The sequence below is a fragment of the Pseudoxanthomonas sp. X-1 genome, assembly GCF_020042665.1.
Lineage (GTDB): Bacteria > Pseudomonadota > Gammaproteobacteria > Xanthomonadales > Xanthomonadaceae > Pseudoxanthomonas_A > Pseudoxanthomonas_A spadix_A.
Window position 1 is genome coordinate 3,807,129 of sequence record NZ_CP083376.1, and the last position, 57,018, is coordinate 3,864,146.

The 57,018-nt window shown below is 66.4% G+C and carries 52 protein-coding genes and 1 tRNA gene (2 of these 53 running past the window's edge); 20 read left to right on the forward strand and 33 right to left on the reverse strand.

The window, feature by feature from the left end; all coding sequences use genetic code 11:
* From LAJ50_RS17125 to LAJ50_RS17135, 3 genes are all read left to right on the forward strand, one after another.
* Window positions 1-773, forward strand: partial view of an electron transfer flavoprotein subunit alpha/FixB family protein gene (locus LAJ50_RS17125; protein WP_138653392.1) — the 3' portion only. 166 nt of this gene lie to the left of the window's left edge; 773 of the gene's 939 nt are visible here — the last part of the coding sequence; its start codon lies beyond the left edge, outside the window; its stop codon occupies window positions 771-773.
* Between the two features lie 518 nt (window positions 774-1,291).
* Window positions 1,292-1,849 (forward strand): hypothetical protein, encoded by a 558-nt coding sequence (locus LAJ50_RS17130; protein ID WP_138653394.1) that lies wholly within the window; start codon window positions 1,292-1,294, stop codon window positions 1,847-1,849.
* An 80-nt stretch (window positions 1,850-1,929) separates the two neighbouring features.
* A complete protein-coding gene (locus tag LAJ50_RS17135; RefSeq protein WP_138653396.1) occupies window positions 1,930-3,354 on the forward strand; it encodes a UbiA family prenyltransferase in 1,425 nt (474 codons plus the stop codon).
* A 154-nt stretch (window positions 3,355-3,508) separates the two neighbouring features.
* Here LAJ50_RS17135 and LAJ50_RS17140 read toward each other — a convergent pair whose 3' ends face one another.
* The 15 genes from LAJ50_RS17140 to LAJ50_RS17210 form a co-directional block, all read right to left on the reverse strand.
* The gene (locus LAJ50_RS17140; protein ID WP_138653398.1) at window positions 3,509-4,639 is read right to left on the reverse strand and encodes a glycosyltransferase family 4 protein; all 1,131 of its coding nucleotides are present in this window, start codon (window positions 4,637-4,639) and stop codon (window positions 3,509-3,511) included.
* A 2-nt stretch (window positions 4,640-4,641) separates the two neighbouring features.
* The gene (locus tag LAJ50_RS17145; RefSeq protein WP_138653400.1) at window positions 4,642-4,992 is read right to left on the reverse strand and encodes an EamA family transporter; all 351 of its coding nucleotides are present in this window, start codon (window positions 4,990-4,992) and stop codon (window positions 4,642-4,644) included.
* A 38-nt stretch (window positions 4,993-5,030) separates the two neighbouring features.
* Window positions 5,031-7,262: a hypothetical protein gene (locus LAJ50_RS17150; protein ID WP_138653402.1), complete on the reverse strand. Its 2,232-nt coding sequence runs from the start codon at window positions 7,260-7,262 to the stop codon at window positions 5,031-5,033.
* A gap of 51 nt (window positions 7,263-7,313) precedes the next feature.
* Window positions 7,314-8,222: a GDP-mannose 4,6-dehydratase gene (locus LAJ50_RS17155; RefSeq protein ID WP_138653404.1), complete on the reverse strand. Its 909-nt coding sequence runs from the start codon at window positions 8,220-8,222 to the stop codon at window positions 7,314-7,316.
* Entirely contained in the window at window positions 8,222-9,259 is a 1,038-nt protein-coding gene (gene gmd / locus LAJ50_RS17160; protein ID WP_138653406.1) for a GDP-mannose 4,6-dehydratase, read from the reverse strand. The genes LAJ50_RS17155 and gmd overlap by 1 nt, the downstream gene beginning before the upstream one ends.
* Window positions 9,260-9,302: 43 nt before the next feature.
* Window positions 9,303-12,647 (reverse strand): glycosyltransferase family 1 protein, encoded by a 3,345-nt coding sequence (locus LAJ50_RS17165; protein WP_171044605.1) that lies wholly within the window; start codon window positions 12,645-12,647, stop codon window positions 9,303-9,305.
* Window positions 12,648-12,664: 17 nt separating this feature from the next.
* Window positions 12,665-14,677: an FkbM family methyltransferase gene (locus LAJ50_RS17170; protein ID WP_138653410.1), complete on the reverse strand. Its 2,013-nt coding sequence runs from the start codon at window positions 14,675-14,677 to the stop codon at window positions 12,665-12,667.
* Window positions 14,674-15,951 carry an ABC transporter ATP-binding protein gene (locus LAJ50_RS17175; protein ID WP_138653412.1) on the reverse strand — a complete coding sequence of 426 codons (1,278 nt, stop codon included), beginning with the start codon at window positions 15,949-15,951 and terminating at the stop codon, window positions 14,674-14,676. The genes LAJ50_RS17170 and LAJ50_RS17175 overlap by 4 nt, the downstream gene beginning before the upstream one ends.
* Entirely contained in the window at window positions 15,948-16,742 is a 795-nt protein-coding gene (locus LAJ50_RS17180; protein WP_138653414.1) for an ABC transporter permease, read from the reverse strand. Before LAJ50_RS17180 ends, LAJ50_RS17175 begins: the two co-directional genes overlap by 4 nt.
* Window positions 16,739-18,124, reverse strand: a complete 1,386-nt coding sequence (locus tag LAJ50_RS17185; RefSeq protein WP_138653416.1) for a glycosyltransferase — start codon at window positions 18,122-18,124, stop codon at window positions 16,739-16,741. Before LAJ50_RS17185 ends, LAJ50_RS17180 begins: the two co-directional genes overlap by 4 nt.
* 25 nt (window positions 18,125-18,149) lie before the next feature.
* Window positions 18,150-19,334, reverse strand: coding sequence for a cystathionine gamma-synthase (locus LAJ50_RS17190; RefSeq protein ID WP_138653418.1), 1,185 nt, complete (start codon window positions 19,332-19,334; stop codon window positions 18,150-18,152).
* Window positions 19,335-19,429: 95 nt separating this feature from the next.
* Complete coding sequence (locus LAJ50_RS17195) at window positions 19,430-20,800, reverse strand: pyridoxal-phosphate dependent enzyme (protein ID WP_138653420.1); 1,371 nt, start codon at window positions 20,798-20,800, stop codon at window positions 19,430-19,432.
* Window positions 20,801-20,989: 189 nt separating this feature from the next.
* Entirely contained in the window at window positions 20,990-21,208 is a 219-nt protein-coding gene (locus LAJ50_RS17200) for a YdcH family protein (protein WP_138653422.1), read from the reverse strand.
* Between the two features lie 334 nt (window positions 21,209-21,542).
* Window positions 21,543-22,433 (reverse strand): hypothetical protein, encoded by an 891-nt coding sequence (locus tag LAJ50_RS17205; protein ID WP_138653424.1) that lies wholly within the window; start codon window positions 22,431-22,433, stop codon window positions 21,543-21,545.
* A complete protein-coding gene (locus LAJ50_RS17210) occupies window positions 22,430-22,870 on the reverse strand; it encodes a DUF4398 domain-containing protein (RefSeq protein WP_224096359.1) in 441 nt (146 codons plus the stop codon). The genes LAJ50_RS17205 and LAJ50_RS17210 overlap by 4 nt, the downstream gene beginning before the upstream one ends.
* A 142-nt stretch (window positions 22,871-23,012) precedes the next feature.
* Between LAJ50_RS17210 and LAJ50_RS17215 the strand changes: the two genes are divergently transcribed.
* Window positions 23,013-24,149, forward strand: a complete 1,137-nt coding sequence (locus LAJ50_RS17215; protein ID WP_130533877.1) for a PilT/PilU family type 4a pilus ATPase — start codon at window positions 23,013-23,015, stop codon at window positions 24,147-24,149.
* A 112-nt stretch (window positions 24,150-24,261) separates the two neighbouring features.
* Here the strand turns inward: LAJ50_RS17215 and maiA are convergent, their stop codons facing one another.
* The 6 genes from maiA to rplM form a co-directional block, all read right to left on the reverse strand.
* On the reverse strand, window positions 24,262-24,939 hold the full coding sequence (maiA, locus tag LAJ50_RS17220; RefSeq protein WP_130533876.1) for a maleylacetoacetate isomerase: 678 nt from the start codon (window positions 24,937-24,939) through the stop codon (window positions 24,262-24,264).
* Between the two features lie 216 nt (window positions 24,940-25,155).
* Window positions 25,156-26,139: a fumarylacetoacetate hydrolase family protein gene (locus LAJ50_RS17225; RefSeq protein WP_138653656.1), complete on the reverse strand. Its 984-nt coding sequence runs from the start codon at window positions 26,137-26,139 to the stop codon at window positions 25,156-25,158.
* Window positions 26,140-26,204: 65 nt separating this feature from the next.
* Complete coding sequence (locus LAJ50_RS17230) at window positions 26,205-26,942, reverse strand: 2OG-Fe dioxygenase family protein (RefSeq protein ID WP_205961535.1); 738 nt, start codon at window positions 26,940-26,942, stop codon at window positions 26,205-26,207.
* 188 nt (window positions 26,943-27,130) lie between these two features.
* Window positions 27,131-27,205, reverse strand: a tRNA-Gln gene (locus LAJ50_RS17235).
* Window positions 27,206-27,265: 60 nt separating this feature from the next.
* On the reverse strand, window positions 27,266-27,658 hold the full coding sequence (rpsI, locus tag LAJ50_RS17240) for a 30S ribosomal protein S9 (RefSeq protein ID WP_130515233.1): 393 nt from the start codon (window positions 27,656-27,658) through the stop codon (window positions 27,266-27,268).
* A gap of 2 nt (window positions 27,659-27,660) precedes the next feature.
* Window positions 27,661-28,089, reverse strand: a complete 429-nt coding sequence (rplM, locus tag LAJ50_RS17245; RefSeq protein ID WP_130523739.1) for a 50S ribosomal protein L13 — start codon at window positions 28,087-28,089, stop codon at window positions 27,661-27,663.
* Between the two features lie 225 nt (window positions 28,090-28,314).
* On the opposite strand from rplM, the gene coq7 reads away from it, so the two are divergent.
* On the forward strand, window positions 28,315-28,959 hold the full coding sequence (gene coq7, locus LAJ50_RS17250) for a 2-polyprenyl-3-methyl-6-methoxy-1,4-benzoquinone monooxygenase (protein ID WP_138653654.1): 645 nt from the start codon (window positions 28,315-28,317) through the stop codon (window positions 28,957-28,959).
* Window positions 28,960-29,190: 231 nt separating this feature from the next.
* Here the strand turns inward: coq7 and sugE are convergent, their stop codons facing one another.
* Window positions 29,191-29,505: a quaternary ammonium compound efflux SMR transporter SugE gene (sugE, locus tag LAJ50_RS17255; protein ID WP_138653652.1), complete on the reverse strand. Its 315-nt coding sequence runs from the start codon at window positions 29,503-29,505 to the stop codon at window positions 29,191-29,193.
* A 188-nt stretch (window positions 29,506-29,693) separates the two neighbouring features.
* Window positions 29,694-30,488 (reverse strand): adenosylmethionine decarboxylase, encoded by a 795-nt coding sequence (gene speD / locus LAJ50_RS17260; protein WP_130515225.1) that lies wholly within the window; start codon window positions 30,486-30,488, stop codon window positions 29,694-29,696.
* 145 nt (window positions 30,489-30,633) lie between these two features.
* Here speD and crp point away from each other — a divergent pair, with 145 nt between their 5' ends.
* Window positions 30,634-31,317 carry a cAMP-activated global transcriptional regulator CRP gene (crp, locus tag LAJ50_RS17265; protein ID WP_130533874.1) on the forward strand — a complete coding sequence of 228 codons (684 nt, stop codon included), beginning with the start codon at window positions 30,634-30,636 and terminating at the stop codon, window positions 31,315-31,317.
* Window positions 31,318-31,537: 220 nt separating this feature from the next.
* On the forward strand, window positions 31,538-32,554 hold the full coding sequence (locus tag LAJ50_RS17270; protein ID WP_224096360.1) for a glycoside hydrolase family 5 protein: 1,017 nt from the start codon (window positions 31,538-31,540) through the stop codon (window positions 32,552-32,554).
* Window positions 32,555-32,618: 64 nt separating this feature from the next.
* On the opposite strand, the gene LAJ50_RS17275 is transcribed toward LAJ50_RS17270, so the two are convergent.
* The 8 genes from LAJ50_RS17275 to trpE all read right to left on the reverse strand — a co-directional run bounded on the left by LAJ50_RS17275 (window position 32,619) and on the right by trpE (window position 39,520).
* A complete protein-coding gene (locus LAJ50_RS17275) occupies window positions 32,619-33,347 on the reverse strand; it encodes a haloacid dehalogenase-like hydrolase (protein ID WP_138653650.1) in 729 nt (242 codons plus the stop codon).
* On the reverse strand, window positions 33,344-34,138 hold the full coding sequence (gene trpC, locus LAJ50_RS17280; RefSeq protein WP_138653648.1) for an indole-3-glycerol phosphate synthase TrpC: 795 nt from the start codon (window positions 34,136-34,138) through the stop codon (window positions 33,344-33,346). The genes LAJ50_RS17275 and trpC overlap by 4 nt, the downstream gene beginning before the upstream one ends.
* Window positions 34,139-34,217: 79 nt before the next feature.
* Window positions 34,218-34,553 (reverse strand): antibiotic biosynthesis monooxygenase, encoded by a 336-nt coding sequence (locus LAJ50_RS17285; RefSeq protein WP_138653646.1) that lies wholly within the window; start codon window positions 34,551-34,553, stop codon window positions 34,218-34,220.
* Window positions 34,550-35,578 (reverse strand): anthranilate phosphoribosyltransferase, encoded by a 1,029-nt coding sequence (gene trpD, locus LAJ50_RS17290; protein ID WP_138653644.1) that lies wholly within the window; start codon window positions 35,576-35,578, stop codon window positions 34,550-34,552. The genes LAJ50_RS17285 and trpD overlap by 4 nt, the downstream gene beginning before the upstream one ends.
* Window positions 35,575-36,159 carry an aminodeoxychorismate/anthranilate synthase component II gene (locus LAJ50_RS17295; RefSeq protein WP_138653642.1) on the reverse strand — a complete coding sequence of 195 codons (585 nt, stop codon included), beginning with the start codon at window positions 36,157-36,159 and terminating at the stop codon, window positions 35,575-35,577. The genes trpD and LAJ50_RS17295 overlap by 4 nt, the downstream gene beginning before the upstream one ends.
* Window positions 36,160-36,169: 10 nt before the next feature.
* The gene (locus LAJ50_RS17300) at window positions 36,170-36,934 is read right to left on the reverse strand and encodes an SIMPL domain-containing protein (protein WP_138653640.1); all 765 of its coding nucleotides are present in this window, start codon (window positions 36,932-36,934) and stop codon (window positions 36,170-36,172) included.
* Between the two features lie 61 nt (window positions 36,935-36,995).
* Complete coding sequence (locus LAJ50_RS17305) at window positions 36,996-38,033, reverse strand: aminotransferase class I/II-fold pyridoxal phosphate-dependent enzyme (RefSeq protein ID WP_224096361.1); 1,038 nt, start codon at window positions 38,031-38,033, stop codon at window positions 36,996-36,998.
* A 14-nt stretch (window positions 38,034-38,047) separates the two neighbouring features.
* Entirely contained in the window at window positions 38,048-39,520 is a 1,473-nt protein-coding gene (gene trpE, locus LAJ50_RS17310; RefSeq protein ID WP_130550271.1) for an anthranilate synthase component I, read from the reverse strand.
* Between the two features lie 216 nt (window positions 39,521-39,736).
* On the opposite strand from trpE, the gene LAJ50_RS17315 reads away from it, so the two are divergent.
* The 4 genes from LAJ50_RS17315 (at window position 39,737) to LAJ50_RS17330 (ending at window position 42,643) form a co-directional block, all read left to right on the forward strand.
* The gene (locus tag LAJ50_RS17315) at window positions 39,737-39,976 is read left to right on the forward strand and encodes a DUF1653 domain-containing protein (RefSeq protein WP_138653636.1); all 240 of its coding nucleotides are present in this window, start codon (window positions 39,737-39,739) and stop codon (window positions 39,974-39,976) included.
* A gap of 336 nt (window positions 39,977-40,312) precedes the next feature.
* Entirely contained in the window at window positions 40,313-40,633 is a 321-nt protein-coding gene (locus tag LAJ50_RS17320) for a DUF3649 domain-containing protein (RefSeq protein ID WP_138653634.1), read from the forward strand.
* 67 nt (window positions 40,634-40,700) lie between these two features.
* Window positions 40,701-42,320, forward strand: a complete 1,620-nt coding sequence (locus LAJ50_RS17325; protein WP_138653632.1) for a PepSY-associated TM helix domain-containing protein — start codon at window positions 40,701-40,703, stop codon at window positions 42,318-42,320.
* Complete coding sequence (locus LAJ50_RS17330; RefSeq protein WP_138653630.1) at window positions 42,317-42,643, forward strand: DUF3325 domain-containing protein; 327 nt, start codon at window positions 42,317-42,319, stop codon at window positions 42,641-42,643. The genes LAJ50_RS17325 and LAJ50_RS17330 overlap by 4 nt, the downstream gene beginning before the upstream one ends.
* Window positions 42,644-42,734: 91 nt before the next feature.
* On the opposite strand, the gene LAJ50_RS17335 is transcribed toward LAJ50_RS17330, so the two are convergent.
* Both LAJ50_RS17335 and glmS read right to left on the reverse strand, forming a co-directional pair.
* Window positions 42,735-44,522, reverse strand: coding sequence for a diguanylate cyclase (locus tag LAJ50_RS17335; RefSeq protein ID WP_138653628.1), 1,788 nt, complete (start codon window positions 44,520-44,522; stop codon window positions 42,735-42,737).
* A gap of 119 nt (window positions 44,523-44,641) precedes the next feature.
* The gene (gene glmS / locus LAJ50_RS17340) at window positions 44,642-46,471 is read right to left on the reverse strand and encodes a glutamine--fructose-6-phosphate transaminase (isomerizing) (protein WP_138653626.1); all 1,830 of its coding nucleotides are present in this window, start codon (window positions 46,469-46,471) and stop codon (window positions 44,642-44,644) included.
* Window positions 46,472-46,833: 362 nt separating this feature from the next.
* On the opposite strand from glmS, the gene LAJ50_RS17345 reads away from it, so the two are divergent.
* The 9 genes from LAJ50_RS17345 to LAJ50_RS17385 form a co-directional block, all read left to right on the forward strand.
* Entirely contained in the window at window positions 46,834-48,126 is a 1,293-nt protein-coding gene (locus tag LAJ50_RS17345) for an efflux RND transporter periplasmic adaptor subunit (RefSeq protein ID WP_138653660.1), read from the forward strand.
* Window positions 48,127-48,264: 138 nt separating this feature from the next.
* Window positions 48,265-48,984 (forward strand): ABC transporter ATP-binding protein, encoded by a 720-nt coding sequence (locus LAJ50_RS17350; protein ID WP_130550278.1) that lies wholly within the window; start codon window positions 48,265-48,267, stop codon window positions 48,982-48,984.
* Window positions 48,985-49,002: 18 nt separating this feature from the next.
* On the forward strand, window positions 49,003-50,325 hold the full coding sequence (locus LAJ50_RS17355; RefSeq protein ID WP_138653624.1) for an ABC transporter permease: 1,323 nt from the start codon (window positions 49,003-49,005) through the stop codon (window positions 50,323-50,325).
* A 10-nt stretch (window positions 50,326-50,335) separates the two neighbouring features.
* The gene (locus tag LAJ50_RS17360) at window positions 50,336-51,559 is read left to right on the forward strand and encodes an FtsX-like permease family protein (RefSeq protein WP_138653622.1); all 1,224 of its coding nucleotides are present in this window, start codon (window positions 50,336-50,338) and stop codon (window positions 51,557-51,559) included.
* A gap of 15 nt (window positions 51,560-51,574) precedes the next feature.
* Window positions 51,575-52,879, forward strand: coding sequence for an ABC transporter permease (locus LAJ50_RS17365; protein ID WP_138653620.1), 1,305 nt, complete (start codon window positions 51,575-51,577; stop codon window positions 52,877-52,879).
* A 75-nt stretch (window positions 52,880-52,954) separates the two neighbouring features.
* Entirely contained in the window at window positions 52,955-54,181 is a 1,227-nt protein-coding gene (locus LAJ50_RS17370; protein ID WP_130550282.1) for an ABC transporter permease, read from the forward strand.
* A gap of 15 nt (window positions 54,182-54,196) precedes the next feature.
* A complete protein-coding gene (locus LAJ50_RS17375; RefSeq protein ID WP_138653618.1) occupies window positions 54,197-55,501 on the forward strand; it encodes an ABC transporter permease in 1,305 nt (434 codons plus the stop codon).
* Between the two features lie 147 nt (window positions 55,502-55,648).
* A complete protein-coding gene (locus LAJ50_RS17380) occupies window positions 55,649-56,884 on the forward strand; it encodes an FtsX-like permease family protein (protein ID WP_138653616.1) in 1,236 nt (411 codons plus the stop codon).
* 16 nt (window positions 56,885-56,900) lie between these two features.
* Window positions 56,901-57,018: the beginning of an ABC transporter permease gene (locus LAJ50_RS17385; RefSeq protein WP_138653614.1), read on the forward strand. The gene runs 1,190 nt beyond the window's last position; only the first 118 of its 1,308 coding nucleotides appear in the window; it begins with the start codon at window positions 56,901-56,903; its stop codon lies beyond the right edge, outside the window.

Consider the following 57,018-nt stretch of genomic DNA (forward strand, 5'->3'; position numbering starts at 1 on the left):
TCACCAAGGTGCTGACCGTCGCCAATCCGGCCAACGAACACGCCATCGGCCAGGTGCTCGCGCCGCAGATCGCCGCGCTCGCCGCCGGCTATACCCATGTGTTCGGCCCCTCGACCACCTTCGGCAAGGATCTGATGCCGTGCGTGGCCGCGTTGCTGGGCGTGGCCCAGGTCTCGGACCTGATCACCGTCGAAGGCGAGCACACCTTCACCCGCCCGATCTACGCCGGCAACGCCATCATCACCGTCGAGGCCGATCCCGGGCAGACCGTCGTGGCGACCGTGCGCACCGCCTCCTGGCCGGAAGCCGCGCAGGGCGGCAGCGCCCCCGTCGAAGCCGCCAGCGTCGAGGCGAGCCTGCCGACCCACACCCGCTTCGTCGGCCTGGCGGCCGGCAAGTCCGACCGTCCCGACCTGCAGTCGGCCCGGCGCGTGGTCTCCGGCGGCCGCGGCGTGGGATCGAAGGAGAACTTCGAGATCATCTACAAGCTGGCCGACAAGCTCGGTGCCGCCGTGGGCGCCTCGCGCGCCGCGGTCGACGCCGGCTACGTCCCCAACGAACTCCAGGTCGGCCAGACCGGCAAGATCATCGCCCCGGAGCTGTACGTGGCCATCGGCATCTCCGGCGCCATCCAGCATCTGACCGGCATCAAGGACGCCGGCACCATCGTGGCGATCAACAAGGACGCCGACGCCCCGATCTTCGAGATCGCGGATATCGGGCTGGTGGGGGATCTGTTTGCGCTGCTGCCGGAGCTTGAAAACAGCTTGTAGCGTTGTGATCAGCGGGCCGCCCCAGTTGCACCCCCGACCCCAGCTTGCCAACTTCTCGGTCAGAGCGCGAGGCGATAACGCATGCCTGATCGGGGAAAAGGCTGCCGATGAGGCGCGACGCCTACGCCGCGATGCAAGTCGGGGGAGCAGCGGCAACTCCAACTCGAGTTGATGCAGCACTTGCGCATGGATGACCAATCGATTGCATGCATGACACACGGCATCGAACCCGGCGACGCCCTGCGGGCGTCTCCCGACTAGGTACGTGGTCCGTGATGCGACCGGCAAGCTGAGAGCCCCTGATCAACCCAGAGCCCCTTATCATGTGGCGAGGACAGGGTTCGCGGTCAATGCCGTAATCCTGGCCGGGCCATCGTCTCCACAGGAGAAACGACAGCCGGGAATTAAAACCGCATGCTGCATTCGATTCTCAAGCCCTCCATGTCCTCGCGCGAGCCGCTCAACCCACCACATTGCGTGAGCCACCGCACAACACTCTCTCAGGAATAGTTAGACTCATGAACACAATCAAGAATGCCGTTGCGCTGCTGGCGCTGGGCGGACTGCTCGCTGGTTGCCTTGACAAGACCGGAACTGGCTCTGAAACGGCCACCGCGACGTCGCAGCCCGCACAAACCGATCCAAGTGCCATCAATGCTCCGATTCCGGCGGAAGCCTATGGAGTAAAGCTGTCGGTAACCGACGCACCCAGCGTGGCCGCCGATGGCAAGAGCGCCACCTATCAAGTGCGGATAGAGAATGACGGGACCGCCCCCGTCTATGGCGCGGGTACGAATCCAGTCAATCTCGGCATCATCATCCTTGGTTCCGACAACACGATTGATGGACCAGGCGGCACCCGCGAGTTCATCCGCGTGCCGTTGCCATTGCTGCCGCCCGGCCAAGCTGCCACCGTTGTTGCGACCATTCCCGTGGATGCGAGGATCGATGGCAAAACCTTGCGTTTCGCGACCGTGCAGGAAGGGGTTGCCTGGCACGATTCGAGCAATACCGTGGACGCGGGTCCGTTCCATATTGCCGATGGCAAGTTCGCCGACGCTCCCGCAGCGAAGTAGTCTAACTGACTTGACCCGCAGAAGCGCCGGACCCGCAGCGGGCGGGCTCTGGTGCTTCTGCGTTTCGGAATATATGCCTGATGGAAACAACGCCCCCCTCTCTCTGTATTGACCTCGACGGGACGCTGCTTCACACGGATCTCCTACACGAATCCATTCTCGCCCTACTTTCGCGCAATCCGCTCTACCTGTTCCTGCTGCCATGGTGGTTGCTGAAGGGAAAGGCCAGATTCAAGCGGGAGATCGCCAGTAGGGTCGTGATTGCACCTGAAACGCTGCCCTATGACAGCCGCGTGCTCGAACTGCTGCAGACCACATCGCAGCGACCACGCGTCCTGTGTACAGCGTCCGACCAGCTTCTTGCTGGCCCGATCGCCCAGTACTTGGGCCTGTTCGAGGAAGTGCTGGCCAGCGACGGGAAAACCAATCTTGGTGGCGGCGCAAAGGCTGCCGCACTGGTTCGACTCTATGGCGAACGCGGGTTCGATTACGCCGGGAACGCGCCCGTGGACGTGAAGGTATGGATGCATGCACGCGGCGCGCTAGTGGTCAACGCATCGAACGGCGTCGCGCGATCCGCCTCTGCGGCTACTGCCGAGAACGTGATCGCGCATTTTCCAACAGCCAAGCGCGGCGCTCGCGTTTGGGCTAAGGCAATGCGCCTCCATCAATGGCTCAAGAATCTTCTGGTCCTCGTTCCGCTGCTGGCGTCACACCTGTTCCTCAACGTGGAAGCGGTAGCCCGAAGCTTTGGCGCTTTTGTTGCCTTTGGCCTTTGCGCCTCCGGCACCTACCTGCTCAATGACCTGCTCGACCTGACACCCGATCGCCTGCACCCGCGCAAACGCACACGGCCTTTCGCCGCGGGCACGCTGCCGGTCAAGTACGGACTGCTCGCAATGCCCACCTTGGTGCTGGCCAGCTTTGTGCTCGCGCTCGCCATCAACCCTGCATTCGCGCTGGCCCTGCTGGCTTACTGCGCGATGACCTTGGCCTATTCGTTCAAGCTCAAGCGCATCGTCATGATCGACGTCGTGCTACTGGCTGCCCTCTACACAATTCGCATCATCGCAGGCACGTTCGCAATAGGCCAGGAACTAACATTTTGGTTGCTGGCCTTCTCAATGTTCATTTTTCTCAGCCTGGCCCTACTCAAGCGCTACACCGAACTCGACGTGGTGCGCGTCGGCGGCAAGCAGAAGGCGGCTGGACGCGGCTATGGCACCGCCGATCTGCCATTGTTGCAATCGCTAGGCGCATCCGCGGGCTATACTTCGGTGATGGTGCTGGCGTTGTACATAAACAGTCCCGCAAGTCTGAAGCTTTACACGCGGCCGCAGGTATTGTGGCTGTTGTGCCCGCTGTTGCTCTACTGGATCAGCCGTGCCTGGATTGTGGCCCATCGCGGGCGCATGCATGACGATCCCGTCGTGTTCGCCGCCACCGATCGCGGCAGCCAAATCATCGGCTTGGTATGCATGAGCGTTGCACTCGCCGCACTTTAGTGTCCACATCAGGGGGCGATACTACGCATCGACTTGGAAGCAATCAAGATAGATCGATTGAACCAATCAATCAGAAGGATGCCCCACTCCGATTGCTGATTGCCCAAAATTACCGCAGGCCAAACCTTCTTGAAGCACTGGCCAGATCGAAGATCTATCCATTGGCACGAGCATTATCCAACATCATCGCCTCTTGAAGTTCATAGAACTTCCGCACTGGGTATATATCCAGAGTCCGCGCGCGGATATTTTCACGACTAAAGCCACTCCCACTTAACACCATCCGCTCCATCGCCCGGGCCAATTCAACCGAATCTCCAACCGGAACGACCTCGCCATTGCCAGTATTCTCGACGATGGTACGCACCCCGGGCAAATCAGAAGCGATCACTCTCGCACCACTTTGCATCGCCTCAAGCTGAACCATCCCGAAGGCCTCGTAGCGATTGACACTTGGCAGAACAAGGACATCGATCTTTGAATAAAAGAGCTGGAGCTCATGTTCGCTTACGCGCCCGAGCACCTCCACCGCCGGGCCCAGCGCATCGATGGCGCCATGGATCTTATCCATGACCCCACCGCCGGCAACGTTGTGAGTATCGCCCACCAAAATGAGGCGGACACGACTTCCATGCTTGGCGTAGAGGCCCGCGAAAGCTTCCAGCAGAATAGGAAGTCCTTTTTCTTCAACAAAGCGGCCAACGAACCCAAAGCAGAATACGCCGTCCGCAGGCTCGTGCCGTTCGTGCCACGGCATCTCCTTCATCGGAGCCAGTACTTCATGCTGCTTTCCACGCGTCGCCGAGAGCCATGCGGAAGACATGGCATAGTCATGTGTAAGCACCCCCACATCGCGAGCGCGCTGTGTAGCAAGCCAACTTGATAACCGCGTAACATTAACTGCAAATAGATCGACAAGACCTCCGACCACCGCCATATCACATTGATAGTTCACCACCAACTTGCGCCTCGGAACCATAAGTGACAGCAGGCCAGACTCAAGCATCGGAGTATGAAGGTTAACCACATCATGCTTACGCGCGAGGTGATTGAACAGTGCCACGAATCTCCAACTCAACACTCCCTTGTGTAAGCGAGCGAAAACAGGAGCGCGGATCACGCGCACGCCGTTGATTTGTTCTTTATCCGGCAGAGACTCATCATGTTGGGTAGTCAATACTGTCACCTGATGCCGCCCAGCCAGATCCTCGGCGAGCATTCTGGCAAACTCGGTCACACCGCTCATGTACGGCGTGTAATAGCTGAGGACAATGAGAATCTTCATGCTCAGCTGGCACTCACCAGAATTACGCCAAGTACGATAAGACCGATGCCGATCATGCGCAGCTGGCTGATGTGCTCCCCCAAGAACAGCACGGCAAGTACCGGCGTCACAACATAGGTCAAGGCAATCATCGGCTGCAATTTGGTCAACGGCATAAATTTCAGCAGCACTACCCACGAAACAAGGGGAATGATCTGCATGACCATCCCCAACAAGAGCGCAGGATTGGTCAAGATGGTCTTTAGTGCCACCGCCAGCCCTTCCGAATAAATCACCCGCCCTGCGCCGGCCTTCAGTAGCACGGTGCCGCAAGCGCCAAGTAGCACCAGCGCAAAAACCAGTAATGTCTGCATTCTCTAGAATTCTCGGCTTTCAACGAAACGTGAAACTTCTACTTGACGCACGTTGTTCTTACACGAGCAACCTTGGCGAAAAGTTTGCGATCGTCGGAAGATAATCCAGCTTCTTTGGGCGAGATGGGGTTCCAGCCGGCTTGAATCACAGTTCGCGACCAGCCAGCCGGAATCGCAAATTCCAGTTGCCCGTCCTTGGCGGGCATGCTCTCCCGCTTGCCCTCCTGAGTGATCGTGATCTGCGCATCGTGTGGCGGCATGAAATAGCTTACGTCGAGTGTTACTTTTGCTGGGCACTCATCGCGAGCCACGCTCTCAATCTCGAATTGCTGATGCGTCCAGCAGTGGGCCAATTCGCAATCATACCATCCATTGCCTGCCACCGATGCGCCGGGAGCTCGCAAAAGGTCAACCAGATCGTACTCCTTGAAGCTGCTTACCGAAGAATCTGGATACAAGAAGGGTGAACTCGCCCCGAGTTCGGACTTCAATCTTAGCAGCCAGCGGGGATAACCAGAAGAAGCGAAGCTATCCGAGACGATATTCCGCAGATAGCCACCACGCAGCAGATTATCCCGTAGATCCGGCATTGCGATGAGAGCGCCTCTCATGCGAATCAGAAAACCGGCGTAATGGTCCTTTTGAAACCTCTCGACTGATATCGCACCCGAATCGTCGATAAGAACAGTATCGCGCTGACCGATCGACGCTACGCCATCCTCGAAGTCGCGGCTAAGCCCGTGCAACCCGATATTATCGCGGAGAAGATGGTAACTGCGCGCAGCAAACGCGGCCGCACAAAAGAGCAACAGAGCAAGCACCAGAAGCCCGATGCAAAATCGCACAACGGCAGACGCACTGCCCCCCCTGTAGCCCCGATATGTACAGAGCACAGCCGTCCACAGTGCCAGCATGTATGCACATGGGCCCACCATTTGGATTATCTTATGCTCACCGTACGCATAATGACGAAGCTCGATATAAGCGACCAGTGCGAGGATCAGAAGCGAAAGCGAAATCACATAGAATCTCGCACGAGGAACCAAGGCGCTTGCACCTACTACCGCTATCGAGCAAAAGAGTCCGACAGCAAGCTGACTCTGCGTTACCGCCGGATCGGCACCTAACAACACCCCTGCGAAGGGAGCTGCGACCCAGGCCCATGGTGCCGTATTCAAGTACCAGCCGGCCCATTGCCCCCCTTGGGCCAAGGCGCTAATTGCCTTGAACGAGCCATACAACTCGAACAGCACCACGTTCAAGCCCGCAGAAATGACGATTATAGATACCGCCCCACCTATAAATATGTGGCGAAAATTCCTCGCTCTGAACGCGTCAGCAGCAACGCCAATAGCGGTAATGCAGCAAGCTGGAGCAAGAGCCTCACCATAAACGTGGCCTACAATGGAAGATGCGATGCCCAGCAGGACTGCCCGCTTGACCGGAGTCAGGAGCGGAGAAACTGCAAGTCCGAGCACGCAGGACAGCGCAAGTCCACCGAGCGCAGTTCCCAGATTGGCATTGGAGACCGCACCCCAGACGCCAGGTGAGAAAAGGACCAGATTCGCAGCGATAGCCGCACCGATGAGCATGAGCAGCTGACGCACACTCGAAACCGCGGAGCCCGCGCACCAAGTCCACATCGCGGCCATCGGAAGCAGAACTCCGAGGGAAATGAGGATGTAAACATCATTCGCCGCTCCCAATTTGGAACGGCCAGCCGCGACTGCAAGCAGCGCGTAGCTCCCATTTCGATAGCCTATGCAATCGTTTCCTATATAAACAGCACCTTGCAGGCAATTGCCAAGCTTCCACACATCTTGCACTTCGGGCGAACCGACTCGCAACGGGTGATTCCAGGACCAGAGCGCCCCTTCGTAATAGTAAATGGAATCGTGATTGGCAGCCTCCAATAGCCACCACGCGCTTGCGCCGAATATTCTGGCTATGATTAATCCAGAAAGAACGACTGCGAGAATCGCAATCAGGCCAGGAACGGCAACGCGACGCGGGGAAGCCCGAAGCCAGATCAAGCGGCCGGCACCAAATATGCCAGCCACCATGAGAATTTCATGGACATGCCTTGCGGAAGTCCAGAGGCTGGCATTGAGCAGCAATAGAAATACAGCCAAGATTGCGGCCGCGCCGTTCGACGCGAGGTGAGGATGCACCTTATCCCCGTCCGCAAGCAAGAGCCTTCTTGGCAGAAATAGACTTGCGGTTGAAAGGAGCAAGAATGCAGCTGTAGCCGCACCGATAATTGCAGCCATAGGTGATCCCAAGAGCCCGTAAGTAAATATCAAACCAGTCTGTCGAGAGTTCTACCCTTGCCCGCAGAGCATCCAGCGCAAAGTTTCGTCCAGATCTACCTCCCCCAACCTTTCGAACAACCTCTCAAGGCGTGACGGATTCCCCTTGAGCTCTCTTACTTCGCCAGTTCTCACGAAAGCGGGGTTGACCTTCAGCTCGATGCGATGGCCGGTAATTTCTTCGCATAAAGCCACGACTTCGCGCAACGAGTACTGTTTCCCTGTGCAGACGTTGTAGGTGTTCCCAATCGCAGCGGGTGTCTCGATCAGGCGTCGGTAGATCTGCGCCACCATGCGCACGTCATTGAACTCCCGCCAGACGTCAAGATTGCCCAGTTCGATCACATCATCTCTGCGCTTGAAGTGATCAACGATCTTGGGAATGAGGAAGTTTCCAGCCTGGCCCACACCCGTGTAGTTGAAGGGCCGCGCAACCACCAATGGCAGCCGGTCCTTCCACAGGCTGGCCATATACTCCATCGCCAGCTTGCTGACCGCGTAGTCATTGGCCGGCTCCGCCCGGGTATCTTCGTCCAGCATTCCACTAGCGGCATTGCCATACACGTTTGCGCTGCTGGCCAGCAGCACGCATTGCGGCACATTTCCCGATGCCGCTATGGCACTTAGCAAGTTGCGAGTGCCGATCAGGTTGACCTTGTAGAAATCATCGACATTGCCATGTGCAACGAAGGCCAGCGCCGCCAGATGCACGACCGCATCGGGCCGTATCAGTGCCAGCACGTCATTGAGACCCGCCGCATCCAGCAGATCCACCTGATGGTAGTTCTTCGAGGGCTCCTCAGCCGAATGGCTGCCAATGCCGACCACGCGCCAGCCGTGGGCCTGCAACTCGCTCCGGACGTAGCGGCCGGTAAAGCCCGCCACGCCCGTCACAAGCGCGACTTTTCCGGGAGCGCCCATCAGAATGAGGCGCCGATCTCGTTACGGTCCAGGTCCGCCTGAACCATCATGGCGCACAGGTCTTCCAGGGAAGTCTTGGGCTCCCAACCAAGCTGCTGCTTCGCCTTGGCCGGATCACCGATCAGCAGATCAACCTCGGCGGGACGATAGAACTTCGGGTTGATCCGCAGTACGGTCTTGCCGGAATCCGTGTCGACGGCAGTCTCGCCCTCATCCTTGCCCTGGAACTCGACATTGATGCCGGCGTTCCTGAAGGCCAACTCAACAAAGTAGCGGATCGGCACCGTGCGGTTGGTGCCAAGCACGTACGTATCCGGCATGTCGACCTGCAACATGCGCCACATGCCTTCCACATATTCCTTGGCAAAACCCCAATCGCGCTTGGCGTCCAGATTACCCAGCTCGAGGACATCGAGCTTGCCCAGTTTGATCTTCGCGACCGCGTCGCTGATCTTGCGAGTCACGAACTCGCGCCCACGCAGTGGCGATTCATGATTGAACAGGATACCGCTGCAGCCGAAGATGTCGTAGCTCTCGCGGTAGTTGACCGTCATCCAGTGCGCGTACAGCTTGGCTACGCCGTATGGACTGCGCGGATAGAAAGGCGTGCTTTCGACCTGCGGGATGGCCTGCACCTTCCCGAACATTTCCGAAGTCGAAGCCTGGTAAAAGCGGATCTTCGGGTTGACGATGCGAATAGCCTCGAGCAGGTACAGCGGCCCGATGCCGGTGATCTGCGCGGTGGTGTGCGGCTGGTCGAAAGACACACCGACAAAGCTCTGCGCGGCCAGGTTGTAAACCTCGGTGGCACCCGTGCTTTCCAGGAGCCGGATACTTGAACCCAAGTCGGTCAGGTCATACTCGACCAGGTGGAGCGACGGGTGGTTCTCGATGCCCAGCTCCTGGATACGCCAAAAGTTGACCGAACTGGTGCGGCGATAGGTGCCATAGACGACATAGTCCTTTTCCAGCAGCAGCTGCGCCAGATAGGCGCCGTCCTGGCCGGAAATTCCCGTGATGATTGCGATCTTGCTCATTGCTTCTCCATAGATTTTTTCTGTCACCGTAAGCCCGCGAGCCTTACCCGACCTGCTCGACTACCGGCGCACTGAAGGGCGGGACATCATCCAGCCCGTCTGTCTCTTCCGTTCCGATGTCGCACAACACGATGCGCTCCAACTGGACATCGGCACCAGCCTCCACAAACATGCGTATCTCAATGTTGCTGACCGCACGATCAAGGTCGAACTCCAGTTTTAACGGGAACGCACGCGCATCGGCGGAAGCCTGTTCGAGATCGAACTCCTGCCGCGCGTGCGTCGCTTCGCCACCACTGCTGCACACGTCAACCCAGCCACGCGCACAGCCGGCACCGAACAACTCCACTTCGTAGTGGCCGGCCTGCAACGGCAAATACGGGCCATAGAACAAGTAGCCACGTTCACCGGTGGAAACCACGCGTCCCTGCACAAGCCTACCGACTTGGGTGTGGAAGCGATAGTCATACGCGTTGAAGATGCGCCGCGGCCCCGGGCGCCATTGGTGCGTCCAGCGCTGTTCAGTGATGACTTCGATCAGCTGCGCAGAAGCCTGTGACCAGGTCAGCCACTTGATTCCCGAGGGCGACGGCACCTGGCCGCAGGCATCCAGTTCGACCCATTGGTCCACAGCGGCGGCGATTGCCAGGGGCTCGCTGCCGTGGAAGTAGACCGCATGGTCGCCGGCCACTTCGCGGAACACGGGCAGATCACGAATGATGAGCGGCAAGCCGTGGTGCGCCGCTTCGATCAGAGGCAACCCGAACCCCTCACCCTCGGATGGATTGAGCAGGGCCGACGCCCGCCGGTAGGCGGCCTGCAACAGATCGTCGCCGGCCTTCTCGAACCAGAACAGGCGCCTGCCCCGCATCGGGTGCGACCTCAGCCGTTCGACGAGCGACTCCGTCAACCATCCCGGCTTGCCGATGATCACAAGATTGACATCGGCGTCGCGCTCCCAAAGCAACTCAAACGCTGCAAGCGCCTGCGCATGTCCCTTCCTCGGCTCGACGGTGCCGACCATGAGGAAGGTGCGGCGCTCACCAAGAGCATCGAACTCCGTGCGATGCGCACCGGCCGTCGCGACGGCCTGCTCGGCAACCGCCGGTTCAGCCCAGTCCGCCCCGAGGTGGAACCACCCTATCCGGAGCGCGCGTAGGCGTTCGGGCTGGGATTGATTCAGCCAGTACTCGAACTCGTCCGCGACGGACCGGGAAATGCAGACGATGCCATCGGCGACAACGGCGATTGCCTCATACCAAGACCTAAAATAAGGCAGCAGATGAGGCTCGAAGCAATCCGAACGTAGCACGGGGAGCAGGTCATACACCACGAAATGCAGCTTGACTCCCCGATCGCGCAAGCGTTTGAAGACACCCAGGTGACTTGGCACCAGATGAGCGATCAGATCCAGCCCCAGAAAAACGTCTCCGCTGCGCATGTCAACCGCTTCGTCCGGCGGCAAAGACTCGCCCTGAAGATAGCGCTTGCTGCAATAGGAACGCGCGTAATGGATGACGCCCGCGTCATTCATGTACACGGGTTCCACCACATACCCGGGCGGTGCTGAAGTAATGAGCTCGTCAAGCACATGGCGCACCACCCGCTGGATTCCAGTCCCCGCGTCATGGATCGCTAGGTTTGAAATATCCACGAACCATCGCGGCATCTGGCCGAGGCGTGGTTGCTGTGCAGCTAGCGATCCGGCTACAGCCAGCCAGTCCTGTTGGCTGGATGCTGCAGCAGCCGGACTCTCACGCAGCGCTACGACCATGGCTTCGACTTCATCGCGCCAGCGATTGGCCACTGCGGAAGGGTAGATGACCTGGCTTTCGCCCAGTGCAGCCAATGCCGATGGCGGCACCAACGCATCCAGCACGTCACCACGGAAGCCACCCAAAATCGCCTGACGCGCACCAGCGCACCCGGAGGCGCGGCAAACCAGCTCGACCACCAGGCCTCGGTCCGTTCGCGACAGCACCTCCAACGCCTGTCCCGGCGACGGGCTCGAAAGCATCAGGTCGGCCGCCTTGGCACTGGCCAGCTTCAGCGCAGCGGCGCCCTTAGCGCCGCTCTTGACGTCGATCCGGGAAGACGTGGGCCGCGCCAAGGCCCGCACACCAGAAGCGGCGACCGATTGGCGCTCAGTACCCTTGATGCTCCACACCGCCTCGATACTGTCAAGCGCGCGGCGGGCTGATTCCTCCCACGAAAAGCGCTTGGACTGACGCACAGCGTGATCGAGAAACCGTCGGCGGAAATCGTAGTCGGTCAACGCCATCTGCATCGCGGCAGTGATCGCGCCATCGTCCTTGGGATCGAACAAGGCCTCCCGAAAGCCGATAACTTCGGGAAGGCTGGAGGAATCGGAACCGATCACCACCGCTCCGCTGCTCATGGCTTCAAGCGCCGGCAGGCCGAAGCCCTCCTGCAGGGAGGCAAACACGTACAACGCGCACAGGTTGTAGAGCTTCACCAGATCCTCGTCGGGCACGAACCCGGCAAAGACCACGTCTTGATCGTCCAGACCGGATTGCTGCACAACGCTCTGCAGCGCGGATTTTTCCGGCGCTGGCGCCCCACCGACGATGACCAACTGGTGCGAGTCGCGCAGTTCCCGGGGGAGCCGCGCGAAAGCTCGGATCAGTGCTGCGATGTTCTTGCGGGCATCAAATCCGCCTGCGTACAGGATGAACGCCTTGCCGATACCGTACCGCACCATCAGGCCTCCCCTGTGCAGCTCCGCATCCGGAAGGCGACGGAAGATGGCATCGGCGGCGCCAGAAATGTCGGACACCGACGCGTCCAGGGGAGATAGTAGCTGCGTCGCCTCATCACAGGAAAATGCGGAAATCCCCAGCAACTGGTCCGCGTGCCTGAGATAGGCCAGTTTCTCCATGTACCAGGATTTGATCCTGGGGTCGGCCAGGTACGCCTCTTGGTGACTCAAGGGAATCAAGTCGTATAGCGTGACCGCGGTGAGCCAGGGCTCGTTCCGCGAAATCGTGCAGGTGACATTGTCAGCCACGCCCTCGAACAGGCTCGCGACGTGCACCACGTCCGGGTTCAGGCGACGCAATGCATCCAACCGCAGCAGCTCGGAAGCGCGACGGCGAAAAGCATTGTCTGGGTGGATGAATGCGCTTGAATCCAAGCCGTGCCAGACCACGATGTCCCGGTCCGGCACCAGATGCTCAAAATGTTTACGCATCGATTCGATCGACTCGCTCATCGCCGCATTGAGCAGCAGCGAGAATCGATGTCCCCTTGGATTGGCCGCCATGGCCTTCGCTAACGCCAAGGAATAGCGGCCGATGCCACGCCTTCCGCTTTCCGGAGACTGGCATGCCTGTAGATCAAGCACGATATGCAGATGCTCCCCCTTCATTTCAGTCCAGCACTCCTCTATTTCTTCCCTGTGATCCTCTGGGTCAGCCGGTAGATCCGCGCAGCCTGCCAATCCAACGTCTCGAGTGCGATGGGCTGCGAAGCCTCCTGTGGCGCGCCAGCGACGGAACCAAAGAGAAACAAGCGCCCCTTGTTTATCAGTAGGGAATTCTTGCCGATGACCTTCACGACCGCATGTCGCAACCAGCCCCATCGAGCGACACCGCGAAGCATGGGTCGGCACGCGCGTGCAGGCCATCTCAAGCATTGGTAGGCCGCAACGGCGCAAGCGCGCGAACCCACGCGACTGAGTCGCTTTGCCGCACGCAATGGCTTGGTCAGGCGCCAGGAAGTGCTTGCGTGAAGCGCGCTGATGCCAGCCTGCAGGCGCAAAGCTTCCGCCCGCATGTTCTCGTGCGCGGCTCGTTCGACCACCAAAGCGGCTTCACGCCGATCGTTCTCATCACGCAGGAACTCCAACGCCTGCAGCAACCGGCTGCGTTCGCTCGAATCGATCCTCGCGGCCTCGTTCAGATGGGCGCGATGCTCGGCGCCCTGCATTTCCAGCTGTTCGTTACGAGCCTGCAAGTGCGCAATGGCTTCCAGCAGGCGATTCCGCTCGCTCGATGAGTGACTGCTGATCTCTTCCAACTGGCGACGATGCTCGACGAGAGCCGCCTCGCGCCGCTCGTTCTCCGCCTGCAGGAAAGCCACCGTCTCCAGCAGACGGCTGAGCTCGCCCGCCATCTGCACCCCGACTTCCTCCAACTGGCGGCGATAATCGACCAGGGCCTCCTCGCGCCGCTCGTTCTCTGCCTGCAGGAAGGCTACTGTCTCCAGCAGGCGGCCACGCTCGCCGGAGGCTTGACCACCCGCCTCTTCCAACTGGCGGCGATGTTCGACCAGCGCGGCCTCGCGCCGCTCGTTCTCCGCCTGCAGGAAGGCCACAGTCTCCAGCAGTTGGCCACGCTCGGCGGACTCGGCGGCGCCCGCACTCTCGAGCAGCTTTCGATACTCGACCAGAGCAAGTTCGCGCCGTTCGTTCTCCGATTGAAGAAAGGCGATCGCTTCATGCAGACGACTGCGCTCTGCCGATTCCTTCGCGTCGGACTGCTGGAGCGATTGGCGCAAATGCACCAATGCCTCTTCACGCCGTTCGTTCTCGCTGCGCAGGAATTCGATGGCCTGCAGTAGTGGCGCCTGTCCACTCGCAATCTCGCGTGCAACCTGCGCCTCTTTTTCCTGGAGGGCAGATCGCAGCGCGTTGGCCTCAGCGCCAATCTGTTCAGACTCCCGGGCAAGCCGTTCTACCTGCGCTCGAAGAAGTGCGACGAACGGCTGAGAAGCGGTTCCATTGAGCGCGAAATCATCGAATACATTGGGAGGGACGGCAAACCTCTCCAACAGGTCCAGATGGCTTTCGGAAACGTAGAAGCGGTTCAGACCATCGAAATACGCAAACCGATAGCCGCGAGCCAGCACCAAGGGCTCCCAGTCTTCATACATCGGAGTCGGAGATCGCGGGAGTGTGCTCTCGATCACCAGTACCCATGGGCGCACCGCGCAGTCTCTCCAACTATCAAGGACTGCCTGTTCCGCCCCCTCAACGTCGACCTTCATCCAATGAATGTCGCCCCCGACCGCCATCTCCTCCAGGACCGCCGCGAGAGATACCACCGGTACACTTCGCTCCACCTCGTTGAAACCCGACCGGACATGAGCCTCGGCGATCGCGGACTGCATGGTGGACAGTCCTGTCTCCGGAAACTCATGAAAATTCAGTAGCTCACCGTTACCGATTGCCGCGGCAAGTACCGTTTCATCCGGCCTGGCCAGACGCAGCGCCTCGGAGTACATCACGGTCGGCTCGACATGCCAGCCGCGCCACCCCGCGTCATAAAACGCCTTGCTGACCGAATCAATCACCGGGTCTTGCGCACCGATGTCCAAATATCGGCCGCGCTCGACACCAGCCAAGGCGCGCCACAGCATTACGTCCTCGAAGTTCTGGGCATAGGAGATGAAAGTCATGTGCCACTCAACGACTGCTGGGAAGCGCTCGACGCCTCAACCCCCGAACGGGTGATATCGAAGCTGACGGGCAAGAAACTGCTTCCTATGAAAAGCGGGTGGTCCGCGTTGATGACATCGAACACCAACGCATTGTCCGTCCACTCGTAGTTGTCAGTCAGGTGCGTGTCGCTACTCACCAACGCAGGCGAAAAGGAATACGAGCCAGGGCCGATGTTGCATTCGAAGTGCAGAACGAACTCGACCACCTCGCCTTCGGAGAGGTGCTCCAGTCGCTGATGCGTGTGCCAGGTATTGGTACCCCACAGAACATGTCCATGTCGATCACGCAACATCTGGCCGAGTACGAGCACCGGCAATGCAGCCTCGATGCCGACCTCGGTCACCAGTTTGAGCCGTTGCCCGACCCGGGCAAGCTTCACTTCCTCGCCAGTCCCTTCATCGATCAGCCGCAAGCTGCGCACCAGCGCCTCGCCGGTGCCGCTGCGCGTATACAGCCACCCATCTCTGTTCCGGCGCTGCTCGACACTAAGGCTCTCGTTCTCCTTCGCCGCTATTAAAGCGTTATAATAGTCGGCCACCTCGTCCGGCAAGCCATCCTTGAGGACACCGCCATTCGCCAAGAGAATGGCACGGTCACACAGCGTTCGCACGCTGTCCATGCTGTGGCTGACGAACAACAACGTGCTGCCTTCGCGCTTGAACTGCCTGATGCGTTCGAAGCTCTTGTGCTGGAAGTAGCTGTCGCCCACGCTCAGTGCTTCATCGATGATGAGCACGTCTGGACGCCACGCAGTGACGACCGCGAATGCCACCCGCATCTGCATGCCGCTTGAATAGGTCCTGGTCGGCTGGTCGAAATATTCCCCCACCTCTGCGAACGCTTCGATCGCAGGCATTGCCGCCACAATTTCTTCTTGACTGTATCCCATCAAACCGGCGGCGTGCACTGCGTTTTCACGCCCTGTCAGGTCCGAATTGAATCCCATCCCCAGTTCGAGAATCGCGGCGATGCGTCCGCCACGCCGAACGGCGCCCTCGGTCGGCTGCGCGGTTCCCGTGATCATCTTCAGCAGCGTGCTCTTACCAGCGCCGTTCTGCCCAATGATGCCAACGGCTTCCCCAGGCTCAACCTTGAAGCTCACATCTCGCAGCACCCAGTGCTCTTCGGCGGGGGCGACCTTGAGGCCAAACCAAGACAGGACGCGCGCCCATTCGCTACGCCAGGTGCGGTACGCCTTGCCAACATTGCTGACAACCAAGTGCCCACTCATAGCGCGTCCACCATCTCTGGCGAGGCCCGGCGAAACATCATCAACGCCACCAGCAGCAGGGCAATGGAAACACCAGCCAACACTGCGAGGTCCCCAAACAGGGGCGGCTTCCCGTAGACCATGACGTTCTGGTAACTCGTAATCAACGAACAAAGCGGATTCACGCGAAACCACCGCTGCGTTGCCTCAGGCAGGATATTAATGTTGTAAACAACGGGCGTTAGCCAGAATAGCGCCTGCAGGACCACCGGGACGACCTGGCCGATATCGCGCATGAAGACATTCAGGACCCCGAGAATCAGGCCAACTCCCATGGACAGCAGCAATGTCACCAGGATGAGCAGAGGGAGCCAGAAGACCTGAGCATTCGGAAGGTGCCCCAGCGACGCAAATACAACGGAAATCGCGATCAGCAGCAGCAAGTTGGTCACGAGCGTCGTGCCTGCTGCGATAAGCGGCAAACATATTCGCGGGAATGCCATCTTCTTCATCAAGTTCCCACTCTCGATGAATAGCCCCAGACACTTGCCAATCGTTTCCGAGAACAAGGTCCAACCGAGCGTTCCAGCCATCAGGTAAAGCGCATACGCGTATTTGTTGTTGATGCCTGGCAGCTTGGCCGAAAGCACCTCGGACAGGATAATCGCGAAGATCAATACCTGAGCTAACGGATGGATGATCATCCATAAGCCTCCAAGCTTGCTGCGGATGAACCGCAGCCTCAAATCATTCTTGATGGACGATAAAATGAAGTTACGATAACGCCAAGCGGCTAGAAACATGTTCTTCATGCCGCATCTCCCGCACGTTGTTTCGTTATATTATTGCCCATACCGGCGAGCTCCTGTAGCCGTGCTCCAATTAGTCGGGCCGCCAGCATCCCTGAATTGGAACGCTGGATATCCAGCGACGCCTTCGCGCTCACCGAATCAACCAAACCCCGATCATGAACTAGCCTTCGCATATGCGCGGCGGCCTGTTCGATATCAGGCTCGGCCCACCAGGCGCCCGCGCCGACCGGATAATCAGTGGCCCTTACCGGCGCCATCCTGAAAGAAACCGGGAAACTGTTGGACTCGTCCATGAAATCCAGATTTCCTGACCAAGCGGTGCCGATGACGGGCTTGCCGATCGCCATGCATTCAGCCAGTCCCAGGCCAAAGCCTTCCGCCCGATGCAGCGACACGTAGGCGTCGCAGCAACGTTGCAGTGCATGTATATGCGCGCGCTCAATCACCTCGTCGCGAACGATGATGCGCGGGTCGGCCGCCGCTTCGTTGAGAAGGCGACGAAACCAGTCTTGGTGGCGATACCCGTTGCTCGATTTAACCAACAGGCGTACATCGTCCCGCTCCTTCGGAAATGCTCGCATGAATGCGGCGATAGCGGCATAGGGATTCTTGCGCTCGATCCAGGAATTGAAATCGAACGCCACTAGAAAGATGAACTTGCCTTCCTCAAGCCCAAAGTCCACCCGCTGCAGACCGCTGTCGGTGATGGCTGCAAGTGGCTGCGGCACGCGCAGGATCGGCTTATCAGTGACCCTGGAGAATGCGTTTTCGATGAAGCGGGTAGCCACCATGATCTCGTCGACCAGGCCGATCGCGGGAAGCCAGGAATCAGGTACGCGCTCAAGTTCCCAGAACCAGCAGGCGATCAGGTGCTTGCCCACCAGACGCTCAGCGCCCACGAATTCCAGCGCGGCCTTCAAGTAATCCGGATTGACGAAAATGATGTTGACCTGATGGGGCAGATCCTCGCCGATCCAAGGATCCAGACTATGGTCGTCCCAGCCGTGCGGCAAGCCAAGATCGATATCGAACAGTCGCACGGGTATCCCGGCTTCGATCAGTGCGCGTGCGTACATGCGCGCGCTTTCACCCAGGCCAAATTGCCCATGTATGTAGCCAAGAATGTTGACACCCGGCCCGACGGCCAGCTGAGGCAGCGAAATGTGCTCGGCGAAGGATGTAGGCAATGAACGGTTCCACGCGGATGTCCGCGGAAAACGTGCATCGGCCGCGGACGGCGCCGCCAGCAACCGCGCCGCCGCCACGCGCCAGGACAGCGGCAGCTTCCTGTAAAGCAATCCTAATCCGCTGCTCTGCCGGATCCATGCAGACAAGTTGAGCAGAAAAAGGCCCCTCGGCCCACGCCGGCGAACACTGTTCACCGCCAGCCCTCCAACGCCTTGGCGCTCACGTCAGCACGAGCTCCAGGTCCTGACGCAAATCCCCCACCTCCTCCACCCCCACACTCAACCGCACCAACCCGTCGGTGATGCCCAGGCGCGCGCGGCGCTCGGCGGGGATGGAGGCGTGGGTCATCAGGGCGGGGACGTTGACCAGGCTTTCGACGCCGCCGAGGGATTCGGCCAGGGTGAACAGCCGGGTGCGCTCGCAGAAGGACTTGGCCGCGGCCGCGCCGCCCTTGAGTTCGAAGGAGATGATGCCGCCGAAGCCGGACATCTGCCTGGCGGCCAGGGCGTGCTGGGGGTGCGTGGTCAGGCCGGGGTAGATCACCTGGGCGACGGCGTCCTGGGTCTGCAGCCACTGCGCCAGGGCCAAGGCGTTGTCGCAGTGGGCCTTCATGCGCAGGTGCAGCGTCTTCAGGCCACGCAGGGCCAGGAAGCTGTCGAACGGGCCCTGCACCGCGCCGGCGGAGTTCTGCAGGAAGGCCAGTTGCTCGGCTAGTTCGGCGTCGTCCCCAACCACGGCCACGCCGCCGACCATGTCCGAGTGGCCGTTGAGGTATTTGGTGGCCGAATGCACCACCAGGTGCGCGCCCAGGGTGAGCGGGCGCTGCAGCATCGGCGAGGCGAAGGTGTTGTCAACCACCACCTTCAGGCCGCGCCTGCGGGCGACCTCCGCGATCGCGGCGATGTCCACGATCTTGAGCATCGGGTTGGTGGGGGTTTCGATCCACACCAGCCTGGTTTTCGGCGTGATGGCCGCCTCGAACGCCGCCACGTCGGTCAGGTCGACGAAGCTGAAATCCAGCCCGGCGCTGCGCTTGCGCACGCGCTCGAACAGGCGGTAGCTGCCGCCGTACAGGTCGTCCATGGCGATGACATGGTCGCCACTGTCCAGCAGCTCCAGCACGGTCGCGGTGGCGGCCATGCCCGAGGCGAAGGCGAAGCCGCGGCTCCCACCTTCCAGCGCCGCGATACAGCGCTCATAGGCGAAGCGGGTCGGGTTCTGCGTGCGGCTGTATTCGAAGCCGCTGTGCTGGCCCGGGCTCGGCTGGGCGTAGGTGGACGTGGCGTAGATGGGCGGCATCACCGCCCCGGTGCTGGGGTCGGGCGCCTGCCCGCCGTGGATGGCGAGCGTCGCCAAAGCCAGGCTGCTGTCGCCGTCCTGGCTCCCGCGGGTATGGTCGGACATGGGGGACTTCTTCAAAGAGCGAGGGGAATTCTAGCAGTGCCGTCACGCACGGGGGCGCGACGCATTCATGAACGACAGGCTGAACGCGGCGCCGTTCACTGCACGCGCCGGCGCAGATAGTTGAGCAGGTCGATGCGGGTGATGAGCCCCAGGAACTGCTCGCCCTGCATCACGATCGCCACCTGGCCGCGATCGAACACCGGCAGCAGCGCCTCGATCGGCGAGGCCACGTCCAGCCGCTCCAGTTTGCTGACCATCGCGGTGGCGACCGGGTCGCCGAAGCGCGCTTCGTCGCCATACACGTGCAGCAGCACGTCGGACTCGTCGATGATGCCGACCAGCTTCTCGCCCTCCATCACCGGCAGCTGCGAGACGTCGTAGAGCTTCATGCGCTGGTAGGCGGTGGTCAGCAGGTCGGTGGGGGCGACCACCACCGTGTCCTTCTGGCTGTACGGGCGCAGGATCAGGTCACGCAGGTCGCCGTGCTGGGGGCGTTCGATGAAGCCGTTGTCCAGCATCCAGTAGTCGTTGTACATCTTGGACAGGTACTTGTTGCCGGTGTCGCAGACGAACACCAGCACGCGCTTGGGCGTGGTCTGCTCGCGGCAGTAGCGCAGCGCGGCGGCCAGCAGCGTGCCGGTCGAGGAACCGCCCAGGATCCCTTCCTTGGCCAGCAGCTCGCGCGCGGTCAGGAAGCTCTCCTTGTCCGGGATCGCATAGGCCTTCTTGACCCGGCTGAAATCGGAGATGCCGGGCAGGAAGTCCTCGCCGATGCCTTCCACCAGCCAGCTGCCGGACTTCTCGCTCAGCGTGCCTTCGTTGATGTACTCGGTCAGGATCGAGCCGACCGGGTCGGCCAGCACCAGTTCGGTGTCCGGCGAGGCCTTGGCGAAGGCGCGCGACAGGCCGGTCATCGTGCCCGAGCTGCCGCAGCCGAACACGATCGCATCCAGCCGGCCGTCCATCTGCTCCAGGATCTCCGGGCCGGTACCGAACTCATGCGCGGCCGGGTTGTCCGGGTTGCCGAACTGGTTGATGAAGTAGGCGCCCGGGGTCTCGCTGGCGATGCGCGCGGCCAGGTCCTGGTAGTACTCCGGATGCCCCTTGGCCACGTCCGAGCGGGTCAGCACCACCTCGGCGCCCATGGCCTTGAGGTTGAAGATCTTCTCCCGGCTCATCTTGTCCGGCACCACCAGGATCAGGCGGTAGCCCTTCTGCTGGGCCACCAGCGCCAGGCCCAGGCCGGTATTGCCCGCGGTGCCCTCGACCAGGGTCGCGCCCGGCTTGAGGTCGCCGCGCGCCTCGGCCGCGCCGATCATCGACAGGCCGATGCGGTCCTTGATCGAGCCGCCGGGGTTGGCGCTCTCAAGCTTCAGGTACAGCTCGCACACACCGGTGTCCAGGTGCTGGGCCTTGACGATGGGGGTGCGGCCGATCAGTTCGAGGACCGAGGAATGGATCGCCATGCGGGCGCGACGCTCGTGATGAGGGGCAGGCGATTATGGCATCGCCACCGCAACGGGCCGTTCAGTTCCGGTCGTGCCCAAGGGCGGAAACGGAAGCGGCGGCCACCAGGGCCGCCGCGGGGGCTACAAATTGCGCGGGTGCCGGCGTCCGACGAGGAAGTCACCGGCACCCGCGACTGCGAACTCGCGTCAGTGGGGGGCGGATTCGTACTTGCGCTGGAGGCGCTGCTTGGCCAGGAGCTTCTCGCGCTTCATCTGGCCCAGGGTGACGTCGTCGATGGGCAACACACCCAGCTCGGCGTCCATGACCTTCTTGTTGAGCTTGCGGTGGCGCTCGTAGAGCTCCTTGAACTCGGGATCGATCTTGATCAGGGCCTCGATTTCGGACTGCGGCTGCTCTTCAAACATGGGCATTCTCCTTCAGCGGAAATACGAACGCCCCGGCCGGGGGACGGCGCAGGGCGTGGCGTGGAGGAAGCGCGGATCGATGCACCAACGCCCGGACGGGGCGTGCACAGCGGTCTGGATTGGGTCGGGCATCGGCTTCATCGGCGCGGCGTCTCCGTCAATCCAGGAGGTCTTCAGCGGCCCCCTGGGGATACGACCCTACTCCTGCCTTCCGGGGGCGACAAGCACCGCTCGGCGGATGCAGACAGGTCCAGGTCGGCTTGGCGAAGACCACCGCCCGGACAACCGGGACCGGAACCGCAGATTCATATAAATGACTGATTTTTAATGGGAATCACGGCGCGACGATGGCCGCGGCGGCCTGCGTCTTGCTGGCCCCCTTGCCGCCGCCGTCGGTGACCCGGGCCTTGGCCACGCCGGCCGCGATCAGGGCCGTCCGCAGGGCCGCCGAACGGCCCGCGCCAAGCTGCTTGTCGCCATAGCCCACCACGCGCAGCTTGGTGCCCTTGGTGGCGTCCATGTAGGCCGCCAGCGCCTGTACGGCGGACTTGCCGGCCGCCGACAGGGTCGCCTTGCCGTCCTGGAACATGGTCGGCGGCAGTACGAAGGTCTCCGCCCCGTCGGCACCGAAGCTGGACTTGGGCAGCTTGGCGCCGGAGACCAGTTCGGCCTCCTGGCGGGCCAGCGCGGCGTCCTTCTGCCGGGCCGCGACCAGCTTGGCCTGCTGGGCGGAGGTGGCGGTGGAGATCACCTCCTGCACCTGTTCGGCCTGTGCGGCCGCCTCGGCCTCGGCCTGCTGGCGCACGCGCTCGGCTTCCTCGGCCTGGATCTGCTGCTGCACGCGCAGGCGCTCGGCCTCCTGCCGGGCGCGGGCGGTCTCGCGGCGGCTGGCCTCCAGCAGCAGGTCGTTGCGGGTGCGGTCCAGGGTGTCGACCTGGCGGCCGATGGCGCCGTTTTGCGCGGCCACTTCGGCGATCTCCACCCGGCGCTGGGCGATGTACAGCAGCGCATCGCGCTCGCTGCGCTTGGAATCGGCGTAGCGGGCGATGGCCTGGACCGCCTGCAGGCGCTCGTAAGCGCCCTGCTCGCGCAGGTCCGGGTTGGCGTCCAGCGCGTTCAGGCGGCCGTTGAGCTGGGCCACGACCTCGTCGTCGGCGGCCAGCGCCGGCGCCGCCAGGCCCAGCGCCAGGGCAAGCAGCAGGCTGCGGGACAGGGAGCGGTTCATGGCGTGCCTCCCGGCGCGGCGGAGGGAAGCGTGGGCAGTGCGTCCTGCGGCGGCAGCGGCGGCAGCGGCGCCGGGGGCGGCGCGGGCGGGGCCGGCGGCGGGGCGGCCAGCACCTTCTGCAGGCGATCGATCTCGGACTGCTCCTGCGCCAGGCGCGCCTGGACGGCGGCCTGGGCGCTGCGGGCCCGCGCCAGGTCGGCGTCGGCCTGCGCCTGCTGGGCCAGCAGCGGGACCTGCTTGCGGCCGCTGCGCGATTCACCCAGGGCCTGTGCCTGGGAGATCTTGTCGCGCGCGGCCTGGATCAGGTCGGGCGCGTACTGGTCGGCATCGGCGTCGCTGGCGCGCTGCACCGCGGCCTGGGCGGCGGCCAGTTCGGCCACGCCCACGTCCTGCGCCTGCGCGGCGCCGCCGAGTGCGAGGAAGGCCAAGCCGGTCACGCACAGCCGCCTGGAGAATTGTGCGAAGCTACGAATCATCTTGATGGCCGCGGCGTTCTAGGGGAAATCCGCGGCCATTGTCGTCAAGCACATAGCGCACTTGCAATGGACGTGCAGGCGCCAAGCCAGCGGGGACTCATCAATGGACATCGGCTATTTCCTCAAGCTGATGACGGAAAAGAACGCGTCGGACATGTTCCTGACCACCGGCGCGCCCGTCTACATCAAGATCGAAGGCAGGCTCTACCCCCTTGGCAACACCGGCCTGCCGCCGGGCATGGTCAAGAAAATCGCCTATTCGCTGATGGACGAGGGCCAGGTGCCGCAGTTCGAGCGCGACCTGGAGCTCAACATGGCCGTGGCCCTGGCCGAGGCCGGGCGCTTCCGCGTCAATGTATTCAAGCAGCGCGGCGAGGTGGGCATGGTCATCCGCGCCATCCGCAGCAAGATCCCCTCGATCGAGGAGCTGCAGCTGCCGGAGGTGCTCAAGGACATCATCATGACCCCGCGTGGGCTGGTGCTGCTGGTCGGCTCGACCGGCTCGGGCAAGTCGACCTCGCTGGCCTCGATGATCGACTACCGCAACTCCAGCACCACCGGGCACATCCTCACCATCGAGGATCCGATCGAATACCTGCACCGGCACAAGCAGTCCATCGTCAACCAGCGTGAGGTCGGCCTGGACACCCACGCCTTCCACAACGCGCTGAAGAACGCCATGCGCGAGGCGCCGGACGTGATCCTGATCGGCGAGATCCTGGATGCGACCACCATGGAGGCGGCCATCGCCTTCGCCGAGACCGGCCACCTGTGCCTGGCCACGCTGCACTCCAACAACGCCGACCAGACCATCGAGCGCATCCTCAACTTCTTCCCCGAGACCGCGCACAAGAACGTGCTGATGAACCTGGCGCTCAACCTGCGCGCCGTGGTCTCCCAGCGCCTGGTCAAGGGCGTGGACGGGCGCCGGCTTCCGGCCGCCGAGGTCCTGCTCAACACCCCGGTGATCCGCGACCTGCTGCGCCGCGGCCAGATCCATGAGATCAAGCAGGCCATGGAGGAGTCGCTGGAGGAAGGCATGGAGTCCTTCGACCAGTGCCTGTTCCGCATGGCCAAGGAAGGCAAGATCAGCCAGGAGGAGGCGCTGCGTGCCGCCGATTCGCGCGATGGCCTGGCGCTGAAGTTCCGCCTGTCCGAGGGCGCTTCGGGCGAGCACGACCCCTACGCCGACCTCTACGAAAGCAGCTCGTCCTCGACGATCACGCACGGCTTCGGCTGAGGCCTGGCACGGCCAAGTGTGGGAGCCGCCATGGCGGCGACAGGGCTTTACCGGTAGAGCCCCATCGCCGCCATGGCGGCTCCCACGCCAGATCTTTCAGGCATCCGCAGGCTCAGGCCTCCAGCGGCGCCGGCCCGGGCGCGTCGGGCTGGCGCTCGGGGCTGGCGTGGATGAAGGCCGGCAGCGCCAGGCAGGCCTGCTCGATGCGGGCGATGACCGGATAGGGCGACAGGTCCACCCCGAAGCGGCGCGCGTTGTACAGCTGCGGGATCAGGCAGCAGTCGGCCAGGCCGGGCGCCTCGCCGTGGCAGTAGGTGCCGGTGACCAGGTCGTCGGCCAGCAGGGTCTCCATCGCCTGCAACCCCTCGCTCACCCAGTGCCGCACCCAGGCCTCGCGCTCGACCGGTGGCACGCGCCATTCCTCGTCGAAGAAGCGCAGCACGCGCAGGTTGCCCAGGGGGTGGATGTCGCAGGCCACCAGCTGCGCCAACGCCCGCACGCGGGCGCGATCGCGGGCGCTGGACGGCATCAGTGGCCGCTCCGGCCAGCTTTCGTCCAGGTACTCCAGGATCGCCAGCGACTGGCGCAGCACCCGCTTGCCGTGCATCAGCGTGGGTACCAGGTGCTGCGGGTTGAGCCGCGCGTAGTCGGGCTGGTGCTGCTGGCCGCCGTCGCGCACCAGGTGCACCGGCTCCAGGTCGTAGGGCAGGCCCTTGAGGTTCAGTCCGATGCGGACCCGGTAGGCGGCGCTGGAGCGCCAGTAGGAATACAGCCGCAGACGATCCGACACGCGCAGAACCTCACTCTGTTTCGCAGCCGGCCTCCCCCATGGTGGCCGGAACCTTCCATTGTCGCGCGCGTGGACGCCGAATGCCCGCGCGGGGGGCGCCCTCCGGGCGGGCCGCGTCGAGCCGGCAACAGCCGCCAGGGCCAGCCCGCGCCCCGCAGCGGGGCTTTGCGCGCCAACCCCAGGGGCCGCCCCCGGGTGCGGTGATGGAGCCGGGCCCTAGGCCTGGCGTTCGACCCGTTGCTCGATCGCGCCGAAGACCGAGGCGCCGTCGCGCCCGATCATCTCGATGCGCACCGTATCGCCGAACGCCAGGAACGGCGTGCTCGCCTGCCCGTCGCGCAGGGCTTCCACCACGCGCTGCTCGGCCAGGCACGACGCGCCCTTGCCGATGTCGTGGTTGGCGATGGTGCCCGAGCCGACCAGCGTGCCGGCCACCAGCGGCCGGGTCCGCGCGGCGTGCGCGATCAGCTGGGCGAAGTCGAACTGCATGTCCACCCCGGCCTCGGGCTCGCCGAACCAGGCGCCGTTGAGCTGGGTGCGCATGGCCAGGTGCAGCTTGCGCCCGGCCCAGGCCTCGCCCAGTTCGTCGGGGGTGACCAGCACCGGCGAGAGCGCCGAGCGCGGCTTGGACTGCAGAAAGCCGAAGCCCTTGGCCAGTTCGGCCGGGATCAGGTTGCGCAGGGACACATCGTTGACCAGGCCGACCAGCTGGATGTGCTCGCCGGCGCGGGCCGCGTCCACGCCCATGGGCACGTCGTCGGTGACCACCACCACTTCGGCCTCCAGGTCGATGCCGAAGTCCTCGCTGGCCACGCGGATCGGCTCATGCGGACCAAGAAAGCCGGCACTGGTGGCCTGGTACATCAGCGGATCGGTGTAGAAGCTCTCCGGCACCTGCGCGCCGCGCGCCTGGCGCACGCGCTCGACATGGGCCAGGTAGGCGCTGCCGTCGAGGAATTCATAGGCGCGCGGCAGCGGCGCGGCCAGCGCGGCCATGTCCAGCGCGAACGCGCCGTCGGCCTGGTCCGTTTCCAGCGCCTGCGCCAGCGCCCGCAGGCGCGGGGCAAGCGTCGACCAGTCCTCCAGCGCACGCTGCAGCGTCGGGGCGATGCCGACGGCGCGCACCGCGCGCGACAGGTCACGCGAGACCACGATCAGCGTGCCATCGCGGCCGCCTTCCTTCAACGAACCCAGCTTCATCCCCGCCCTCCGCGGCTGCCGCAATGAGATTGTTGCGATTGTAACCAGTCAGGCCGCAGGCGCGCTCAGTCCTCGCCCTGGAACGCGCCGGCGCGGTAGGTCAGCACCAGCGTGTCGCGGTGTCCGGCCTCGCCGAGCGGCTGGATCGGGGTGGACTCGTGGATCACCCGCGCATCGTCCAGCAGCAGCGCAGACCAGGGCTGGGCCAGGGTGAAGCGCTGGCCGTGCGTGCCCTCGGCCTCGAACACCCGCGTCTCGCCGCCCTTGATGTCCACCCGGTCCACCAGCAGCACGACCACGAAGTCCACACCGTCGCGATGCGCGCCCTCGGGCGTGGGCCGGCCGATGCCGTCAGTGGTGTCGATGCGGAACTGGTGCGCCTCGATGAACCAGCGCGACTGCCCGCGCAGTTGGGCGAACAGCCGGCCGAAGCCTGCGATCAGCCGCGACCACGCCGGCAGCGCCAGAGTCCGCGGATCGACCGGCTCGAACCAGCGGTGCATGCCGCCATGCAGGGCGTTGTAGTCCTCCGACTGCCAGTGCGCGCGGTGCGGCGCCAGCGTCAGCGTCTCGCCTTCCTGCACGAAGCAGGCGTGGCGGCGGCGGCGATAGCGGCCGCCATCGCGGAGGTAGGTGTCCACCGCCAGGTCCTCCCAGCCGGGCGCGAGCGCGGCCAGCGCCGCTTCATCGCAGCCGGTGACGGTGCCCACCGCCGCACGGTCCAGCACGGCGTAGCCGTCCAGGCGCATGCGCTCGAGCGCCTCGGCGGCCGGGGTCAGGGGAGGATTCGGGGAAACACGCATGGCGGGCGCCGTAAGGGGAAGCGGCGGCGCAGGCGGCCGCGAACAGCCGGAAATTCTACACGCCGGCCGCGCACCGGCCCTCGCGTCGGCGCAATGCGAACGAGTGCGGGGCACGGGCGCCATCCGTCGCCCGGCGGCGGATCGCAGGCAAGAAAAAACCCGCCATGAAGGCGGGTTCTTCTTGAAGATGGCAGCCCCGGAAGGATTCGAACCTCCGAATGCCTGAGTCAGAGTCAGGTGCCTTACCGCTTGGCGACGGGGCTATGGTGCAGCTGGGCGGCGAAGTATACGAACCACGCCGCCCAGGGTAAAGCGTAAAACGATCAGCGCTTGGAGAACTGCGTGGCGCGACGCGCCTTGTGCAGGCCGACCTTCTTGCGCTCGACTTCGCGCGCATCGCGGGTCATGAAACCGGCCTTGCGCAGCTCGGACTTCAGGGTCTCGTCGTACTCGACCAGCGCGCGGGCGATGCCCAGGCGGATCGCGCCGGCCTGGCCGGTGGTGCCACCGCCGGCGGCGGTCACGACGATGTCGAAGCTCTCGGTGTTCTTGGTCAGCTCCAGCGGCTGGCGCACGATCATGCGCGCGGTCTCACGGCCGAAGAACTCGTCCAGCGGACGGTCGTTGACGGTGATCTTGCCCGAGCCCTTGCGCAGGAACACGCGGGCGGTGGAGGACTTGCGACGGCCGGTGCCGTAGTTCTGAGTGATAGCCATGATTAGATGTCCAGGACCTGCGGCTGCTGTGCGGCGTGCGGATGGTTGGAACCGGCGTAGACCTTCAGCTTGCGGTACATGGCGCGGCCCAGCGGGCCCTTCGGCAGCATGCCCTTGACGGCGGTCTCGATCACGCGTTCCGGATGACGCTCCAGCGCCTGCTGCAGGGTCTCGGTCTTCAGGTTGCCGATGTAGCCGGTGAAGCGGTGGTACTTCTTGTCGGTGAGCTTCTTGCCGGTGACGGCGATCTTCTCGGCGTTGATGACCACCAGGTAGTCGCCAGTGTCGACGTGCGGGGTGTAGACCGGCTTGTGCTTGCCACGCAGGCGGCGGGCCAGCTCGGAGGACAGACGGCCCAGCGTTTTGCCGGAGGCGTCGACGAGGTACCAGTCGCGCTGGACGGTCTCGTTCTTTGCGGTGAACGTGCTCATGGAAGAAGCTCTTGTGTTTGGTCGGGCGGATTGCGCGGCCGGCGGCAGCCAGGCGCGGAACTTTGCCACGCGTTGTGAAGGGTGAAACGGAAGGCGCGAGATTGTACGGACGCAGGCCAGGCATTGCAAGTGGCGGCCCGCAGCGGTTGGCATCCGGGCCCGGTGAGGGGGAACATGTCCTCCACGGCCGCCTGCCGCGGCGCTTCCGGACCGACTCGCCCCGCCATGACCCCCACCCGCCTGTATTCGCCGCTGGACCGTGTGCTGGACGAAGCCCAGCGCGCGCTGGAGACCACGCTGGGCAGCCCATCGGCCCAGCGCGCCTATCCCGCGGCCGAGACGCCCGAGATCGCCCTGGACCCGGCCGAGCGCCGCCACGCCGCCGGGCTGATGCGCATCAACCATGTCGGCGAGGTCTGCGCGCAGGCCCTGTACTCGGGCCAGGCCGCCGTGGCGCGCGACCCGGCCACCCGCGCCCACCTGCGCGAGGCCGCGCAGGAGGAGACCGACCACCTGGCCTGGTGCGCGCGGCGCCTGCGCGAACTGGACAGCCGGCCCAGCCTGCTCAATCCGCTGTGGTACTCGGGCAGCTACGCCATCGGCGCGCTGGCGGGGCTGCGCGGCGACGGCTGGAACCTGGGCTTCGTGGTCGAGACCGAGCGCCAGGTCGAGGCGCACCTGGACGAGCACCTGGACATCCTGCCGCCGGCCGACCTGCGCAGCCGCGATGTGCTGCGGGTGATGAAGGCCGACGAGGCGCGCCACGCCGACCAGGCCGAGGGTGCCGGCGCCCGGGTCCTGCCCTTCCCGATCCCCGCCGTGATGCAGTTCGCCTCGCAGGTGATGAAGACGGTGGCTTACCGGCTCTGAGCGAACACAGCCGGGCGCCAGGCGCTCACCGCCCGTCATGGGCGCAGCCGCTGCCTGGGTGCAGCCCCGGAGCTTTTGAGGCAAGAGCGGCAGCGAGCCGATCCGGCTGCCGCCTCGCAGACAGCGAAGCAGCTCCGTGGGAGCCGCCATGGCGGCGATGAGGCGTTACCGGGAAAGCCATTCGCCGCCGTGGCGGCTCCCACCACCCAGCGCGCTGCCTCGCAGGCCCGGTTAGGACGCCAGCTTCAGGCCGACGACGCCGGCCACGATCAGGCCGATGCAGGCCAGCCGCGCCGGCGAGGCCGATTCCGCGAACAGCAGCATGCCCGCCACCGCCACGCCGGTGGCGCCGATGCCGGTCCACACCGCGTAGGCCGTGCCGACCGGGATGCCCTTCATCGCCTGGGTCATCAGCCAAAGGCTGGCGCCAGCGGCCAGCATCGTGCCCACGCTCGGCCACAGCCGGGTGAAGCCTTCGGTGTATTTCAGGCCCATGGCGAAGCAGATTTCCAGCAGGCCGGCGGCCAGCAGATAGACCCAGGACATGGCGGGTTCTCCTTTGCATCCAACTACGGTGTGAGGCGCGCAGGGCCGTAAAAAACGAAACGGCCCGGGCGCGAGCCCGGACCGTCGTCGGTCATCCTGCGGCGCGGCCTGGAGGGCCGCGGGCGGGTCGTCCCGCCTTGAGTTCAGGACTTTACGTCAGGCCCGTGCAACCGGACCTGACCCGCGCCTCATTCGGCCAGGTTGCGGCCGTGGAAGAGTTCCTCGATCTCGCGCTTGAGCAGGCTCTCGATCTTCATGCGCTCCTTGAACGAGAGATTGCGCGCCTTCTCCTCGAACAGGTACTGGTCCAGGTCGAAGTCGGTCAGGTGCATCTTGGTGTGGAAGATGTTTTCCTGGTAGACGTTGACGTCGATCATCTCGTAGCGCGACTTGATGTTCTTGGCCATGAAGTCCTGGATCGAGTTGATCTTGTGATCGATGTAGTGCTTCTTGCCCTTGATGTCGCGGGTGAAGCCACGGACGCGGTAGTCCATGATCACGATGTCCGACTCGAACGACTCGATCAGGTAGTTCAACGCCTTCAGCGGCGAGATCACGCCGCAGGTGGCCACGTCGATGTCCGCGCGGAAGGTCGCGATGCCGGCCTGCGGATGCGTTTCCGGATAGGTGTGGACGGTGATGTGGCTCTTGTCCAGGTGCGCGACCACCGCGTCGGAGATCACTTCCTTGCCAGCCTGCTTCTTGTCGATCACCGGTTCCTCGGAAATGAGGATGGTGACCGACGCCCCCTGCGGGTCGTAGTCCTGGCGCGCGACGTTGAGGATGTTGGCGCCGATGATCTCGGCCACATCCGTCAGGATCTGGGTCAGGCGGTCGGCGTTGTACTCTTCATCGATGTACTCGATGTAGCGCTGGCGCTCGTCCTCGGACACGGCATAGCAGACGTCGTAGATGTTGAAGCTCAGCGCCTTGGTGAGGTTGTTGAAGCCCTGCAGCCTCAGACGCGGCAGTGGTTTGACCACGGCAGTGGGACCTGTGAAGGAAACGGGTGAAGGGGCGAATTATGGGGCAAATGCCCTGACGGTGAAATGACACCGCACCGCGGATTGCCGTGGGCGCGGCATTCAGACTAAGCTCGCCGACATTCGCTTGAGTCCAAGAGCCGACATGAAAGCTGGTCTTCCACCGAGCCTGACCCGTTCACCGGCCGGCGCGCTGACCCCGGATCTGACGACCATCGAGTCGTTCCTGTCCAACAGCCACCGCCGCCGCTATCCCGCCCGGGCCGACGTCTTCCGCCCCGGCGACCCGGCCGGGACACTGTATTACGTGGTCAGCGGCTCGGTCAGCATCCTGGCCGAGGAGGACGAGGACCGCGAGCTGGTGCTGGGCTATTTCGGCCCCGGCGAGTTCGTCGGCGAGATGGGCCTGTTCATCGAGTCGGACAAGCGCGAGGTGGTGCTGCGCACCCGCACGCAGTGCGAACTGGCCGAGATCAGCTATGAGCGGCTGCACCAGCTGTTCGGTGGCCAGCTGGCCTCGGACGCGGCCAAGCTGCTGTTCGCCATAGGCACCCAGCTCTCGCGGCGCCTGCTGGACACCAGCCGCAAGGCCAGCCGACTGGCCTTCCTGGATGTGACCGACCGCATCATCCGCACCCTGCACGACCTGGCCCACGAGCCGGAGGCCATGAGCCATCCGCAGGGCACCCAGCTGCGCGTCTCCCGCCAGGAGCTGGCGCGCCTGGTCGGCTGCTCGCGCGAGATGGCCGGCCGGGTGCTGAAGAAGCTGCAGGCCGACGGCCTGCTGCATGCCCGTGGCAAGACCGTCGTGCTGTACGGGACGCGCTGAGCCCTTCGGGATTCGGGATTCGGGATTCGGGATTCGGGATTCGGGATTCGGGATTCGGGATTCGGATCGCAGTGTTGGCCCGGCGGGGCGAGACTGCCATCGGTCTTGTGGGCGGTAAGGTCGCGTTCGCTTTTGGCGGTGTCGGTCGCGCGATGATCGTGGCCGGGACGCCGCCACGCTGGAGTGCCTGCGTCTCGCTCCCCTGCCCTGCGAGACCGTGATGCGCCTTGCCATTCCGATGCTGCTGGCGTTGCTGTGCGTGGCGCTGCCGGCGCCACGTGCGCGGGCGGACGAGGCCTTCGCCCAGCTCGGGCGCGGGGTCAACATCCTCGGCTACGACCCGATGTGGAACGATCCGGCCCAGGCGCGCTTTCGCCCGCCGCTGTACCGCACGATCCGCGACGGCGGCTTCCGCACGGTACGGGTCAATCTGCAGGCCTTCGCCCACATGGACGCGGACAACCGCCTGGACCCGGCCTGGCTGCGGACGCTGGACGCGGTGGTCGCGCAGGCCACGGCGGCGGGCCTCAACGTGATCCTGGACGAACACGACTTCCACCCCTGCGCCGCCGACGCGGCCGTGTGCCGGGCCAGGCTGCTGGCGTTCTGGAGCCAGGTCGCCCCGCGCTACCGCCAGGCGCCGTCCTCGGTGCTGTTCGAGATCCTCAACGAGCCCAACGGCCAGATGACCAGCGAGGCGTGGAACGCGCTACTGCGCGATGCGCTGGGCATCATCCGCCGCGACAACCCGACGCGCACGGTGGTGATCGGCCCGGCCAGCAGCAACGCCTACACGGCGCTGGACCGTCTGAGCCTGCCCGATGACGACCCGCATCTTCTGGTCACCGTGCACTACTACAACCCGTTCCGTTTCACCCACCAGGGCGCGTCGTGGGCGCCGGCGGACATCCGCGACCACACCGGCGTGCGCTGGGGCAGCGCGGCCGACCGGGCCAAGCTCTACCACGAGTTCGACCGCATCGCGGCCTGGGCGCAGGCGCATCACCGGCCGGTACTGCTGGGCGAGTTCGGCACTTACGAGCAGGCGCCGGCGGACGACCGCCTGGCCTGGACGGTGGCCGTGGTCAACGCCGCGGAGAAGCGGCATTTCGCCTGGGCGTATTGGGAATTCGAGGGCAGCTTCGGCGCCTACGACATCGACCGTGGCCAGTGGAACGCGCCACTGCACCACGCCCTGGTGGGCAGCGACAGCGCCTACGCGGGCGCTGGCGGCTGACCGCGCCCCGCGGATCGCGGCGATACGGGAGACGAACGCCGCTGCGCGGACGGGGCCGCGAGCGTCAGGCGCCGGTCGCGTCGCCGCCGCGGTCCTGGCAGCCCCAGTTGAGGATCGGCGTGCCCGCCGGCAGCACGCGGCGGAACACGTCCACCGCGCTGTGCTTGGGATTGACCACCACCGGCCGCCGCGCGGCCTTGAGCAGCGGCAGGTCGGCCTTGCTGTCGCTGTAGGCCACGGCGATCTCGCCATAGCCCTGTTCGCGCAGCATGCGCATCTTCTCTTCGTGGTGGCAGTGGCGGCGGGCGGCCACGGCACCGAACCTGGGCCCGACCACGGTGCCGATCACCGGCACGTCCTGGTGGGCGACGAAGGACAGGATCGCGCGGGCCAGCTCCGGCGGCGCGCCGGTGGCCACCACCACCCGGTCGCCGGCGGCGCGATGGGCGGCGAAGACCTCCAGGGCGACCGGCAGCAGCCGCGCCCGCATCTGCGCGCGGTTGGCCTCGACGTAGCGATCGATCAGGGCATCCAGGTCGCGGCGGCGGCGCAGGCCGAAGGTGGCGATCCAGACATAGCCGGAAATGCCACGCCGGCGGGTGGGCAGCATCGCCACCAGCGGCCCCAGCAGCGGAGTCAGCGCCAGTGCGACGGCCGTGCGCAGCCAGCTGCGCCGGATCAGCCAGGCGAACAAATGGCTGCCCGAGTCGCCGTCATACAGAGTGTGGTCGAAGTCGAACACCACCACCGGCGCGTCGGCGGCCGGCGCCGGATGCGGCCCGGGCGCGCTCATGCGGCGAAGAACAGCTGGCGCAGCGACTCGCCCGGTTCGGGCGTGCGCATGAAAGTCTCGCCGACCAGGAACGCGTGCACGCCCTGCCCGCGCATCGTCGCCACATCGTCGGCGGTGACGATGCCGCTCTCGGTCACCAGGATGCGGTCGCGCGGCACGGCGTGGCGCATGTCCAGGGTATTGCGCAGCGACACCTCGAAGGTGCGCAGGTTGCGGTTGTTGATGCCCAGCAGCGGCGCCGGCACCTGCAGCGCGCGTTCGAGCTCGTCGATGTCGTGCACCTCGACCAGCACGTCCATGTCCAGGCGCATGGCCAGGTCGGCCAGCGACACCAGCTGGTCGTCGTCCAGCGCCGCGACGATCAGCAGGATGCAGTCGGCGCCCAGCACGCGCGCCTCGTACACCTGGTAGGGATCGATGGTGAAATCCTTGCGCAGCACCGGCAGGGTGCAGGCCTCGCGCGCCTGCTGCAGGTAGGCGTCGGCGCCCTGGAAGAAATCCACATCGGTCAGCACCGACAGGCAGCTGGCGCCGCCGAACTCGTAGCTCACCGCGATCTCGGCCGGATCGAAGTCGGGGCGGATCACCCCCTTGGACGGACTGGCCTTCTTGACCTCGGCGATCACGCCCGGCTCGCCGGCGGCGATGGCCCGGCGCAGCGCATCGGCGAAGCCGCGCACGGGCGAGGCGTCGCGCGCGCGCGCGATCAGATCGTCCAGCGGGACCTGCGCGCTGCGCGCGGCGATTTCCTCGCGCTTGCGGGCCAGGATGGTGTCGAGGATGTCGCTCATGGTGTCTTGTGCATGCCGGATGCGGCGCGGCTGGAGGGGAATTGTCGCATTGTCGTCCGTCGCGGGCCTGACCCGGCGGTCAGGGGCCGCCGTAGGCGCGCTCGACCCGCGCGATCCGCAGTTCGAAATGGCGGTACCAGTCGCGGCGGCCGGTGGCACGCACCGCGGCATGCTCGGCATGGGCACGCCAGGCGGCGATGGCGGCTTCGCTGTCCCAGTAGGAGATGGTGATGCCGAAGCCATCGGCGCCGCGCGCCGATTCCACGCCCAGGAAACCGGGCTGCTGGCGCGCCAGTTCGACCATGCGCGCAGCCGCTTCGCCGTAGGCGGCGTCGCCACCCGCGCTGCGACGCGACGAAAAGGCCACCGACCAGTACGGCGGCTCGGGCAGCGTGGCGAAGGCGGCGTCGCTCACGACAGCGCGCGGGTGAAGTCCACGTACTGGCGCAGCCTGTCGGCGGCGCGGCCGTCGGCGATGGCGGCGCGCGCGGCGTCGATGCCGGCGGCGATCGAGTCGCTCACCCCGGCCACGTACAGCGCCGCGCCGGCGTTGTAGGCGACGATGTCCAGCGCCGGACCGGGCTCGCCGGCCAGCACGGCGCGCAGCATCGCGATGGACTGCGCGGGCCCGTCCACCCGGAGGTTGCGGCTGGCCGACATGGCGATGCCGAAGTCCTCCGGATGCAGCTCGTACTCGCGCACCTGGCCGTCGCGCAGTTCGCCGACCAGCGTGCCGGCACCGAGCGAGAGCTCGTCCATGCCGTCGCGTCCCCACACCACCAGCGCGCGCTCGGCGCCGAGCTCCTGCAGCACCCGCGCCTGGATACCGACCAGGTCGGGGTGGAACACGCCCATCAGGATGTTCGGCGCGCCGGCCGGGTTGGTCAGCGGCCCCAGGATGTTGAAGATGGTCCGCACGCCCATTTCCCTGCGCACCGGCGCGACCACCTTCATCGCCGGGTGGTGGATGGGCGCGAACATGAAGCCGATGCCGGTGGCGGCGATGGCCTGGGCGACCTGCTCGGGCTGCAGTTCGATGCGGGCCCCCAGCGCCTCCAGCGCGTCGGCGCTGCCGGACTTGGACGAGACGCTGCGGTTGCCGTGCTTGGCGACCTTGGCGCCGGCCGCGGCGGCGACGAACATCGCGCAGGTCGAGATGTTGAACGTGTGCGAACCATCGCCGCCGGTGCCGACGATATCGACCATGTGCGTGCGATCGGCCACCTCGACCGCGCGCGAGAACTCGCGCATGACCGTGGCCGCGCCGGCGATCTCGCCGATGGTTTCCTTCTTCACCCGCAGGCCGGTGATGATGGCGGCGGTCATCAGCGGCGATACCTCGCCCCGCATGACCTGGCGCATCAGCACGACCATCTCGTCGAAGAAGATCTCGCGATGCTCGATGGTGCGCTGCAGGGCCTCCTGCGCGGTGATCGTCATGCGCTGCGCTCCAGGAAGTTCTTCAGCAGCGCGTGGCCGTGCTGGGTCAGGATGGACTCGGGGTGGAACTGCACCCCTTCCACCGGGAACTCGCGGTGGCGCAGGCCCATGATCTCCTCGATCGAGCCGTCCTCGTTCTCGGTCCAGGCGGTGACCTCCAGCGCGGGCGGCAGCGTGGTCTTGTCCACGACCAGCGAGTGGTAGCGCGTGGCCTCGTAGCGGTCCGGCAGGCCGGCGAAGACGCCGCGGCCTTCGTGGCGGATCGGCGAGACCTTGCCGTGCATGATTCGGCCGGCGCGGATGACATCGCCGCCGTAGGCCTGGCCGATGCTCTGATGGCCCAGGCACACGCCCAGGATCGGCGTGGTCGCCCCCAGCCGCTCGATCACCTCCAGCGACACGCCGGCCTCGTTGGGCGTGCAGGGCCCTGGCGAGATCACGATCCGCTGCGGCGCCATCTTCGCGATCCGGTCCACGTCCAGCGCATCGTTGCGCACCACCTCCACCTCGGCGCCCAGCGACTGCAGGTACTGCACGAGGTTGTAGGTGAAGCTGTCGTAGTTGTCGATCATCAGCAGCATGGCGGTGTACTCACTGCGCGATCAGGAAGACCGCATAGACGTTTTCGGAAAGGGTGAGGGTGCCGGCTTCGAGCGATTCGCCGTCGGCCGGGCGCAGCGTTGGGTCCACCCGCGCGCCGACGTCGGCCGAAGGCGGCGGTGGTGCCGGCGGGAACGGCGATTCCGGGCTTCGCCAGGTCCCGGCCTGGATGCCGTAGCTGAAGGAGGGCGCCACGTCGGAGATGGTGTACAGGCCGGACAATCTGACGCCGTAGGCTTTTGCCAGCCCTTCGGCCGCCTGTCGCGATTGCGCGGCCGCTTCGCCCTTCAAGGTCGCGCGCAGCGCGGCCTCGTCGCGGTAGCCGGGCGTGATGCCCGAGAGCTGCAGGAACTCGCTGGTCTTCAATTCGCCGAGGAAGGCCCGGGTGTCTTCCAGCGTGCCGAAGGCCACCGCCAGTCTGCGCGTGACTTCCGTGCCCTTGAACACCTCGCGCCCCGCTTCGTACGCATGCGCTGGCTTGATTTCCATCGTGGCCGCCTGGATCGAGCCGGGCAAGGCATGGTGGCGATGGAAGGCCGCCAGCACGCCGCTCGCATCGGCCTGCACCTTGCCGCGCGCGATCTCAGGCGACGGATCGACCCGCTCGAGCGTCACCACCACGCCGAAGCGATCCGGGCTGACCGCGCGATGCGCCTCTCCCTTGACCAGCAGATGCGGCTGCGCGGGCAGGCTGTTGATCTGCGCGGATGCGACCACGGGAAACAACAGGGCCAGCAGTATCCAGCGACGTTTCATCGCACCGCTCCTGCATGGGGCAACAGGCCGGCCAACGGCCTGTCGGATGATCCAGGCGTGTTCATCGCAGCAGGCGCGCCACTTCGGCGATCAGCGCCTCCACCGCCTCCGTGCGGGTGGCCCAGGAAGTGACGAAGCGGATCACGGCGTGGCTGTCGCTGTACGGGGACCAGCGCTCGAAGGCGGTGAGGCGGGCCAGCGCTTCGATCTGCGCATGCGTCAGCACCGGGAAGATCTGGTTGGTCGGCGAGTCGATCAGCATCTGGGCGCCGGCCGCCTTCAAGCCCGACTGCAGGCGCTGGGCCATCGCGTTGGCGTGGGCGCCAAGTTCGACGAACAGGTCGTCCTCGAACAGCGCCTCGAACTGGCAGCCCACGACCATGCCCTTGGCCAGCATCGCGCCGCGCTGCTTGATCAGGTAGCGCAGGTCGGCCTGCAGCGCCGGCTCGACCACCACCAGCGCCTCGCCCAGCAGGGCGCCGTTCTTGGTGCCGCCGATGTAGAAGGCGTGGGTGAGCGCGGCGATCTCGGCCAGGCCCAGGTCGTCGCCCGCGGCGGCCAGCGCGCAGCCCAGGCGCGCGCCGTCCAGGAACAGCAGCAGGCCGCATTCGTCGCAGAGGTCTCGCAGCGCCTGCAGCTCGGCGCGGGTGTACAGCGTGCCCAGCTCGGTGGTGTGCGAGACATACACCAGGCGCGGCTTGACCATGTGCTCGCTGGTGTTGGCGGCCAGCAGGCCGCGCACGGCGTCCACGGTGAGCTTGCCTTCCACATGCGGGGCGACCAGCACCTTGTGGCCGGTGGCCTCGATCGCGCCGGTTTCGTGCGTGGCCACGTGGCCGGTGTCCACCGCGATCACGGCTTCGTGCGGGCGCAGGAAGGCGGAAATGGCCAGCAGGTTGGTCTGCGTGCCACCGGCCAGGAAATGCACCTGCGCCTGCGGCTGTCCACAGCGCGCGCGGATCAATTCGGCCGCGCGCAGGCTGTGCCGATCCAGGCCGTAGCCGGTGTTCTGCTCGGCGCTGGCCTGGGTCAGCGCCTGCAGCAGCCGTGGATGCGCGCCTTCGCTGTAGTCGTTGCGGAACGAGGCCAGTTTGGTCATGCCGTTACCGTCCATCACAGCCCCTTGGCGGCCTGCGCGACCGCGCGGAACAGGGCGCGGCCCTTGTTCATCGTTTCCTTCCACTCCAGGTCCGGGTCGGAGTCGTAGACCACCCCGCCGCCGGCCTGCACGTACAGGTGGCCGTCCTGGATGACGGCGGTGCGGATGGCGATGGCCGTGTCGGCATCGCCGTGCCAGCCGATGTAGCCGACGGCGCCGGAATAGACGTTGCGCTTGACCGGCTCGAGTTCGGCGATGACTTCCAGCGCGCGGATCTTCGGCGCGCCGCTGACGGTGCCGGCCGGGAAGGTCGCGCGCAGCACGTCGGCGTAGCTCAGCCCCTGCTTCAGCTTGCCGGTGACCTCGCTGACGATGTGCATGACGTGGCTGTAGCGCTCGATCACGAACTGCTCGCCCACCTCCACCGTGCCGGGTTCGGCCACGCGGCCGACATCATTGCGGCCCAGGTCGATCAGCATCACGTGCTCGGCGCGCTCCTTCGGATCGGCCAGCAGCTCGGCCTCCATCGCCGCGTCCTCTTCGGGCGTGTGGCCGCGGCGGCGCGTGCCGGCGATCGGACGCACGGTGACGGTGTCGCCCTGCAGGCGCGCCAGGATCTCCGGCGAGGAGCCGACCACCTGGGTGCCGCCGACATCGATGAAGTACATGTACGGCGACGGGTTGAGCGCGCGCAGCGCGCGGTACACGTCGACCGGACGCGCGCGGAACGGCACGCGCAGGCGCTGGCTGGGCACGACCTGGAAGATGTCGCCGGCGCGCACGTATTCCTGCGCGGTGCGGACCACGGCGTGGTACTCCTCGCGGGTGAACGAGGAGCGGAAATCGCCTTCGTCGATCGCATCGGACAGCTGCGTCTGCGGATAGCCGGCGCCGGCCTGGCGCAGGCGGTGCGCCAGTTCGTCCAGGCGGCGGTTGGCCCTGGCCCACGCCTGCGGCTGGGCCGGATCGGCGTGGACGATCAGGTACAGCCGGCCCTTGAGGTTGTCGAACACCGCCAGCTCCTCGGAGAGCATCAGCAGGATCTCGGGGGTGTTCAGTTCGTCGGGCTTGTCCACCGCCAGGCGCGGTTCGATGTAGCCGATGCACTCGAAGCCGAACCAGCCCACCAGCCCGCCGGTGAAACCGGGCAGGCCCTCGAACCTGGGCACCGAATGGGCCGCGCGCAGCGCCTCGACCTCCGCCAGCGGATCGGCGACATGGCGGGAGTCGACCAGCTCGCCGTAGTCGCGCGTTTCCAGCGTATGGCCGCGCACCGCGTACACGCGCCGCGCCGGCAGGCCGATGATCGAATAGCGACCGAAGCGTTCGCCGCCCTCGACCGATTCGAACAGATAGGTATAGGGGCCGTCGGCGAGCTTGAGGTAGACCGAGAGCGGCGTGTCCAGGTCGGACAGCACTTCACGGACGACGGGGATGCGGGTGTGGCCTTCAGCAGCGTGCTGCTGGAACTGCTCTGCGGTGATCAAGAGGACATTCCTTACCGGACGCGGGGGCGGGACGGACGACGGCAACAGGCCACCATCGCCACGCGCGGCGAGCGGAAAGGGAGGAACGCTTGGTCGTCACGGCGGGCACGGGCGGTACTTTACCGCACTGCGGCAGGCGCGCAACGCGCCTGCGCCGGGGCCCGCATGGAACAATGCCCGCCGGATCCTGATCCTTTCCCCACCGCGAGCCGCCTCATGTCCGACCTGCCCGCCCTGCCCGCCACGCCGCCGGGCCGCTACGTCCACTACAAGGGCGGCCGCTACGAGGTGCTCGGCGCGGTGCGCCACAGCGAGACGCTCGAGCCGCTGGTGCTCTACCGCGCCCTGTACGGCGAAGGCGGGCTGTGGGTGCGGCCGCACGCGATGTTCTTTTCCGAGGTGGACATCGACGGCGTGCGCCAGCCGCGCTTCCGGCGCCTCGAAGAGGCGGCGTGAGCGCAGCGGCGATCGCGCCGTAGCGCTGTAACCCGGTGACGACGCGCGCGTCAGGGCACGCGTGCCGGCGACCGTGAAGGACCTGGCGCCTGCGACCGGCGCGCATTGACGGCGCCGGCCTAAAAGAGAACAATTCTCATCAGCCACGCCCGTCGTGTGTTCGCTGTTCCGCTCGAACCCCAGGCCAGCCTCCCATCCGCCTGCCGCCCTGGCGCAGGCCGATTCATGCCTCTGCTCAACGGGATGCCTGATGTCTTGCCCTGCCTGCGTGTCGATGCCACCCGGTCCCTGTCCTGCGCGCGCGCCCTGCCTGCACGCCGTTGAGATCGGGCGGCTATGAGCGCGGCCTCCGCGCGCGGCGGCGCCGCTTCCGCATCTGGATTCCGTCGCCCCTGGGTGGGCGTGCTCTCGCGCAGCCTGGCGGCGATCTTCGGCGGCTATGCACTGGCCGCCAGCACCGGCGCGTTCCTGGCGGTGGCGCTGCCGATCGCGCGCAGCCAGGCGGTGCTGACCGGCATGCTGCTGGCCATCCTGGTCTGCGCCTGCGCGGCGCTGTGGGCGTTCGCCGCGGCCAGCGCCTGGAAGGCCTGGGCCGGCATCCTGGTCCCGACCGCGCTGATGGCCCTGACCACCTGGCTGATGAAGGCGGGGGCATGAATCACGGGCAGGACGACCGTCGCCCGCGACCCGGTCGCCTGGCGCGCGGTGCGGCGGGTCGCGCGCCATGAAGCAGGGCTTCCGCCAGTCGATGGCCTGGCTGCACACCTGGACCGGTCTGCTGGTGAGCTGGTTGCTGCTGCTGATCTTCATGGGCGGCACGGCCAGCTATTACCGCGAGGAGATCAGCCGCTGGATGCGTCCGGAGCTGTCGCGCACGCTGGTGCCGCCCGGACAGGCCGCGGCCAGCGCACTGGCCTACCTGCAGCGCGAGGCGCCGAACGCCGACTACTGGAACGTCACGCTGCCCGACGCGCGCAACCCGGCGCTGGACATGTACTGGATGAACCCGGCCGGCGAAGGCGCGGGCAACGACCGCGCCGCGCGCCGCGCGCGCTTCGGCCAGGCCACCGTCGATGCGGCCACCGGCGAGGCCTCGACGGTGCGCGACACGCGCGGCGGCGAGTTCTTCTACCGGCTGCACTTCGACCTGTACGCGATCCCGGTGCTGTGGGCGCGCTACATCGTCGGCTTCTGCGCGATGTTCATGCTGGTGGCAATCATCACCGGGGTGATCACGCACAAGAAGATCTTCAAGGACTTCTTCACCTTCCGCCCGCGCAAGGGCCAGCGTTCGTGGCTGGACTTCCACAACGTCAGCGCGGTGATGGCCCTGCCCTACCACCTGGTGATCACCTATACCGGCATCGTCACGCTGATGGCGATGTACCTGCCGATCGGCATCAAGGTGGCCTATCCGGAAGGGGAGCAGGCCTTCTACACCGAATCCTTCAGCGACCTGCCCGAAGCCGGCCCGGCCACCGGCAGGCCGGGCGTGCGCAAGCCGGTGGCCGAACTGCTGGCCGATGCGCGCCTGGCGCTGGGCGGCGCGCCGGTGGCCAGCTTCCGCATCGACCATCCCGGCGATGTGGCGCAGACCTTCAGCGCCTACCAGCGCACCGACCAGCGGCTGTCCTACGAGGCGCCGTCCGTGCGCCTGGACGCGGCCAGCGGCCGGCTCATCGCGCGCAGCGCCAGCCCCGGCGGCGCCTCGGACACGCGCGGGGTGCTGTACGGCCTGCACATCGCGCGCTTCGCCGATGCCGGGCTGCGCCTGCTGCTGTTCTGCTCGGGCCTGCTGGGGTGCCTGATGGTGGCCAGCGGCGCGGTGCTGTGGGGCATCAAGGAGCGGACCAAGCACGCCAAGTCGGGCAAGGTCGGCTTCGGCCTGCGCCTGGTCGATGCGCTGAACATCGGCGCGGTCGGCGGGCTGCCGATCGCGTTCGCCAGCTACTTCTGGGCCAACCGGCTGCTGCCGCTGCAGCTGGAGGCGCGGCCGGACATGGAGGCGCGGGTGTTCTTCATCGCCTGGGCGCTTGCCCTGCTGGCGGGCTTCGTCTGGCCGCGCCGGCAGACCTGGGCCTGGCTGCTGTACGTGGGCGCGGGGCTGTTCGCCCTGATCCCGCTGCTCAACGCGGCAACCACCCACATCCATCTGGGCGTGACCCTGCGCGAGGGCGACTGGGCGCTGGCGGGCGTCGATCTGGTGACCTGCCTGCTCGGCCTGGCGCTGGCGGTGTGCGGCTGGCGGATGCAGCACTGGACGCCGCCGGTGTCGGCGGCGGAGAAGCGCCGCCGTCAGGCGCCGCCGCCGCAGGCCCCGGCCACCGAAGGCGGCGCAGCATGAGCCTGCTGGCGATCGCGCTGGCCTTCAGCGGCTTGGTCGCGCTGTGCCTGGGCATGGAGAAGCATCAGCTGGAGCTGCACGGCGCCGCGCACGCGGCTGTGCGCCGGCGCTGGGCGTGGCTGGGGGGGGCGCTGGTGACCGCGTCCTTCGCCTGCGCAGTCAGCGCGCGCGGCTGGGGCATCGGACCGATCCTGTGGCTGGTGGCGATGACGCTCTCGGGCGTGCTCATCACCTTCGGCCTGCTGCCCTACCGCCCGCACTGGGTGAAGCCGGGCGCGGTGCTGCTGCCGCTGGTGGCGCTGGCGGGACTGCTGGCCGGCTGAGCACGGCGCCGAGGCAAAGCCCCGGCGTTCGTCGGTGCGTGAACAGCGCCACCGATCTGCGTTCAGCGGGTCGTTGGCGGCGCGCCAGCGTCTACCAGGTATCCGCCGACATGCCGGCCGAGCGGCCACGGTGCCGGCGGCGCTGGCGGTACAGGGCCTGGTCGGCCAGCTCCAGGGTCTGCTCGAGCGTGACCCCGACGGCCCGGATGGCCGCGCCCTTGGAGAAGCCGATCGGCGCCTGGTCGCCGTCGGCCCGCACCCGCGCCATCCAGGCCTCCAGGCTGGCCGGATCCTGGTCCGGCAGCAGCACCGCGAACTCGTCGCCGCCCAGCCGCACCACCACGCCCTCGCTGCCGGCATGACGGCGCAGGAACTCGGCGAACGCCACCAGCACGGCATCGCCGCGCCGGTGGCCGTGGGCATCGTTGACCTGCTTGAAGTGGTCCAGGTCGACCGCCACGCAGCCGACCACGCGGTCCTGCCAGCGGGCTTCCAGCTCGTAGAGGTAGCGCCGGTTGAAGCAGTCGGTCAGCGGGTCGCGGAAGGAGTGGTCGCGCAGCACGCGTGCCTGGGCGATCTGGACGGTGACGTCCTGGGCGTAGCCCAGCACGTAGGGCTCGCCCTCTTCGGTGTCGACCACGTTGTGGTAGTCCCAGTAGCGCAGGCTGCCGTCGCGCGCGATCAGTTCCAGCGTGCCCGAGGCGCTGCCGTCGCGGAACACCCGTTCCAGGTATTCGTGGAACTGCGCCTGGCGCTGGGGCCGGATCCGCTCGGTCAGGCGATGGCCCAGGACATCGGTCAGTTCGATGCCCAGCGAGCGTGCGCTGGCCGGGTTGGCGCTGAGGATCGTGCCCTGGGCGTCGTGGGTGCAGATCAGCCCGAGGCTGGATTCGAACAGCTTGCGGAACCGGCGCTCGCTGGTCTCCAGCGCCTGCACGGCCCTGCGTCGCAGGGTCACGTCCTGGAAGGCGCCGACCAGCTTGCGCTGGCCATCGATCATTTCCAGCCGGCCGATCGAACGCACCCAGATCCGGCGGCCGGCACGCGTGACCAGCGGCAGCTCCACGTCCCACACGCCATGGTCCTCGGTCGCGCGACGCACCGCCGCGCGCAGGGTCTGCCGCGCCTGTTCGGGATACAGCGCGAGCGACTCGTCGATGCTGGACGGCCCGAGGCCCGGCGGCACGTCGTGGATGCGGCAGGTCTGATCGGACCACTGCACGCGCCCGGTATCCAGGTTGACTTCGAAGCCGCCCACGCCGGCGGCGCGGCCGGTGCGCTCAAGGAACGCCTCGCTGTCGCGCAGGCGGCGTTCGAGCATGGTGCTGCGCTGCAGGGACGTGGACAGCTCCAGCGCGCTGCGGGTCACCGTCTCCTGGCTGCGCAGCAGCTGGGCGCGCAGCTCCAGGGCGGCCGCCGCGGCGCGCGCCAGCTGCTCCAGCGCGGTGCGCTGGGACGGCTCGAGTTGACGCGGCACGGTGTCGAACACGCATAGCGTGCCGACCCGGTGGCCGCTGGTCAGGGTCAGCGGCGCGCCGGCGTAGAAGCGCACGTACGGCGCGCCGACCACGGTCTCGAAGCGCGAGAAGCGCACGTCGCGCCGGGCATCGCGCACCTCCAGCAGCTTGTCGCTGCGGATCGCGTAGTCGCAGAAGGCGGTCGTGCGCGGGGTCGACTCCAGCCCCGGCAAGCCGTGGTTGGACTTGACCCATTGCCGGTCCTGCTCGATCAGGGTGATCAGGGCCACCGGCGAGGCGGTCAGTTCGGCCGCGGCGCGGGTCAGCGCGTCGAACAGCGGCTCGGGCGAGCTGTCCAGCGCCCGCAGGTCCATCAGGCGCCGCAGGCGTTCGCTCTCGTAGTCCTGTTCTTGCTCGGCCATGGCTCTTCGCTGGGCGCCAGGACAGGGGGGTCTGGCGCGCGGGATTCTCTCGCATCTTCCGCAGCCGCGGGTGTGAGGACGGGCGAACCGGCGCACAGTTTGCGTGCGCCGCCAGCGCGTTACTCCACGGTCACGGCCTTGGCCAGATTGCGCGGCTTGTCCACGTCGGTGCCGCGCGCCAGGGCGGTGTGATAGGCCAGCAGCTGCACCGGAATGGTGTGCACCACCGGACTGAGCAGGCCGGTATGGCGCGGGGTGCGGATCACGTGCACGCCCGCGGACTCGCTGAAGTGGCTGTCCTGGTCGGCGAACACGAACAACTCGCCGCCGCGGGCGCGCACTTCCTGCATGTTCGACTTGACCTTCTCCAGCAGGCGGTCGTTGGGGGCGATGAACACCACCGGGATGGTGTCGTCCACCAGCGCCAGCGGGCCGTGCTTGAGCTCGCCGGCGGGATAGGCCTCGGCGTGGATGTAGGAGATCTCCTTGAGCTTGAGCGCGCCTTCCAGCGCGATCGGGTAGCTCAGGCCGCGGCCCAGGAACAGCGCGTTGTCCCGGCGCGCGAAGCGTTCGGCCCAGGCGGCGATCTGCGGCTCCAGGTTGAGCGCGTGCTGCACGCTGCCGGGCAGGTGGCGCAGCTGTTCCAGGTACTGGGCCTCGTCCTCGTCGCCGACCTTGCCGTGCAGCCGGCCCAGCACCACGGCCAGCTGGAACAGCGCGGCCAGCTGGGTGGTGAAGGCCTTGGTCGAGGCCACACCGATCTCGGCGCCGGCGCGGGTGTAGCAGACCAGCTCGCTGGCGCGCGGGATGGCGCTCTCGGGCACGTTGCAGATCGACAGCGTGTGCGTATGGCCCAGCGACTTGGCGTACTTGAGCGCCTCCATGGTGTCCAGGGTCTCGCCGGACTGGGAGATGGTGACCACCAGATGGCGCGGGTCCGCATAGGCGGCGCGGTAGCGGTACTCGCTGGCGATCTCCACGCTGCACGGCAGCCCGGCGATGGCCTCGATCCAGTAGCGGGCGGTCATGCCGGCGTAGTAGCTGGTGCCGCAGGCCAGGATCTGCACGCCGGTGATGCCGGCCAGCACCTCGCCGGCGCGTGGGCCGAACAGGCTGGCCGGGAAGCCGCCGGCATCGATCGCGGCCTCGATGGTGTCGCCCAGCGCGCGCGGCTGCTCGTGGATCTCCTTCTGCATGAAGTGCCGGTACGGGCCCAGCTCCAGCGAGGCCAGCGAGACATCCGAGACGTGCACCTGGCGCTGCACCGGCGCGTCGGCGGCGTCGAACACCGTCACGCCCTGGCGGGTCACATCGACGGTATCGCCCTCCTCCAGGAAGATCACCTGGCGCGTGGCCTGGAGGATGGCCGACACGTCGGAGGCGACGAAGTTCTCGCCCTCGCCCAGGCCTACCAGCAGCGGGCAGCCCATGCGCGCGGCGACCAGCCGGCCGGGCTCGTCGCGCGACACCACGGCCAGTGCGTAGGCGCCGGTGAGTTCCTTGACCGCGGCCTGCAGCGCGGCCAGCAGGTCCAGGCCCTGGCGCTGGTGGTGATGGATGAGGTGGGCGATGACCTCGGTGTCGGTCTGCGATTCGAACACGTACCCCAGGGCGGCCAGCTTCTCGCGCTGGGCCTCGTGGTTCTCGATGATGCCGTTGTGGACCAGGGCCAGCGCGCCGTGGCTGATGTGCGGATGGGCGTTGGCCTCGGTCACGCCCCCATGGGTGGCCCAGCGGGTGTGGCCGATGCCCAGCCGGGCGCTGAAGTGCTCGGCGCGCGCGGCGGCCTCCATCTCGGCCACCCGCCCGGTGCGCCGCACGCGGCGGACCTCACCCTCGACCACGGCGATCCCCGCCGAGTCGTAGCCGCGGTATTCCAGGCGCTTGAGGCCCTCGATCAGGACAGGGACCACATCGCGATCCGCGATCGCGCCGACGATGCCGCACATGGGTGGATCCTTTGCCTTTCTGCCGTGGGAGAGCCCGTCCAGTTTACAGGGCGGACCTGAGCGGCTTCTGGCGCCGAATGACGCACACGGACACAGCGACGGAAGCGCGCTTCTCCCTTTCGCGTAGCGAAGGAGCAGGCTGAGAGGGACGACCCCCTTCAGGCTCCCCGCGAAGAGAGCCCCCTCCCCAGGCCTGCCCCTCGGCCTCCTGCCAAAGGGAGGGGCACGCCCTGTCCGCCCGGACAACCCGAGTGTCCGCCCGGACACTGTCCGCGGCGTGGACGCCTTGTATTTCAATCACTTGCAGTTGGCACGCGCCCTGCGTGGAGGAGCACAGTTCCCAGCAGGCGTGCCCCGTGTCCATGCAGCAGACCGACAACCCCTTCCGCATCCGCGATACCGCCGCCCAGGACGTGGTGGTGGACACCGGCAAGGGCCTGCGCTGGAAGCGCTGGGGCCTGATCGGCGGCGGCGTGGCGGTGCTGGCCGCCGCCCTGGTCTGGGTGGTGCTGGGCTGGGCCGCGGGCGGGCGCTCGTTCGACGCCAGCCGGGTGCGCATCGCCACGGTCACCCGCGGCGACCTGGTGCGCGACCTGGCCGCCGACGGCCGCGTCATCACCGCCAACAGCCCCACCCTGTACGCCATCGACGGCGGCACGGTCAGCCTGAAGGTGGTGGCCGGCGACGTGGTCAAGAAGGGCGACGCGCTGGCGGTGATCGACAGCCCGGCCCTGCGCAGCAAGCTGGCCCAGGAGGAGTCCACCCTGGCCGGCATGCAGGCCGAGGCCAGCCGCGCCACGCTGGACGTGGCCAAGGCGCGCTCGGAGGCGAGCAAGCTGGTGGACCAGGGCAAGATCGACCGCCAGGGCGCCGCGCGCGACGTCGAGCGCTACCAGCGCGCCTTCGATGCCGGCGCGCTGCCGCAGGTGGAGCTGGCCAAGGCCCAGGACACCCTGACCAAGACCGAGATCGAACTGCAGCACGCCCAGGAGGACGCCTCGCTCAAGCAGCAGGCCGCGCAACTGGATGCGCGCAACAAGCAGCTGCTGGCCCAGCGCCAGGAGGCGGTGGTGGAGGAACTGCAGCGCCAGGTCGACGCGCTCACCCTGCGCGCGCCCTTCGACGGCCAGGTCGGCCAGGTGCAGATCGCCCAGGGCACCAACGTGGCGATCAACGCACCGATCCTCTCGGTGGTGGACCTGTCCAAGTTCGAGGTCGAAATCAAGGTGCCCGAGAGCTTCGCCCGCGACCTGGCCATCGGCGTGCCGGCGCAGCTGACCTCCGGCAGCGGCGAACCCTTCCCCGGCAAGATCTCGGCCGTCTCGCCCGAGGTCGTCGCCGGCGAGGTCACCGCACGCGTGCGCTTCGACGGCCAGCAGCCGCCGGGCCTGCGCCAGAGCCAGCGCATGAGCGCGCGCATCCTGCTGGACACGCGCAAGAACGTGCTCAAGGTCGAACGCGGTCCGTTCGTCGAGCAGTCCGGCGGCCGCTACGCCTACGTCATGGACGGCTCCAGCGCCCAGCGCCAGCCGGTGCAGCTGGGCGTGTCGAGCCTGTCGGAAACCGAAATCCTCTCCGGCCTGAAGGAAGGCGACCGCGTCGTCGTCTCCGGCGCCGACCAGTTCGGCGATGCACCGCGGGTGACGGTGCATTAGAGGAACGACGGGGAGGAACGAGGAACGCGCGCAGGCCGCTTCGCTTCGCTCGCCCGGTCCCTCCCCCTTGCTCCGCCCCCCGCTTCACCACGCGTTCCTCTCTCTCCTCTCCACTCGTTCCCAAAGAAGGACTCCGCCATGCTCGAAATGCACGCCGTCTCCAAGGTCTTCCGCACCGAGCAGGTGCAGACCCACGCCCTGCGCTCGCTGGACCTGCACGTGAAGGAAGGCGAATTCGTCGCCGTCACCGGGCCGTCCGGCTCGGGTAAGACCACCTTCCTCAACATCGCCGGCCTGCTGGAGACCTTCACCTCCGGCACCTACCGCCTGGACGGCGAGGACGTGAGCCATCTCAACGACAACGCGCGCAGCAAGCTGCGCAACCAGAAGATCGGTTTCATCTTCCAGAGCTTCAACCTGATCCCCGACCTCAACCTGTTCGACAACGTCGATGTGCCGCTGCGCTACCGCGGCATGGCCGCGGCCGAACGCAGGCAGCGCATCACCGAGTCGCTGGAGCGCGTAGGCCTGGGCTCGCGCATGAAGCACTACCCGGCCGAACTGTCCGGCGGTCAGCAGCAGCGCGCCGCCATCGCCCGCGCCCTGGCCGGCAGCCCGCGCCTGCTGCTGGCCGACGAACCGACCGGCAACCTGGACTCGCAGATGGCCCGCGGCGTGATGGAGCTGCTGGAGGAGATCAACGCCGCCGGCAGCACCATCGTCATGGTCACCCACGACCCGGAGCTGGCTGCGCGCGCCCAGCGCAACGTGCACATCGTCGATGGCCAGGCCACCGACCTGGTGCGCGAGGCGACGCTGGCATCCAATGCCGCGCCCAGCGCGTCGGCGCAGGCCTGAGCCCCAGGGCCCGCGGCGATGTTCGGCTACTACCTGGCCCTGGCGCTGCGCAGCCTGCGCCGCAACCCGGTGCTGACCGGGTTGATGGTGCTGTCCATCGCCGTGGGGATCGGCGCGGCGATGACCACGCTGACGGTCATGCGCCTGCTCTCGGGCGATCCGCTGCCCGGGCGCAGCGGCCAGATCTTCTATCCCCAGGTGGATGCCTCGCCCAGCGAGAAGCCCAAGCGCAGTCCTTACGACATGCTGGACTACACCTCGGCGATGGACCTGTGGCGGGCCAAGCGCGCCGATCGCCAGGCGCTGGTGGTGGAAAGCCAAGTCAAGCTGCAGGCGCCGCAGGCCGGCCAGCCGCCGCTGATGACCCAGATGCTGGCCACGCACGCCGACTTCTTCCCCATGTTCGCGGTCCCCTTCGCCCATGGCAGTGGCTGGAGCGCAGAGGATGACGCCAGGCGCGCCCGCGTGGCGGTGATCTCCCACGACCTCAACGTCAAGCTGTTCGGTGGCCGCGACAGCGTCGGCCAGATGCTGCGCGTGCGCGACGGCGAGGTGCGCATCGTCGGCGTGCTGGCGCCCTGGCGGCCCTCGCCCCTGTTCTACCGGGTGGCCGGCGGCAAGTTCTCCCAGGGCGATACGGCCGACTTCTACGGACGCACGCAGGATGTCTTCCTGCCGTTCGAGACCGGGCTCGAACTCAACGACGGCCACTTCAACCAGTTCACCTGCTGGGGCATGCCCGAGGTCCCCGGCCACCTGCAGAACACGCCCTGCGTCTGGCTGCAGCTGTGGGTCGAGCTGGACACGCCGGCCAAGGTGGCGTCCTACCGTCGCTTCGTGGCCGACTACGCCAGCCAGCAGCAGGCGCTGGGACGCGTGCGCCAGCCGCAGCTCGCGCGCGTGCTGTCGCTGATGGACTGGCTGGACGAGAACCGCGTGGTGCCGCGCGACGCGCGCCTGCAGACCTGGTTCGCCCTGGCCTTCCTGACCATCTGCCTGTTCAACACGGTGGGACTGCTGCTGGCCAAGTTCCTGCGGCGTGGCGGCGAGATCGGCGTGCGGCGTGCGCTGGGCGCTTCCAAGGGCGCGATCTTCGCCCAGTGCCTGGCAGAAGCCGCGGTCATCGGGCTGGCCGGCGGGATCGGCGGACTGCTGCTGACGCTGATCGGCGTCGGCCTGATCCGAGGCCAGCCGGTGGCCTATGCCGACCTGGTCCATCTGGACGTGCCGATGTTCCTGCTGACCTTCGCCCTGGCCGTGTTCGCCAGCATCCTGGCCGGCCTGCTGCCCGCCCTGCGCGCCAGCCGAATCGCACCGGCCATGCAGTTGAAGGCGCTTTGAGGAGTCGCCCTTGGACATCAAGCCCATCCTTTCCGCCCTCTCCCGCCACCGCGTCGCTTCGGTGCTGATCGCCATGGAGATCGCGCTGGCCTGTGCGGTGCTGTGCAACGCGATCTTCCTGGTCTCCGCGCGGCTGGATCTGATGCGGCTGAACAGCGGGATTCCCGAGGGCGCGCTGGCCACGGTGGCGTTCTCCGGATGCGACGGCTGCGGCGCCGCCGACGTCAACGGCAGAGCCGTGGCGGCCCTGGCGGCCATCCCGGGCGTCAGCGCCGTCGGGGTCGCCAACACCGTGCCATTCGGGCAGCGCGCAGGCTATGCGGGGATCAACCTCGACCGGGAAGGCAATCACTTCGGCGGTGTGCTGCACTTCTACAAGTTCGACGCCGGCGCGATCGCCGCGCTCGGTCTGGTGCCATCGCAGGGCGACAGGTTCGCGCCCGACGATTTCCGGACCATCGGCCAGGAAGATTTCCTGCCCGCCGATGGTCAGGTCTGGATCACGCAAGCGCTGGCCGATCATCTCTGGCCTGGCCAGGCGGCGTTGGGACGCGAGTTCTGGATGAGCGACTCGCACTTCCGCGTCAAGGGCGTCCTGCCGCACCTGGCGGTGACCGATCCGGGCCGTAGCGAGGAGGGCCTGGCGGGGGCCGAGTGGTCGGTCGCGGTGCCGGTCACGCGCGATGCGCTGCTGGGTCGCTATGTGGTGCGCGCCGATCCGCGCGACCTGCCGCGCGTCGCCTTGGCCGCGCGCGATGCGCTGGCGCGCGCGGTGCCCGAGGCGGTGGTCGATCAGGCCGAGAGCGCGCCGGTCTCCTCGCTGCGGGAGAAGTACTTCCAGACCGACCGCGCCATGGCCGGGCTGCTGGTGGCCGTGATCGCCGCGATGCTGCTGGTGACCGCGCTAGGCATCGTCGGGCTGGCCAGCTTCTGGGTGGCCCAGCGCACCAAGCAGATCGGCATCCGCCGCGCGCTGGGCGCCACGCGCACGGACATCCTGCGCTACTTCCAGACCGAGAACTTCCTGCTGGCCAGCGCCGGCATCGCGCTGGGCATGTTGCTGGCCTACGGCGGCAACCTGCTGCTGATGAAGTACTTCGAACTGGCGCGCCTGCCGCTGGCCTACCTGCCCGTCGGCGCCTTGCTGCTGTGGATCGTCGGCCAGCTGGCCGTGCTGGGGCCCGCACTGCGCGCCGCCTCGATTCCGCCCGTCGTCGCCACCCGCGCTGCCTGACGCCCGAGGATCGCCATGCTCGCCTACTACTTCAACCTGGCCCTGCGCAGCTTCAGACGCAACAAGGTGCTGACCGCGCTGATGGTGCTGGCCATCGCGATGGGGATCGGCGCCACCATGACGACGCTGACGGTGTTCCACGTGCTGTCGGGCGACCCGATCCCCGCCAAGAGCGACCGGCTGTTCATCGTCCAGCTCGATCCGGAGCCGGTGGCGAACTACAAGCCCGGCGAAGAACCGGAAGAGCAGCTGACGCGCTTCGATGCCGAGGAACTGCTGCGGCAGGGCAAGGCCAAGCGCCAGGCGCTGATGACCGGCGGCGGCACGGTGGTGCAGGCGGCGGGCAGCAGCCTCAAGCCGTTCGTGATCGACACGCGCTGGAACTCGGCGGATTTCTTCCCGATGTTCGAGGTGCCGTTCCTGTACGGCCACGGCTGGAGCGCGGCGGACGATCAGGGCCGCGCGCGTGTGGCCGTGCTCTCCAAAAAGCTCAACGACAAGCTGTTCGGCGGCGCCGACAGCACCGGCAGGACGATCCGCCTGGGCGACCACGACTTCCGCATCGTCGGGGTCACCGACGACTGGGCGCCGCAGCCGCACTTCTACGACCTCAACGTCGGCAGTTACGGCAGCGATGAGCAGCTGTTCGCGCCGTACTCCACCGCCATCGAGCTGAAGCTCTGGGGCAACGGCACCACCAACTGCTTCGGCAAGAACCCCACCAACGATCCGCGCGACCTCAACGCGCCCTGCGTCTGGACGCAGTACTGGGTGGAACTGGAGAACTCCGCGCAGGCCGGCGACTTCAAGGCCTACCTGGACAACTACTCGCGCGAGCAGAAGGCGGCCGGCCGCTTCGAGCGCGAGCCGAACACGCGCCTGCGCGACGTGATGCAGTGGCTGGATTACAACCACGTGGTGCCGGGCGATGTGCGGCTGCAGCTGTGGCTCGCGTTCGGCTTCCTGATGGTCTGCCTGCTCAACACCGTCGGCCTGCTGCTGGCCAAGTTCCTGCGCCGCAGCGGCGAGATCGGCGTGCGTCGCGCGCTGGGCGCCAGTCGCGCCGAGGTCTTCAAGCAATGCCTGGTGGAAGCCGGAACCATCGGCCTGGCGGGCGCGGTGCTTGGCCTCGGCGTGGCCGAGCTGGGCCTGTGGGCGGTGCGCCATCGCCCGACCCAGTACGCGGCGCTGGCGCAGCTGGACGGCACGATGCTGCTGCTGACCTTCGTCCTGGCCCTGCTCGCCAGCCTGCTCGCGGGCCTGCTGCCGGCCTGGCGCGCGATGCAGATCACACCCGCGGTGCAGCTCAAGACGCAATGAGACAGGAGTGACACTCCACCGCCACGCATCGCCCCACGCGCCCCACCCACTCACGCCTCGCGGCAAGAGGATCCCATGGAAATCCGCCCCATCTTCTCGGCCCTGCGCCGGCACAAGACCGCCGCCGCGCTGATCGTGCTCGAGATCGCGGTGAGCTGCGCCATCGTGTGCAATGCGCTGTTCCTGATTGCCCAGCGCGTCGACAACCTGAACCTGCCCAGCGGGATCGCCGAGGACCAGCTGCTGCATATCCGCCTGAGCGGGGTCGGCAAGGACGACAACGCCGACGCGCGCACCGAGGAAGACCTGGCGGCCCTGCGCGCCATCCCCGGCGTCGTCGCCGTCACCACCAGCAACCAGCTGCCTTTCCGCAATGGCTCGTCGAACAGCGGGCTCAGCCTCAGCCCCGAGCAGGTGGACAACACGCTCAACGCGGCCGCCTACCGCGTCGGCCGCGACGCGATCAAGACCTTCGGACTGAAACTCGTCGCGGGGCGTGACTTCAACGCTGACGAATACCTGCTGGGCAGTGAGCTGAACAAGCCGGACATCGATTTCAGCAAGGTGGCCGCGTCCATCATCGTCAGCAGCGCGACGGCCAAGAAGCTGTTCCCGAATGCGCCGGCCGTCGGCAAGACGGTGTACATGTCGCAGACGCCGCTGCACATCGTCGGCGTGGTCGAGACCCTCACCCGCCCGACCTTGAATGGCGGCAACCGCACCTACTCGATGCTGCTGCCGATCCGCGACAACTACAACAGCATGGGCCGCTACATCATCCGCGTCAGCGACCCCTCGCGGCGCGACGAGGTGATGAAGGCCGCCCTGGCGACGCTGGACAGGATCGACAGCAGCCGCCTGGTGCTGAACAACGAGACCTACCAGGACGTGCGCGCGGATTACTTCAGCGCCGACCGCGACATGATCGGCCTGCTGGGCGTGGTCTGCGCCGCGCTGCTGCTGGTCACCGCGCTGGGCATCATCGGCCTGGCCAGCTTCTGGGTGGCCCAGCGCACGCGCCAGATCGGCGTGCGCCGCGCGCTGGGCGCCACGCGGGCGCAGATCCTGCGCTACTTCCAGGTGGAGAACTTCCTGCTGGTCGGCATGGGCATCGCCCTGGGGATGCTGCTGGCCTATGCGCTCAATCAACTGCTGATGAGCCGCTACGAGCTGCCGCGCCTGCCGCTGGCCTACCTGCCCGCCGGCGCGATGGTGCTGTGGCTGCTCGGCCAGGTGGCCGTGCTGTGGCCCGCCCGTCGCGCCGCGGCCGTACCGCCCGCCATCGCCACCCGCAGCGCCTGACCATCCGGAGCCCCCATGTTCGCCTACTACTTCAATCTGGCCCTGCGCAGCTTCAGGCGCAACAAGGTGCTGACCGCGCTGATGGTGCTGGCCATCGCCTTGGGCATCGGCGTATCGATGACCACGCTGACGGTGTTCCACGTGCTGTCGGGCGACCCGATCCCGGGCAAGAGCGACCGGCTGTTCTACGCGCAGCTGGACCCGTTTCCGATCGACGGCTACACGCCCGGGGACGAGCCGCAGACCGACATGAGCCGTTACGACGCCGAGACGCTGCTGGCGCAGAAGCGCGCCAAGCGCCAGGCCATGATGACCGGCGGCAGCATCACCGTCCAACCGCAAGGGACGGCGATCAAGCCCTTCGTCCTCAGCGCGCGCTATACCTCGGCCGACTTCTTCGCGATGTTCGAGGTGCCCTTCGTCTACGGCCGCGGCTGGTCCGCGCAGGACGATAGCGGCCAGGCCCGTGTGGTGGTGATCGCGCGAACGTTGAACGACAAGCTGTTCGGCGGCGCCGACAGCACCGGCAAGACGCTGCGCCTGGACGGACACGACTTCCAGATCGTCGGCGTGATCGACACCTGGGATCCGCAGCCGCTGTTCTACGACCTCGCCGTGGCGACCTACGGCACCCATGAGCAGGTCTTCGAGCCGTTCCAGACCGCCATGGGTCTGCACCAGTCGCGCAGCGGCAACATGAACTGCTACGGCGACAACGTCACCGCCGACGCCACCGCACGCGAGGCGCCGTGCGCCTTCGTGCAGTACTGGGTGGAGCTGGAGCGCGCCTCGCAGGCGGCCGACTTCAAGACCTATCTGGACCAGTACTCGCAGCAGCAGAAGGACGCCGGCCGCTACCAGCGCCCGCCCAACACGCGGCTGCGCGATGTCATGGACTGGCTGGATTACCAGCAGGCGGTGCCGGGCGATGTGCGCCTGCAGCTGTGGCTGGCGCTGGCGTTCCTGCTGGTCTGCCTGGTCAACACCGTCGGCCTGCTGCTGGCCAAGTTCCTGCGTCGCAGCGGCGAGATCGGCGTGCGCCGCGCGCTGGGCGCCAGCCGCACGGAAGTCTTCAAACAGTGCCTGGTCGAGGCCGGCAGCATCGGGCTGGTCGGCGGCGTGATCGGCCTGGGCCTGGCGGAACTGGGCCTGTGGGTGGTCCGCCATCGGCCCACGCAGTACGCCGAGCTGGCGCACCTGGACGGATCGATGCTGCTGCTGACCTTCGTGCTGGCGCTGCTGTCCAGCCTGCTGGCCGGCGCGCTGCCGGCCTGGCGCGCGATGCAGATCACGCCTGCCGTGCAGTTGAAAACACAGTAGGCGAGGACAGCGTGGAGAGAAAAGAGACACCAAGGCGAGCACCGCCAGCCGTTCCTCCGCCGGACGCTTCGCGGCCCCGCACGCGCCTGTCGCTTCCTCCCGCTCGTTCCCCGTTCCTCCCCGCTCGTTCCTAGCTCCAGGACTCCCATGGAAATCCGCCCCATCCTGTCCACCCTGCGCCGCCACAAGACCGCCGCCGCGCTGATCGTGGTGGAGATCGCGCTGACCTGCGCGATCATCTGCAACGCGCTGTTCATCGTCGGCCAGCGCTGGGAGGCGCTGCGCGAGACCAGCGGGGTCGACGAGCAGCAGCTGGTCACGGTCTCGCTCAGTGGCGTGGGCCCACAGACCGACGTCGATGCACTGACCCAGCAGGACCTGGGCGCGCTGCGCGCGATCCCCGGCGTGGCCAGCGTGGCGCTGGTCAATCAGCTGCCGTTCCGCCGCGGCTCCAACAACTCCTCGCTTGCCACGCAACCGGATCAGAAGATTCCCACCCTCAGCGCGGCCTTCTACACCGGCGCCGAGGGCACGCTGAAGACCCTGGGCCTGCGCCTGGCGGCGGGACGCGACTTCGCGGCGGACGAATACATGGACTGGTCCGAGCTGATGAAGCAGGTGGACGGCAACAACGGCGTGCCGCTGCGCACGATGCCGCTGATCGTGTCGCGCGAGGCGGCCAACAAGCTGTTCCCGGGCGAGAGCGCGGTCGGCCACAAGGTCTACATGGCCAACGTGCCGATGCTGATCGTCGGCGTAGTCGAGCGATTGCGCCGGCCCAACACGGTCAATGGCGACACCGGCTACTCGATGCTGATTCCGGTGCGCACGCCCTACGAAAACGGCGGTCTGTACGTGCTGCGGGTCCGCGACCCGGCCCAGCGTGCGCCGATCCTGCGTCAGGCGGTCGCCGCGCTCGAGCGCGTGGCCAGCAACCGCCTGATCATGGACAGCAAGACCTACGAGGAATGGCGCAGCGACTACATGAGCAAGGACCGCGACATGATGGGCCTGCTGCTGGCGCTGTGCGCGCTGCTGTTGCTGGTCACCGCGCTGGGCATCATCGGCCTGGCCAGCTTCTGGGTGGCCCAGCGCACGCGCCAGATCGGCGTGCGCCGCGCGCTGGGCGCGACCAAGGGCCAGATCCTGCGTTACTTCCAGACCGAGAACTTCCTGCTGGTCACCCTGGGCATCGTGCTGGGCATGGGCCTGGCCTATGCGCTCAACCAGTTGCTGATGCGCCATTACGAGCTGCCGCGACTGCCGCTGTGGTACCTGCCCGTCGGCGCGCTGCTGCTGTGGGCACTGGGCCAGCTGGCCGTGCTGTGGCCCGCGCGCCGGGCGGCGGCCGTGCCGCCGGCCATCGCCACCCGCAGCGCCTGACCTGTCCGGAACGCCCATGTTCGCCTACTACTTCACCCTGGCCCTGCGCAGCTTCAGGCGCACCAAGGTCCTGACCGCGCTGATGGTGCTGGCCATCGCGCTGGGCATCGGTGCATCGATGACGATGCTGACGG

Coding starts and splice junctions, on each gene's coding strand:
- LAJ50_RS17320 (WP_138653634.1), top strand. CDS start 40,313: ATGAGCGCGGCCTCCGCGCGCGGCGGCGCCGCTTCCGCATCTGGATTC.
- LAJ50_RS17270 (WP_224096360.1), top strand. CDS start 31,538: ATGCGCCTTGCCATTCCGATGCTGCTGGCGTTGCTGTGCGTGGCGCTG.
- coq7 (WP_138653654.1), top strand. CDS start 28,315: ATGACCCCCACCCGCCTGTATTCGCCGCTGGACCGTGTGCTGGACGAA.
- LAJ50_RS17205 (WP_138653424.1), bottom strand. CDS start 22,433: ATGAACCGCTCCCTGTCCCGCAGCCTGCTGCTTGCCCTGGCGCTGGGC.
- LAJ50_RS17305 (WP_224096361.1), bottom strand. CDS start 38,033: ATGACCAAACTGGCCTCGTTCCGCAACGACTACAGCGAAGGCGCGCAT.
- LAJ50_RS17195 (WP_138653420.1), bottom strand. CDS start 20,800: ATGGCGATCCATTCCTCGGTCCTCGAACTGATCGGCCGCACCCCCATC.
- rplM (WP_130523739.1), bottom strand. CDS start 28,089: ATGAGCACGTTCACCGCAAAGAACGAGACCGTCCAGCGCGACTGGTAC.
- LAJ50_RS17325 (WP_138653632.1), top strand. CDS start 40,701: ATGAAGCAGGGCTTCCGCCAGTCGATGGCCTGGCTGCACACCTGGACC.
- LAJ50_RS17295 (WP_138653642.1), bottom strand. CDS start 36,159: ATGCTGCTGATGATCGACAACTACGACAGCTTCACCTACAACCTCGTG.
- crp (WP_130533874.1), top strand. CDS start 30,634: ATGAAAGCTGGTCTTCCACCGAGCCTGACCCGTTCACCGGCCGGCGCG.
- LAJ50_RS17380 (WP_138653616.1), top strand. CDS start 55,649: ATGGAAATCCGCCCCATCCTGTCCACCCTGCGCCGCCACAAGACCGCC.
- sugE (WP_138653652.1), bottom strand. CDS start 29,505: ATGTCCTGGGTCTATCTGCTGGCCGCCGGCCTGCTGGAAATCTGCTTC.
- LAJ50_RS17315 (WP_138653636.1), top strand. CDS start 39,737: ATGTCCGACCTGCCCGCCCTGCCCGCCACGCCGCCGGGCCGCTACGTC.
- LAJ50_RS17175 (WP_138653412.1), bottom strand. CDS start 15,951: ATGAGTGGGCACTTGGTTGTCAGCAATGTTGGCAAGGCGTACCGCACC.
- LAJ50_RS17365 (WP_138653620.1), top strand. CDS start 51,575: ATGCTCGCCTACTACTTCAACCTGGCCCTGCGCAGCTTCAGACGCAAC.
- LAJ50_RS17335 (WP_138653628.1), bottom strand. CDS start 44,522: ATGGCCGAGCAAGAACAGGACTACGAGAGCGAACGCCTGCGGCGCCTG.
- LAJ50_RS17150 (WP_138653402.1), bottom strand. CDS start 7,262: ATGGCTGCAATTATCGGTGCGGCTACAGCTGCATTCTTGCTCCTTTCA.
- LAJ50_RS17345 (WP_138653660.1), top strand. CDS start 46,834: ATGCAGCAGACCGACAACCCCTTCCGCATCCGCGATACCGCCGCCCAG.
- LAJ50_RS17180 (WP_138653414.1), bottom strand. CDS start 16,742: ATGAAGAACATGTTTCTAGCCGCTTGGCGTTATCGTAACTTCATTTTA.
- LAJ50_RS17275 (WP_138653650.1), bottom strand. CDS start 33,347: ATGAGCGCGCCCGGGCCGCATCCGGCGCCGGCCGCCGACGCGCCGGTG.
- LAJ50_RS17155 (WP_138653404.1), bottom strand. CDS start 8,222: ATGGGCGCTCCCGGAAAAGTCGCGCTTGTGACGGGCGTGGCGGGCTTT.
- LAJ50_RS17370 (WP_130550282.1), top strand. CDS start 52,955: ATGGAAATCCGCCCCATCTTCTCGGCCCTGCGCCGGCACAAGACCGCC.
- LAJ50_RS17215 (WP_130533877.1), top strand. CDS start 23,013: ATGGACATCGGCTATTTCCTCAAGCTGATGACGGAAAAGAACGCGTCG.
- LAJ50_RS17300 (WP_138653640.1), bottom strand. CDS start 36,934: ATGAAACGTCGCTGGATACTGCTGGCCCTGTTGTTTCCCGTGGTCGCA.
- LAJ50_RS17350 (WP_130550278.1), top strand. CDS start 48,265: ATGCTCGAAATGCACGCCGTCTCCAAGGTCTTCCGCACCGAGCAGGTG.
- LAJ50_RS17140 (WP_138653398.1), bottom strand. CDS start 4,639: ATGAAGATTCTCATTGTCCTCAGCTATTACACGCCGTACATGAGCGGT.
- LAJ50_RS17145 (WP_138653400.1), bottom strand. CDS start 4,992: ATGCAGACATTACTGGTTTTTGCGCTGGTGCTACTTGGCGCTTGCGGC.
- LAJ50_RS17330 (WP_138653630.1), top strand. CDS start 42,317: ATGAGCCTGCTGGCGATCGCGCTGGCCTTCAGCGGCTTGGTCGCGCTG.
- glmS (WP_138653626.1), bottom strand. CDS start 46,471: ATGTGCGGCATCGTCGGCGCGATCGCGGATCGCGATGTGGTCCCTGTC.
- LAJ50_RS17230 (WP_205961535.1), bottom strand. CDS start 26,942: ATGCGTGTTTCCCCGAATCCTCCCCTGACCCCGGCCGCCGAGGCGCTC.
- trpD (WP_138653644.1), bottom strand. CDS start 35,578: ATGACGATCACCGCGCAGGAGGCCCTGCAGCGCACCATCGAGCATCGC.
- LAJ50_RS17135 (WP_138653396.1), top strand. CDS start 1,930: ATGGAAACAACGCCCCCCTCTCTCTGTATTGACCTCGACGGGACGCTG.
- rpsI (WP_130515233.1), bottom strand. CDS start 27,658: ATGGCTATCACTCAGAACTACGGCACCGGCCGTCGCAAGTCCTCCACC.
- LAJ50_RS17190 (WP_138653418.1), bottom strand. CDS start 19,334: ATGTCCGACCATACCCGCGGGAGCCAGGACGGCGACAGCAGCCTGGCT.
- LAJ50_RS17225 (WP_138653656.1), bottom strand. CDS start 26,139: ATGAAGCTGGGTTCGTTGAAGGAAGGCGGCCGCGATGGCACGCTGATC.
- LAJ50_RS17170 (WP_138653410.1), bottom strand. CDS start 14,677: ATGACTTTCATCTCCTATGCCCAGAACTTCGAGGACGTAATGCTGTGG.
- LAJ50_RS17130 (WP_138653394.1), top strand. CDS start 1,292: ATGAACACAATCAAGAATGCCGTTGCGCTGCTGGCGCTGGGCGGACTG.
- LAJ50_RS17200 (WP_138653422.1), bottom strand. CDS start 21,208: ATGTTTGAAGAGCAGCCGCAGTCCGAAATCGAGGCCCTGATCAAGATC.
- LAJ50_RS17165 (WP_171044605.1), bottom strand. CDS start 12,647: ATGAAGGGGGAGCATCTGCATATCGTGCTTGATCTACAGGCATGCCAG.
- LAJ50_RS17375 (WP_138653618.1), top strand. CDS start 54,197: ATGTTCGCCTACTACTTCAATCTGGCCCTGCGCAGCTTCAGGCGCAAC.
- trpC (WP_138653648.1), bottom strand. CDS start 34,138: ATGAGCGACATCCTCGACACCATCCTGGCCCGCAAGCGCGAGGAAATC.
- LAJ50_RS17355 (WP_138653624.1), top strand. CDS start 49,003: ATGTTCGGCTACTACCTGGCCCTGGCGCTGCGCAGCCTGCGCCGCAAC.
- gmd (WP_138653406.1), bottom strand. CDS start 9,259: ATGAGCAAGATCGCAATCATCACGGGAATTTCCGGCCAGGACGGCGCC.